Here is a 56839-nt window from a genome sequence, read left to right as displayed (position 1 = left end):
GGGCGACGAAATTGACCAACTCGCCCGCCTTCACCTTGCCCATGGTGTCGGAGGTGACGCCCGCTGCGATCTGCACCTTGGCGCCGTCGACGGCCGCGAGCACGATGGCGGCGGTCTTGAGCTTGTCCTTGAGCTTGTCCATGGTTTCGCGCAGCGTCTTGGCGTCCGCGCCGTCGAGCTTGGCGGCGAGCACCTTGATGCCGCCGACGTCGACCGCCTGGGCCAGCAGTTCGTCGCCCTTGGAAGACGCGAGCTTGCCCTTGAGCGAACCGACCTCGCGTTCCAGCGCGCGCACCTGGTCGAGCACCTGCGTGAGACGTGCCTGCAACTCGGACGACGGCGTCTTCAGCGTGGCCGCGACGCTGTTGACGGTCGCTTCCAGCTGCTGCAGATAGGCCAGCGCGTTGGCGCCGGTCACGGCCTCGATGCGGCGAACGCCGGCGGCCACGCCGCCTTCGCTCACGATCTTGAAGAGCCCGATGTCGCCCGTGCGGGAAACGTGCGTGCCGCCGCACAGCTCGCGGCTGCTGCCGATGTCGAGCACGCGCACCGTGTCGCCGTACTTCTCGCCGAAGAGCATCACGGCGCCGGTCTTCTGTGCCGACTCCATGTCCATCAGACGCGCCTGCGTGGCTTCGTTGGCGAGGATTTCGGCATTGACCCTGCGCTCGATCTCCAGGATCTGCTCGGCCGAGACGGGTGCGTTGTGTGCGAAGTCGAAGCGGGTCTTGTCGGCATCGACCAGCGAGCCTTTCTGCTGCACGTGCTCGCCCAGCACTTCGCGCAAGGCCTTGTGCATCAGGTGGGTGACGCTGTGGTTGCGCATGGTGGCGGCGCGGCGCGCGGTGTCGACGCGGGCCGTGACCGCATCGCCGACCTTGAGGGTGCCTTGGGTCTGCGTGCCATGGTGGCCGAAGACATCAGCCTTGATCTTCTGCGTGTCCTCGACGCCGAACTGCACGCCTTCGGCGACCAGCACGCCCTGGTCGCCGACCTGGCCGCCGCTCTCGGCGTAGAAGGGCGTGGTGTCGAGCACGACGATGCCGGGCTGGCCCTCGGCCAGTTGCTGCACCGGGGCGCCTTCGAAATACAGCGCAACGACCTTGGCCTTTTCTTCGAGGTGCTCGTAGCCGGTGAAGGCATTGCCCGCGCCGGTGTATTCGACCGCGCGCTCCATCTTGAACTTGCCGGCGGCGCGGCCCGCAGCCTTCTGCTTTTCCATGGCAGCGCTGAAGCCGGCTTCATCGACGGCGACGCCGCGTTCGCGGCACACGTCGGCCGACAGGTCGAGCGGGAAGCCGTAGGTGTCGTGCAGCTTGAAGGCCACGTCACCCGGCAGCACCTTGGCCCCATCGGCGAGCGCCGAGTCGAGGATTTCCATGCCGTTCGCGAGGGTCTCGAAGAAGCGCTCCTCCTCGGCCTTCAGGGTGTCGGTGATGCGCTTCTCGTCGGCCCTGAGCTTGGGGTAGGCGTCGCCCATCAGTGCGACGAGGTCGGGCACCAGCTTGTGGAAGAAGGGCTTCTTCTGGCCGAGCTTGTAGCCGTGGCGGATGGCGCGGCGCACGATGCGGCGCTGCACGTAGCCGCGACCTTCGTTCGACGGGATCACGCCGTCGGCCACCAGGAAGGCGGTGGCGCGGATGTGGTCGGCGATCACGCGCAGGCTCTTGTTGCCGAGGTCCTTCTCGCCGGTCTCGCGCGACGCGGCCTTGATGAGCGCGTCGAACAGGTCGATCTCGTAGTTGCTGTGCACATGCTGCAGGATCGCGGCCAGGCGCTCCAGGCCCATGCCGGTGTCGACGCAGGGTGCGGGCAGCGGCTTCACGCTGCCGTCGGGCTGCATGTCGAACTGCATGAACACGTTGTTCCAGATCTCGATGTAGCGGTCGCCGTCTTCATCCGGGCTGCCGGGCGGGCCGCCGGCGATCTCGGGGCCGTGGTCGTAGAAGATCTCGCTGCAGGGACCGCAGGGGCCGGTGTCGGCCATCATCCAGAAGTTGTCGGACATGTAGCGGCCGCCCTTGTTGTCACCGATGCGCACGACGCGCTCGGGCGGCAGGCCGATTTCCTTCGTCCAGATGTCGTAGGCCTCGTCGTCCTCGATGTAGACGGTGGCCCAGAGCTTCTCGGCCGGCAGCTTGTAGACCTGGGTCAGCAGCTCGAAGGCCCACTTGAGCGACTCGCGCTTGAAGTAGTCGCCGAAGCTCCAGTTGCCCAGCATCTCGAAGAAGGTGTGGTGGCGCGCGGTGTAGCCGACGTTCTCGAGGTCGTTGTGCTTGCCGCCGGCCCGCAGGCAGGCCTGGACGGAGGCGGCGCGCACGTAGGGGCGCTTGTCGGTGCCGAGGAACACGTCCTTGAACTGCACCATGCCGGAGTTGGTGAACATCAAGGTCGGGTCGTTGGCCGGCACCAGCGAGCTCGAGGGCACGACGGTGTGACCCTTGGTCGCGAAGAAATCGAGGAACGACTTGCGGATATCGGCGACGCTGAAGGTGGGCTGGCTCATCTTGGGTTTTTGGCTTGTGGCGAAGGCGGCCGGTTGCGGGCAGCCCCTGCATCGAACCCACCTAACTGCTTGATCTGCTGAACATTCCATTATAGGTTTGGGGAAGCATCCGGGGCACGAGCGCAGCCCGGCCGCCCGAAGGCGCCCAACGGCGCCCGCACCGCAGTGCGTCCCACGGAGGTTCTCGAATGTCCAACCGCGTCCTGGCCGATGCCATCCTGGTGCTGCACGGCCTCTTCATCCTGTTCGCCGTGGCCGGCGGCGTGCTGGTCTGGCGCTGGCCGCGGCTGGCCTGGCTGCACCTGCCGGCGGTCGCGTGGGCCGCGTGGGTGGCCTGGTCCGGATGGGAATGCCCGCTGACGCCGTTCGAGAACGAATTGCGCCGCGCGGCCGGCCAGGCCGGCTACAGCGGCGGATTCATCGACCACTACCTGCTGGGTGTGATCTATCCCGAGGGTCTCACGCGCGGCGCACAGATCGCATCCGGCACTTTCGTCGCGGTCCTCAACCTGGGAGCGTATGCGCTGCTGATTCGCGGACGGCGCCGGAAACGAGGCTGACGCCGCCCTCTTGCACCGGCATCGCGTGCGCGGGGGCGGGCGTGTGCCTCCGCTAGGCGCCCTGCTCGACTTGCAGGATCTCGACCGCCTGCCTGAACTGAAGCGACTGCATGGCGCGCTCGAGCGTGGCGAAGCGCTCGCTGCCGAGGGAGGTGCGCAGGGACGGACCCAGTTCGTCGAACAACGGCAACGCGGCCATGCTCTGCTTGCGCAGCAATGCGACCAGCGAAGCCAGCGCCTCCGGATCGACTGGCGGCGCATCGTCGGCCACAGGCCTGGCGTCCGCCGCATCGAAGAACGGCTGGGCCGCCACCTGCAGATGGCGCAGCGCCGCGCCCAGCGCACGCATTGCGCGATCGGCCCGGTGGGTGTCGCCGTCTTTCAGCGCAGCCTCTGCCTCGGTGGCCCGCTGGCGCACGCCATCGATCCCGATCACACCGGCGCTGCCCTGCAGCTTGTGCAGGCGGGCCGCCATCACCGCGGACGATTCGCCGGAGGACGCATCCCCCTCGCGCGCCAGGTCGCCGAACTCCGCGAGCAGGCTGCGCAACACGCTCAACAGCAGGTCGCTGTCGCCCATCAGGCGCTTCGATGCGCCTTGCGCGTCGATGCCCTGGATCATCGGCCAGCCCGCCGGAAGCTCCGCCATGGCCGGGGCCTCCTCGTGGGCGGTCGGCACCAGCCGGCCTCGGGCGCGCTCCACGCAACGGCGAACGGTTCGGACCAGCGCCTCGGCATCGAAAGGCTTGCTGATGAAATCGTTCATGCCGGATTCGAGCGCGCGGTCGCGTTCGGCCACCAGCGCGCTCGCCGTCAGCGCGATCACCGGCAAGGTGGCGAGTCCGAGCTCGCCGCGAATCAGGCGCGTGGCCTCGTTCCCGTCCAGCGTCGGCATGTGGACATCCATCAGCACCACGTCGAAAGCCTGCGGCCTCTTGCGCAGCGTCTCGACCGCCTCGCGGCCATCCGATGCCAGGCTGACCTGCGCGCCTTCCCGTTCCAGGATGTGCTGGCAGACCTCCAGATTGACGGCGCTGTCGTCCACCACCAGCACGCGCATCTGCGACAGGCGCCGGTCGGTCGTCGCTTCGCGCGCAGGCACCGGAGCCTGCGCGGCGTCTTCGCCGGCGACGTCCATGGGCAGGATGACCCAGAACTCGCTGCCGCTGCCCGGCGTGCTGGCGACGCCGAACTCGCCGCCCATCAGCTCGGTGAGCTGCTTCACGATGGACAGGCCCAAGCCCGTGCCGCCGAAGCGGCGCGTGGTCGACGTGTCGGCTTGCGTGAAAGGCGTGAACAGCCGGTCGAGCACATCGGCTTCGATGCCGATCCCCGTATCGATCACGGCGAAGCGCAGCCGCAGGCGATCTTCCAGCCGCTCCTTCACCTGAACACTCAGGCGGACCGAACCCTGCGCGGTGAACTTGACGGCATTGCTCATCAAGTTGACGAGGATTTGCCGAATGCGGGTGACGTCACCGAGCAGGCGTGCCGGAAGATCGGTGCCGGCATCCAGCATCAACGCAATGCCCTTCGCACCGGCATTGACGTTCATCATCGCGATGACGCTGTCGAGCAGATCGCGCAGGCTGAATTCGGATTCATCCAGCGACATCTCGCCCGCCTCGATCTTGGAAATGTCGAGGATGTCGTTGATGACGCCCAGCAGTGCATTGCTGGCGTCGTCGATCTTGTGCAGGAATTCGCGCTGCCTGTCGTCCAGCGCGGTCTGCCGCAGCAGGTAGGCCAGCCCGATGACGGCATTGAGCGGCGAGCGGATCTCGTGGCTCATGTTCGCGAGGAACTCGCTCTTCGCCTTGCTCGCCGATTCCGCCTGTGCGCTGCGTTCGTTCAGCGCAAGGTTCAAGCGCTCCAGCTGGTCCTGCGCGCGGCGCATGTCGGTGACGTCCACCGCCACCGAGATGAAGCCCTGCACCACGCCGTAGTCGTCAAAGTCGGGGATGTAGTGCAGCCAGTAGTGCACCGTCGAGCCATCGGCCAGCGTGCGGGTGCGCATCACGCGCTGGTCATTCCCGGCCAGCGCGGCACGGATGTAGGGCTCGTTCTCGCGGAACAGTTCGGGGCCCAGCATCTCCCACTGCGTGATCCCGATCATCTCCTCCGGCGTGCGCCCCAGCCAGCGCTGGTAGGCGCTGTTCGCGAATGTGCAGCGCAGGTCGGTCGTCCAGTAGGCCACGATGCCGGGGATGTTGTCGGTCACGATGCGCATGAAGCGCTCGTTCTTGTGCAGCCTTTCCTCGGCCGCCTTGCGCTCCGACAAGTCGGTCGCGATCGCGATGAAGCCGACCACGCTGCCGGCTGCATCGCGCAAGGGGCTCACGTTCAGGTGCACGGGGACTCGGCTGCCGTCCTTGCGCACGTAGGTCCACTCCCGGGGGCGGGCCCTGCCGGTGCCCGGCGCCGGAGCGAAGACCTCGCACACTTCGAGCGGACGCCCCAGTTCGGTGGTCAACGCCATCGCGCGGCTGTGGACTTCGAACACGTCGTGGAAGCGGTTCATCTCCATCTGGTTCACGACTTCGGCGGCCGAGTAGCCCAGCAATGCCTCCGCGGCGGGATTGAACAGCGTCACCACGCCGTTGACTTCGGTCGCGATGATGGCGCTCGCCGCACCGTCGAGGATCGCCCGCTCGCGCGCCGACAGTGCCACCAGTTCGGCGGTGCGTTCGGCCACCTGCTGTTCGAGCGTCGCGTTCAGTTCGAGGATGTGCGCCTTGGTCGCCCGCTCGTGCGTGATGTCGCGCAGGGTCTCGGCGGCGCCGATCACCCGGCCATCCGCCGAGCGGATCGGCGCCGCCGCCACCGAGACCGCCACGGCGGTGCCGTCGCGGTGACGCCGGAAGGTCTCGAACGCAGCGACCGACTTGCCTTGTGCGATGTGGCGCAGCAGCGTCTCTTCTTCCTGCGCATAGTCCGCCGGCAGCAGCAAGGCTTGCATGGATTGTTCGAGCGCCTCCTCGGCCGTGTAGCCGAAGATCTTGGCCGCAGCGTCGTTCCAGTCGGTGATCTTGCCGTCGAGCCGGCAGCCGATGATGGCGTCGTTGGAGCTGGTCACGATCGCCGCGAGCCGCGAGCGCTGTTCGCCCGCCTGCTGCTTGCGCCGTTGCGTGGTCTGCTCGATGAAAGACAGCAGGGCCAGCAGCAGTGCGAGCGTGGAGCCGATCAGCACCACGGCCCACGGGCTGCGCAGGTTCAACTGCTTGAGGAACATCGGCCGCGCACTGACCTCCACCTGCCAGACGCGTCCATAGAGGTGCAGCGGCAGCAAGGTCCTGAGCGCATCGGGCCGAACGGATGCATGGCCCGGCGAACTGAAGAACGGCTCCGGCTTGTCGGGCCGTGTGATGTCCGCCAGGGCCAGCGCGAATTCGCCGTCCTGGAAATCGAAGCCCCTCAACACTTCATCGATGAGCAGGGGCGTGTAGATCCAGCCGATCCCTTCATCCGGCGTACCGCGCGCCGCGGCAGACCTGCGCTGCCGCTGTTGAAGGCGGCCGAGCTGGGTCTCGGCCTTGTAGACGGGCAGGAGCATCAACACGGAGCGCTGGCTCGGCGGCGCCCTCTGCGACTGCACCAGCGCGATCGGCGCGGTCATCGCGGCTTCGCCGGTCTGCATGGCGCGCTCAGCGGCGGCGCGGCGGTTGGGCTCCGATGCGATGTCCAGCCCGATGGCCGGGCTGGTGGAATCCGAGGGCTCGAAATACTGGATGACGAAGCGATCGCCCTCGTTGACGCCAAGCTGATGGATTCTGAAATCGGGCTTGCCGTCCAGCCGCGCCGCGGCGACGAAGGCAGCCTCGTGCGCTACCGGCACGCGGCGCACGAAACCGAATCCCCGCGAGCCGGGAAACTCACGCTCCAGATCACGCGAAGCACTGAACTGCGCGAATCGCAGCCGCGTGATGCCCCCTTCCCCGCCCGCCGCAATGACAGCCCCGCGCGCGCCGCGCAAGCCGAATTCGAAAGCGTGCATGCGCGACGTCAGCTGTTCGACCGCACGCCGGGCCAATGCATCGAAGCGCGTTTGCGCGAGCGAATCGTTGTAGCGCGCCTGCCACCACCCCGCGCCCGCCGCCATGCCCAGGCCGACGACCAGCCAGATCAGCGATCGCGCGGACTGCCGAAGCCCCACGGGGATGGTCAACCGGCCTCGGTGCCGGGCTCCGGCGCCGGGGCCTTGGGAGCCATCAGGCTCGCCTGGGCCCGCCCGGCCCTCGCGGCCTCCGCGAGCGCGTCACGGGCAGCGCGTTCGAGAGCCTCCACCGCATCGACACCCGCGCCGGCCAGGTCTGCGCGCGCAGCGTCATCGAGGCAGGACACGCCGGCGCTGCACGTCACATGGCGCGAGACGGCGGAGCCCTGATGGCTGATGTCCAGCGCTTCGACCGCCCGGAGCGCGCGATTGGCGACATGCAGCGCGTCGTCCGCAGCCGTGTCTGCGAGGACCAGCGCAAAACGTTCGCGATCCAGCCTGGCGACGAAATCGCCGGGCCGGCGCGCGCTGCGCTGCAAGGCTTCGGCGATGGCGGCGAGACAGGCATCCGTGGCCTTGCGGTCGTAAAGCGCCTCGAAGGACTGGAAGAAGTCGACCTCGAGCACCACCAGCGCCACCGCTTGGCCCGACTCGGCCGCACGAAGCGTTTCGCGCACCAGGATTTCGCCGTGGGCGCGATCGTTCGCGAGGCCAGTAGCCCCATCGATCCGGGACAAGCGGCGCAGGTCGTCGGACAGACGCTTCAGCTTCAGCTGGGTGTTCACCCTTGCCGTCACCTGGGACGCATTGAAAGGCTTGCGGATGAAGTCCACTGCGCCGAGTTCCAGCACCGCCACTTCGAGTTCAGATTCCTGGTGGCTGCTGACGAAGATGACCGGCACGTCGGCCAACGCCGGGTCGGCCTTCAGCGCTTCGCACACCTGCAGGCCGCTCATGTCGCCCATCTGCGCGTCGAGCAGGATCAGGTCCGGCGGCGCTTCCCTGCTGAGCTGCAGTGCGTCGGCACCGCTGGTCGCGAAACGAACTGTCGTGTAGTCCGAAAGTATCCGACTCAGTACCTGAATGATGGCGGGATCGTCATCGACAAGAAGCAGACTCGCTTCGACCGGAAATTTCTTCATCGGAGGATTCTGCCGCAATCAAATGCCGTCGTTAATGACGCACGGAATGGCGCGCGAGGATCTCGTAGTGGGCAGGCGGCGCCATGTGCGAGCAGACCAGCACGAAGTCGCTCACCTGCCAGGGAATCGGCGACATCTCGTTCGGCGGCACCGCGCCCAGGCATTTGCGGGCGATGGTGAGATGCGGGGTCCAGCGCACGCGCTCCGGCACGAGGCCCGCGTGGATGAGCGGCTGCTTCAGGCGCTCATGCAATACGCACAGCCCTTCGTGCTCATCCGGTCGCAGCACCGCAACGGGATTGCGCCACACCTCCGGCGTTCGCAGCACCAGCGTCAACGCGTGCATCGGCACTTCGGCGAGCCCTTGCTGCAACGCGGCTTGCTGCGCCGCCGCAACCTCGCCGAGAAAGTGCAGCGTCATGTGGATGCGCGCAGGCACGATCATTCGCACGCCGCGCGGCCACCACCAGGTGCTGCGGTGCGCATCGATGGCGGCCTGTACGCCCGGATCAGGGAACAGGCCGATGAAGAGGCGCCGGGTCGGCGCAGGTTCGGATGTCATCACGCTGTTTGTAAGATGATCGTGCCGCCATTCGCAACGAATCGATGACGATGAAACCACAGGAGCAACGATGGTGACCGACCTCGCGCCCAGCTTCGAATCACTCGACCCGCGCTTTCGCCAGTTGGTCTTCGCCAACGTCCATATCGAGAAGCTCTACACCGGCTGCCGCTGGGCCGAGGGGCCGGCATGGTTCGCGGCCGGCCGCTACCTGGTGTGGTCCGACATCCCGAACGACCGCATGCTGCGTTGGGACGAGACCGATGGCTCGGTGTCGGTGTTCCGGCAACCGGCACTGAACACCAACGGCCACACGGTCGACCTGCAAGGCAGGCTGGTGTCCTGCGAGCACCGAGGGCGATGTGTGTCGCGCATCGAACATGACGGCACGCGCACCGTGCTTGCTTCGCACTTCGAGGGCAAGCGCCTCAACTCGCCGAACGACGTTGTCGTCAAGTCGGATGGGAGCATCTGGTTCTCCGATCCGAGCTATGGGATCGACAGCGACTACGAAGGAGACGCGGCGCCGAACGAGATCGGGAGCCAATGCGTGTACCGCATCGATGCGGAGTCGGGCGCGGTCGGCAAAGTCGCCGATGGGTTCGTGCAGCCCAACGGGCTTGCGTTTTCACCGGACGAGAGCTTGCTGTATGTATCCGACACCGGGGCCACGCACGTGCACGACGGTCCCCGGCACATCCGGCGCTTTCGCGTCGGAGCCGATGGGCGCAGCTTGTCGGGCGGCGAAGTCTTCGCGGAATGCGGCAGCGGCTTGTTCGACGGTTTCCGCATCGACACGAAAGGCAATCTGTGGACGAGCGCCGGCGACGGCGTGCATTGCCATGCGCCCGATGGAAAGCTGATCGGGAAGATCCGGGTGCCGGAGGTGGTGGCCAATGTGTGCTTCGGGGGACCGAAGCTCAACCGGCTGTTCATCTGCGCGACGACCTCGCTGTATTCGGTGTACTTGAACGCGCGCGGCGCGGCGCGGCCTCCGGCTCTCTGAGGACTCACGCCCGCTGTAGAATTCGCGCCGGTCTGCGGGTGTAGTTCAATGGTAGAACGGCAGCTTCCCAAGCTTCATACGAGGGTTCGATTCCCTTCACCCGCTCCAAATCACATTTTCATGACATTTCAACAGGCCTCAGTTAGAGGCCTTTTTCATTGGTAAAACAGCTAAAATGGTGCCTCATCACCAATCATTGATTTTCAGGAGGCATCTGATTTTTTGGGGGCGTACAAGGGGGCGTTATCCCCAAAATCCTCAAAGCTTCTCCCCAAAACTTCGGGCGCCTTCCCAAAGCCCGACATGCCAAAGACAGTCACTCCCCTCACCGTCCAGGATTGCAAGAACGCGGCGCCCGGCTCGAAAGCCTTCGACGGCGGCGGCCTGTACCTGGAAGTAGCTCGCTCTGGCAGCCGCTACTGGTATTTGAAGTACCGCCACAACGGCGCCGAGCGGCGCATGGGCATCGGCCCTTTTCCAGCCATCGCACTACCCGCAGCGCGCACGGCTCGGGATGAAGCCAAGGCGCATCTGCGGGCAGGCCGGGACCCTCAGCAGCAGCAACGCGTGGTCGTGGCCAGCAACCAGACCGCGGCCGCCAACACGTATGAAGCCATCGCACGCGAACTGCACCAGCTCAACCCGTTGACCTGGCAGGACGCCCACCGTGAGAAGTGGCTCGCGATGCAGGAGCGTCATCTTTTCGCGCGCATCGGCTCGCTGCCCGTCACGCAGATCACAGCGCCGATCCTGCTTGCGCCGTTGCGCGTCGTGGAGCAGCAGGGCAAGCACGAAACCGCCACGAGCCTTCGGCAGTACGCTTCGCAGACGCTGCGATATGCAGTGCAGACCGGCCGCGCCGAGCGTGATGTGTCGATCGACTTGCGAGGCGCCATCCGTGCTCCGATACAGCGCAGCTATGGCGCAGTGACTGACGTCGAGAAATTGCCCGAGCTGATTCGCGCAGTGCACGCTTATCACGGGCGCAGCATTACGCGCGAGGCGCTTTGGTTGTCGGCATTGTTGTTCCAGCGGCCCGGCAACCTGCGCGGCCTGCAATGGGACTGGGTGTCGTTCAGTAAGCACGTCATCGTGATCCCCTCAGCAGAGATGAAGCGAACTCTGCGTGCCAAGGTGCAGGGCAAGCCGCACGAGGTGCCGCTCTCGTCGCAGGCGGTCGACTGCCTGCAACGCCTCAAGAACCTGAGCGGTGGTGGCAAGTACGTTTTTCCAAGCGAGCGCACCGGCGAGCGGCCGATGAGCGATGGCACCGTGAACAGCGCGTTGCGTCGGCTTGGCTATTCCAAGGAAGAGATGACCGCGCACGGCTTCCGGGCCATGGCGCGCACCGTCCTCGCCGAGCACCACGACATACCCGAGTCCGTGCTCGAAGAGTTGCTCGGGCACGGCAAGCCCGGCCCGCTCGGCAGCGCGTACGACCGCACGACGTGGACTCGTCAACGCAAAGAGGCGATGCAGGCCTGGGGCGACTTCCTGGATGGCTTCGTCACCATGCCCGCGAAGAAGGCGACCGCCAAGGTTGTGCGGCTCGCTGGCCGCGCCGCATAGCCCCGTCAACTCGCGTCATCACGAATCAGCGGCCCTCGTCGGCCGCTGATTTGTTTTAAACGGTAACTGCGCCCGCTTTCATGTTCAGTGGACAGAACATGACTCCAATGGACTGCACCGGACACAGCGAATCACGTGGAAAGCGCGGGCCAAATCGTGGCGCCTTTCGCATTGGCTCCCATGAGTTTTCAATGCAGCTCCATGACCCCTCAAAGCCCTACTCGCGCCAAAGCCCGCCCTGTCCCGACGCCGGGCGGCCCTGCCTTTCGCAAACCCCCTCTCGTGCAGCCGCTCGACGTTCTCAACGTCGACAACGCACTGCTCACCGCGCGGACTTTGCAACTGCTGATCGGCGATTCGCTGCCCACCATCGACCGCAAGCTGAGGTCCGGGGTCTTGCCCCCTCCAGTGACCAGCGACAACCGCGAGCGACGGTGGCGCTCGCAGGACGTACGCGAATACCTGCAGCGGCGCGCAGATCCCGCGAAAGCCGCGACGCGCGCGAGTTGGCAATCGCGAGTTGTTGAACCTCGTCCGCCCGCCCCGCCTGTCGCACCGACATCGCGACCAAGAGGCCGGCCGCGCAAGACGGACCAGACAGCGAACGCATAAAAAAATCGGCCGGTCGCTTGGGACCGGCCGCAGGTTCAATTCAGAAAGGACGGCGCCCATCGTAGGCGCTGAACCTGACATCCGCAACCAAGCTCCGGCCATGCATGGAGATCTCCGCACATGGCAACTGCTTTCCATCCTCCAGAGGAGAAGTACAAGGCCGACGCGCTCTGGCTGCTCGCGGAGCTGCGAGCACACAGCAGTCGCGTGTCGCTTGTTCGCTGCTCGTTCGCTTGCCAACTCGCCACCCGCGTCGTGGACCTGCGCTCGGTGGCCGCGCACCGTCAGTTGATGGCGGGTGAGATCTCCGCGCTCAAGGCGTGCCTGCGTCAGATCCTCGACAGCGCGAACCGCGGCACCGGAGCCACGACGTGACACGCGCCAGGCCGCGATCAGAGCCCCGATCCGGCAACGGCCCGATGCCGATGCCGATGCCCAACGGCCAGGACACGGAGGAAGAGTCACCAGACGGCCTGCGCATCCCGCCGCACAGCATCGAGGCCGAGTCAGCAGTGCTCGGTGCCTTGCTGCTGAATGCAGCGACGGCGTGGCCCATCGTGCAGTCCACGCCATTGCAGGCCGACCACTTCAGTCGACACGAGCACAAGATCATCTTCGGCGCGATCGCGCGGCTGCAGCATTTGCGCAAGGCGGCTGACACCGTGACCGTGATCGCCGAGTTGCAGCAGCAGGACAAGTTGCATGAGGTGGGCGGCATGGACTACCTCAATCAGCTCGCGCAGTACGTGCCCAGCGCGAACAACACCGAGGCCTATGCGCGCATCGTGGTCGACCGCGCGAGGCAGCGCGAGTTGATCGGCATCCTCGATGGTGCGACGCAGGCGGCGTTTCGCTCCGACCCCTTCGCGCTGCGCGACGCCGGCGAGCTTGCCTGCAGCCTCTTCGAGAAGTTGCGAGATGGCACTGCTGGCTTGCAGATGGAGTGGGCGCATGAACTGGGCGAAGACATCGAAGTAGAGGACGAACTGATCGAAGGGTTGCTCGCGTGCGGAGCGCTGTCGGTTCTCTACGGAGAGAGCAACAGCGGCAAGAGCTACGCGGCCATCGACATCGCTGCGCATGTTGCGAGCGGCCGGCCCTGGATGGGCCGGGCCGTTCAATGTGGCCTTGTGGTGTACCTTGCAGCAGAGGCACCGCGCAGCGTTCGCCGCCGTATGCAGGCTTGGGTTCGCAGGCACGGCAGCGACGGCATGCATCGCCTCGCCATCGTCAAGTCGCCAATCAACTTCTACGACAGCGAAGCGGACGCGGCCGCAGTTGTCGCGGAGATCGAGCAGGCCGAGCGCAAGCTCGGCGTGAAGTGCGTGCTGGTGGTGGGCGACACGTTGGCCCGGCTGTCCGCAGGAGCGAACGAGAACCTTGGCCAGGACATGGGCGTGGTGCTCAAGCACATCGACGCGATCCGCCAGGCGAGCGGCACGCACTTCCTGCTGGTGCACCACTGCGGCAAGGATGCCGCCAGGGGAATGCGCGGATGGTCAGGCCTGCGCGCAGCCTGCGACACCGAGATGGAGGTGACCTCGAACGACGCCACGGGCGAACGGGTGATCGAGGCGACCAAGCAGCGCGACCTGGATAGCAAGGGGCTACGCATAGGCTTTCGGTTGGATCCGATGACGCTGGCGCAGCGACCGTCGGGCAAACCGATCACCGCGTGCACAGTCGAGGCCATCGATGCGCCGGCCAAGAAGAACGGCCATAAGACGATGTCGGAGAGCGCCGGTGCCGTGGCCGAATTCCTGCGCGCGCGTCGGGTCGGGATACGCAAATCGGAGGTCGTCATCCACTTCAAGGGCCGGTATGACCACAGCACCGTCTACCGCGCGCTCGCCCAACTTGAAAAAGCCGGTGCTGCACATTGTGCGGCGGGCATGGTCGCCATTTCTTCAGAGGTGGAGTGAACGTTTTGTGCGTCATTCAAACCGTTGTGCGCACAGAGCTTCGTTCGCCTGCGCACATGCTTGCGTTGTTGTGCGTGTGCGTGCGTCCCCCTATAGGGGACGCACACACGCACAACGCACAAGCGCCACGGCAACACGGCCCCTCGTGTCACGCTAACTAGAAGGGTACAGAAAAGGATGAATTCAGCTACCGTGACTATCGATCTGCGAGACGGCCGCAGGTGGTTGCAGATCGTGATTACCAATCGCGAGCGCCGGTGGGAAACCGATCATTGGGACACGGCGAAAGTCGTGACGGGCTGGGGTGGCCGACCACTTCTTGTCTACGTGGTGCCATGTGCCCGTTGCGGAAAGGAATTCGCACGACCCGCAGGGGCCATCCGTCACTCGAAGGGGTTCGCCCGACGGTGCCAGGCATGCGATCGCAAGCTGCTTGCTGATCAGCAGCGCGAGCGACGGCAGCGACAAAGAGCGCGCAAGCTCCCGAGCCTGGCGGTCCATTGCCCAATGTGTGGAGGAGTCGTTCCTCGAAAGCGCTCGACGCGGATCTACTGCAGCGACCGATGCCGCACGAAGGCGAAACGCCGCAGGGACTCAAACTCGTTGGAAACATGAGCAACTCCCATGAGCAAACCTGACCTTTGCAATTCATCCGAATTGCGCATTGAATTGAATTGCGGGTCGCCACCGAATTAAAAGCCCATTGAATTAAAATTGAATTGCCGCAAATGGCGGCAACTGAATTGAATTGGCGAATTAAATGAACAGGCAAATTGCAATTATTGAATTGGACGCAGACGACCAGGTCGACGACGGCGCGGCCCACGCCATCACCGGCTGCACAACGATCTACGCACCGGCCGGCCAGGCCGGGGAATACGCACCTTTGGCCACGAACCCGTATCGAGGCTGCGGCCATGGGTGTGCGTACTGCTATGTGCCGAAGGTGCTTCGCATGCCGCGCGCCGAGTTCGATGCCGGCGCCGTGGATCGTCCGGGCTACCTGCAGAAGCTGCGCAACGATGCGAAGCGATATAAGGCCGCTGGCAATCGCGGGCAGGTGATGCTGAGCTTTACTTCGGACCCGTACCACCCCGGGGACACTTCGGCCACGCGAAGCACGCTCGAAGTGCTGCGCGATCACGGCCTGGGCTTCTGCACCTTGAGTAAGGGCGGTACCCGTGCGCTTCGGGACCTCGATCTGTTCCGGCCCGAGCGCGATGCCTACGCGGCCACGCTCACAAGCCTGGACGATGCCTTCTCGTTGAAATGGGAACGAGGCGCGGCGCTGCCGGCCGATCGCATCGAGGCCCTGCGCCGCTTTCACGACGCCGGGATCTTCACCTGGGTCTCGCTGGAGCCGACGATCGACGTCGAGGCCTCGCTCGCGATCGTGCGGGCCACGCACGAGTTCGTCGACCTGTTCAAGATAGGCCGCGTCAACTACTTGCCGATGACCCGAACGACCGATTGGCAAAGCTACACCCATCGCATGATCGAGCAGTGCCAGCGACTCGGCGTGGCGACGTACATCAAGCAGGACCTGCAAGCCTATCTGCCGGAGGGCTATGTGAACCCGCTGCGCGTGCCGCAGCACCATTGAGCGGTGCTGGTGGTGGCGCGCGTCGGCCAGCGCTTCGGCCTTTGACCTCCCATTGGTGGGAAGTGAAACGGCAGCACGCCCACTCGGAGCCTTGTCCAGGTCGCGAGACAACTCACCGATGCGCACGCACGCGCGCCAATTTGTGCGCCGCGTGGGCGCGCGCGAGAATGCCCGGCCATGAGCAGCTCGACGACCCGCAACCGGCCACCGCCAGGCGCGCGAGACCAGCGCCCGCGCGAGGAGAAGGCAGGCCGGCACCGCGGGGTCGATCCCGAGCAGCAGCGGGCCGGTTCGCTTGGCTCTGAGGCACAGCAGTTGCAACGGGCCTTGTTCCACACCTCGCCGAGAAGGCGCTGAGCGCTGCGCTTTGCGCATACGCATCTTGGACCGTCGGTCCCGCCAACGAGATGTGTCCAAGATTGGACCGATCGGCCGTGGCACCAAACCCGAAGCGGGCGCAATCAGCATCAGGCTACGTCCAACGATGTGACGCAGCCTCAGTCCCCTTACGCCAACCCATGTCCAACGATGTGACACGGGTACCGACGCCGAACGCGCGAGCTACGCCGCAGACTGCGGGCCCGAACGGACGGCGCGGGAATCGTGTCGCATCGCCGGACACGATTCCCGTTTCGCCCTATGCGCAGGCCCTCGACAAGACCGGCATGACGCGGCAGACCGCGCATCGTTGCTTTGACTTTTGGCTCATCGCGACTACGCTTTGCCTTGCCCCCTTGGCAACGGTTGCTCCCTCCTCGGTGTCGTAAATCCGGCCAGGCTTAACCCGAGGAGATGCCATGCTCTGTGCTGATACGCCAGTCTTTGCGCTCGTGCGCGCAACCCCCCAACCCCTGACCGCGAGCTATGCAAGGCACGCAAGCCTCGGCGCACTCTTGCGCCACAAGCTCACCGCACTGCCCGAGAGAGGAGAGGCGCGCGCACCCGCGCCGGGTTCCCTGGGCGCGCTGCTGCGCCAGCGCCTGAGCGCCGAGTGCACCTGCACGACGTCGCGCTCGTCCATGATGTCGGGCCTTGGCGCGCAGTCCTGCGAGGTGCAATCGTGAGCGCGGCCTTTGCGCCTGAGCGCGTTCCGAGCCACGCCGTTGCACGGCTGCTGCGCGCCGGCTCGGCCGTGCTTGATGCAGCCGTGCACAGCCTGAGCCTGCGTGCTGCATTCATCGCGCGCTTCGATTCGCACCATGACCAACGAGCCACGCTCAAGGTGCTGGAGCAGGTCTCGCGGGGCACTCAGTCGCCTGCGATGACGACCGTGCCCGAGTGGGCCGGCGCACTGGTCGACGACAGCCTCGTGGCCCTCGTTGACCTGCTGGCCGAGCAGGGCAATGCGGCCCTGCAACTGCCGTTCACGCGCTTCGAGTTCGCAGGCCGCGGCCGGGTGCGCGTGCCGATGCGCGTCGCGGGCACGACGAAGGGCCTGGCCGGGGCGTTCCGCCTCGAAGGCAGCGCGATCCGCGTCGGCAAGCTCACGCTCGCCAGCACGAGCCTGGAGCCGAAGTCGATGGCGGTGATCGCCACGAGCACCGGCGAGATGGTGGACGGCGCAGGCGACGATGTGCTCGCCGAAGTCATCCGCACCGGCAGTGCCGCCGACACCTCGCGCACGCTGGACGGCCTGGTCTTCGATGCCGCGCCAGCGGACGCCTTGCGCCCTGCGGGCCTCGCTGCGCTGGCGACTGGCGACAACACCGCGGCGAGCACAGGCACCGATGCCGCAGCCATCGCCAACGACCTGCGCGAGCGCTACGACCAGCTGCTGGCCAGCGGCTTCGGTGGGCCGTCCACGCGCTGGGTGATGAACGCCGGCAGCGCCGCCACGCTGGTCGAGCTCTTCAACGAAGTGCAGACGCGCGATACTTACCTGCGCATCCCCATCGTGGGCGAGCCCACGGTGCCGGCCGGCACCGTGTTCCTGATCGACTGCGCGGCCGTGGCCTTCGCCGCGGATCCACCGAAGTTCGATGCAGCCGCCGAGGCCATCGTGCACGAGGAAGACGATCCGGCGGCGGTCGCCGAAGACCTGTCCGAAGCTGCGCCCGTGCGCTCGCTCTGGCAGACCAACGCCGTGGGCTTTCGCACGGTGTGGCCGATGGACTGGACGGCAGCGGCGGGCAGCGTGCAGACGCTCACCAGAGTTGCGTGGTGAGCGACATGCCGCGAGCACTACACGGCGTTCGCCTTCGCAGCCTGGAGCTGGCCCGCGCCGTCATGCTCGGCCACGAGCAGCGCGCTCGCCAGATCGCCAGGCGCGTGCTGGAGTCCGAGGCGAAGGAAGTCCAGCGCCGAGCCGCAGAGACGGCCAAGCCGGCTGCGAAGCCGCAGCAGAAAGGAACCCGCGTATGGCACAGCAATACCTCACTGGGATGATTGACCGCGACATGGGCCGCAGTCTCCCGACGCCCGCTGCGCGCTCGCGCGGCGCCACCGTCGGCATCACGGCTGCCCACGTCGATGCGATTGGCGATGCGGTCGCCGCTGCGCTGCTCAAGCGCGACGAAAGCATCCATGCGCTCGCAAGCGCGGTGCATGCCATTCACCAACGCGAAGCGGACGCCGTCGGGATGTGGGAAGACTCGACGGCGAGCAAGCGCGCGCGAGCGCAGCGCGCGGTCCAGCGGGCCGAGCAAGTCCTCGCGCGCTGATGTCGGCGCGCCACGCTACTCGAGGTGGCCTTGCAGTTCGAGAGCCTTCGCGGCGGGCTCGAATGCGCCTAGGTAGCGCGCAGCGATCTTCGTGATTTGCGCGAGGCTTTCGTCGGTCATGCCCAAGGTCCGCAATTCCCCCTCGAAGTACGCGCTGAAGCGGTCGTTCTCCCGAAAGCCCACCAGCCCGAAGTCGCCTGCAGGGACATGACCGTCAGGAAGGGTGTCGAACTCGCCGGCGTGAGCGATCGCATGTCTCAACTGGTCGATGTTTGGGAACTGCTTGTCTAGCAGCGTGGTGGCTATGCGAAGCTCCCCTTTGTTGACGAAGGGGGCGATTGATGGACAGGCCGCCAGCTTGTATCCCTTGATCTTCTCCATCCGCTCTCTTAGGTGGTGCAGCTGGAGGCCGCATTCGTGGCATGCGATGAACCTCCACTGCCAGAAATCCTTTCGATCCATTGCGACGTGCTTCTGCTTTGCGAATGCGTAGAGGCGAAGTGCTGATGCCCAAGCCTCAACATTGCTTGCCACGCCATAGAGATTGGCCTTGAGATCCTTGATCGCCGGCACTTCAGCTGGCGGGGTCAGGACGGAGGGCCATAGGGGAGGTACGTTCAGCATGGGCACGGATGCTAGCTCTCCCGCATCCTGGGTCAGAATGTGCGGCAATAGCTAGCGCTCAAAGGAGTCCCCATGAAGCTCGCCTCCGCCCTTTGTGCCGTCGCGCTCGCACTCAACGGTTGCGCCTCCCGCATTGATCGGGTCGACACATCCAAGGCCGAGCCCGAGTGCGTGAGGCAATGCTCAGCCCGCTACTCGAGTTGCGTGTCCAGTGCCCTCCTGACTGCGGTGCTGCAGGCGTGCTTTGATGCCTACCAGGTGTGCATCAACACCTGCCCCGCCAAGTAGTTTTGAATTCATGAACGGTCGACCGACGAGCGCCAGCGCGGGACGGCAGAGCACGCGATCGCGGGTGCCGAGCGCATCCTGGCGCGCTGACCTGCCTAGCATCGAATGCGAAGAAAGAGATTTATCCGCTCCGGTTCGCTCTCGACTCGAATCGCTTCGTCCGGCACGCCGCATGCCCTGGCCACATCAAGTAGCGACGCCGCACTTCTGTAGTTCAGTGGCCAGTCGCCGCAGATCTCCTGATAGGCCGCGGATGGATTCCCCTCGTTGAAGTTTCCGACGACAACTTCGCCTCCCTCGCGAGCTAGCGAGAGCAGTTTCGACAGGAGGACCGCGAAGCGGCGGTCGTCGAAGTAGTCGAAGAGGCCGGCGCTCCACACCAAGTCGAAGCGCGCATTGGTTCGGAAGCGAAAAGCATTGGCCTGGACAAACTCGACTCGATCGAGCCAACGGCGGCAAAGTTCTTGTCCATGAGCAATTGCATTGGCGTCTTGATCGACACAGGTCAGGTGGATGTTTGCCGAAGGATGCGATTCAAAGAACTCGGCGAGATCGCGGCAAGGCCCACTCGCCACGTTGAGCACATCTACGCGGTTGCCGGATCGCGACAACTCGTCTAGGGCCGCGCCAAAGTAAACCTTGCGGTTGCGTACTGCCTTTGCAGCGCCGTGCGCATGAAAGAACTCATCCCATCGACGGAGGGACGGATCGCCGGAGGTAACCTGCTGGTAGATCTGATCGATGATCTCGAAGTCACCAGGGTAGCCGTGCCGTTTGAGGAAGCTGCGACCCTGCATGGTGGCCGGGCTCAATGCCGCACCGAATGCCTGGCGTAGTTCGCCCATTTCGGATGCCCCAATCAAGCCGCAACGCCAGGCGGATCGAATTTCATCGAGATGGGCCATGAGCGTCGCCCCTTCTTGCGGACCTGGCCCGCCCGCCTCGACAAGATCGCCAATAAAAGCCGTCCATTTGCTGACATCGAATGCAGGTGCGGGGCTGGTCATCTTTCTCTCTCCTCATTCCTTTTCAAAGCCTAAGAGAGAAGCTATGACGCACGAATGATCTGAACATGGCTTGACGCTTCTTGAAAATGTGGCTATTGAACTCGTGGCCGGCAACGTTCGCCGGCCCGCCACCGCCCCATTCACTCCGCCCCAACTGACCGCCATACAGCGACATACAGCCCCACTGCGCGGTCTTTCCCGCTGATCCACCCTGACCCCCGCCGAGGGCAAAAATGCGGCCCAAATCGCCGCCGCGCGGCCGGCGCTCAAAAAGGGCGCAACCCGTCGAGGTGCGCACGCCGATACCAACCCCGGTCGAGGCTCGCGGCCCAGTCAAGACCCCGCCCCCCCGACGGCGGCGGCCCACCCCCGCTGGGGCGGCTATCCTGAAGTGATGCTCAACAGGATCATCGTCGTGCTATTCGTGCTCGTCGCTCTGGCGTGGGCGGCGCTCATCTGGACGCTGCCGAGCTTGTTCTGAGAGTCCCTCGTTGCCGCTTCCAGGCTGACCCCTTCACCTACCCCGCCCGGCGCCTGAAGTCGGCTCACAACGGCTTTCCGGCAAGGCATGCGCCTCCCCAAACCGCGCCACTTCTAAAAGTTCGCGCATCGCGCCTCAACATTTTTGGGGGCGTCTTTGGGGGCGCAATACGCACCCCATTTGTCTGGAATCCACTGTTTACGCGGGTTTCTGCGCATGTTTCGATTCCCTTCACCCGCTCCATCTCCTGAACCTTGATGCAGCCTCCTACAATCGAGCGCATGCATCTCCTGGCCCCCACCCTCATCAACTGCCCCGCGCGCACGCGTTCGCTCGGCAATGGCGTGGGCATGCTGGGACTGGGCCAGCCGGCCGCACACTCCTTGGCCCGGCGATCCCCTCTTTCTTTCATTTAGCGCAACCATCGATCGCCGGGCCCCAGTTCTCGCGCGTTGGCGACCGCCGAAGATGGCGGCAGGTCGCAGATTTCGACAGGAGTGCTTTTCATGCATGCAAAGAACTACGGCGATCGCACGCTCACCGAGCTGGATCACGTTCGCCTCGCCAAGCTGGTCGCCGCCCAATCCCATCCGGACCTCGAAGAGTTGCTGGACATGGTCGAGGTGCTGCCCTCGCGCGAGATCGCGCCGGACTTCGTCACGATGAACTCGCAAGTCACGATCGTGGACACGCGTTCGGGCCAGCGCCAGAAGCTGACCCTCCGCTATCCCACTGACGCCGAGCCCGCCACGGGCTCCGTTTCCGTGCTTTCGCCGGTGGGCATGAGCCTGCTCGGATTGCGCATTGGCGCGACAGCCCAATGGCGAACGCCCAGCGGAGAGGAATTCAACGCCCAGGTGGCCGAAGTTCACTACCAGCCGGAAGCCAGCGGCGACTACACCACCTGAGCCGGCCCCGCCGGCGTGGCGTCACGAAGCGACCGCTGCGCGTGCGATCGGCGCCTGGAGCGGCAGCGGCTTGGGCGCCGGCGGCACGTCGGTCTGGCGCGCGTAGTCCGCAAGCAATTCGCCCACCACCGCGTCAGGCTGGCTTTCGAGGCGCATCACCATCTGCTGGCCGACGCACAAGCCTTCATAGCGGATGTAGACACGCGAAAAATAGGTCAGCGCCTGCGCGGCGTCGCGAAGGCAGTCGGCGAAAGAGGTGAGTCCCAGATCCACATAGCAAGCTTTCGGCGGCGCCTCACCCGCCGAGCGAGGCGCGCGGACGGTGTAGGTATAGGAACGCTCACCGAGCTTGCGGATCTCCAGGACTGGTTGCATTGCGTACTCCTCTTCCGAACGCGAACGGACTTGGCGTCGTTGCGGTCCGGTGGCACTAGTTTACGTTCTGTCGCATGTGTGACAAGAGGACTACAGCTTACGTGCGGGGCGCCCGAACAACAGTCAGGCGCTGGTCAGCTTCCGGGAACGGCGACCTTGCGCCAGCTCGGGTCGGGGTTGAAGCGTGTCAACGCGCGCGCGCTGGCATCGCTGGCCGGGCCGAGGTCCTTCTCGTAGAGCGTGCCGTCGTGGCTGACCATGAAGCTCATCACGCCGGTCTCCCCATAGTGGATCGGCCAGGCGATCAAGGCGAATCCGCCTCTCATGCGGTTGCCGATCACGTAGTCGTAGGCCCCGCCCGGAGCGTCCTTGCCTTGGCCTTTGAGAATCTTGAAGTGATAGCCGTGGTAGCCCTCGCCGGCTCTCTGGCCGCCGTAGAGCGGCCCGAGCGGACTCTCGTCCTGTCCGGCGGTGTCGGGCCAGTACAAGCCGTCGTGCTTGCCGGGTGAGCTCACGAATTTCTGCGCGTACTCGAGCACCCCGTTGCCATCGCGATCTTTTTGCGCGTATTCCTTCTGCGCGTCGAAGTACGCCAGTGCGGCCTGCATCGCATTGAGTTCGTTGCGCCCGATGCGACGGCTGCGCATCGCGTCGACGCCGGCTTTCGGGTCGAAGCGCCAGCCGGCGGCAGTCTTCACGATGGGCACGGGCAATGTCCAGTCGCCGGGGCCGGCGGCCAGCAGGGCCTTGTCCGGCCGTTCGAGCACGACCTTGTGCTGCTTCGCCCATGCGGCGAGAAACTCGTAGACGTCTTCCTGGTCGACGGTGCCTTCCGGCACGAAGCGCCGCCAATCGGGTCCAAGGATGGCGCGCAATGCCTCGACGTCGCTGCGCGACAGCGCATCGACGAAAGCCTGTGCCGCGGCATCGGGTGTGGGGTAGGCCTTTTGCGCGAATGAAGCGCCCGAGGCGAGCGACAGCGCTACGACCACGGAGGCCGCAAGCATCTTGAGGGGTATGGTGGCGAAGGACATCGTCCGGACTCCTGAGCAGGTGAATTGCGTCATGTGGGCCTCCCGTTCAGCGACGACCGCCACCGCCGCGTCCCCCGCCGTGCCCACCGCCTCCGCCCATGCGTGCGCCGCCACCTCCACCACCCATTCGCGCGCCACCGCCTCCGCCGCCCATGTGGGCTCCAGCGCCTCCCCCGGAACTCACCCGGGCACCGCCCCCGGCACCACCCATGTGCGCACCCCCGCCTCCCCCTCGGTTCTGCGCCATGGACTGACGACTCGCATCACCACGACTCGCCTGCTGACGGGCCTGCCCGCCGGCATCGCCCGCGCCTCGCAAGGCGTTGTCGCCGCCTCCATGCTGTGTCCGCGACAGTCCCTGGTCGGCACCGCCGCGCCCGCCCGGGCCGCCACGGTCGCCCGCTCCGCCGCGGTCTCCCGCTCCAGGGCGGGCCCCGGCACGGTCACCAGCGCGGTCGCCAACGCGGTCTCCCGCGCGGTCACCGGCGCCTGCACCGGCTCGATCGCGGCCGGTATCTCTCGCAGCCGCCTGAGCCCGATCGCGCGTTCCGGGGTCGTTGCGAAGCTGGTCGCGGCCCCGGCCCGGGTCCATGCCGCGCTGCTGCAACTGGGATTGCGCCTGCTGGCGCTGTGCGTCGCGCGTTCCGGCCTGGGCCGTGTCGCGCCCACGGAATTCATTGCGCTGGCCTGCGCCGGCAACATCCTTGCCGAACTGCTGCCGGCTCGCTGAATCGCGGTACGGCACGCCGCGTCGGTTGGCCGCGTTGTGCTGGAAGTTCGTCTGGTTCGCGGAGAGTTGCCGGTTGGCGTTCACGCTGTTGTAGCGGTTCACGTTGACATTGACGTTGCCGCCGCCCCAGTTCGTGTTGCCCCAGAGCGCCGCGGTGGCGGCCACCCCGACACCGAAGGCGATACCTGTCGCCAGTGCGGCGCCAGGGTAGTAATAAGGTGCCGGCGGGTAGTAGTAAGGCGGATAGGCCGGATACGGCCACGCGCCGTACACCACGGTCGGGTTGTAGGCGGGCACGTAGACCACTTGCGGATTCGCGGGCTCGATCTTGATGACCGTCTGCTGCGTCTGCGGCTCCTGCTCGACGATCACCTTCTGCTGCTCGGAGCTCTTGAGGTTGCCCGTCTTCTGCGCCTGGCTCCTGAGCCGCTGGGCCGAGTCGAGAACGTCCTTGGACGAGGCAAGGAAGGCATCACCCAGGTTTTGCACCCAGTCGGGCTGATCGCCCATCATCTGCAGCACCTGCGGGAACGCAACGAGCGACTGCACGCTCGGGTCCCAAGGCTGGTTTGCAACCATCTTGAGCGCCGCATCGCCCTTCTGGTCCGGGTTGGCCTTCGACCATTTCGCGGCGTCGGCGACGTCGGCCGGATAGGTCGCGGCCATCAGCACCTGCGACAGCAACGAGTCAGGGTACAGCGCGATCGGGGCCATCATCTGGTCGAGCTGCTCCCTGGAAAAGGTCGGCGCCTGCTGCGCGCCCGCCAGCGCAGAGAAGAGCGCTGCGGCGAGCATCAGGGCACGTGCGAGTCGGGTGGCCAGGTCACGCATATCGCCTCCTGTTTCGGGGTAGGGCAGCCCCGTGGCTCGTGCAGCATAAGTGGCCCGTCTGTGCGCGGCTATTGCACCTAAGTGCAGCGGCGCACGCCCCGGCAACGAGGATCAGCCAGCGATCTCCCCGAGCAGATCCTGGCTTTCCTCGTCGAATCCCGCCACCGGCTGCGCCTTGGCCAGCGCCATCCACACCGAGAACGGCAGGCGCGGCAGTGCGCGGTGCACGGCCGACCGCGCCACGACGAGCCGGCCTTCCTGCGCGATCAGCACGCCGCATTCGGACGGGATCTCGTCAGGCTCGCCGATAGGCCGCCCTCTCGCGTCGCAGCCCAGCACGTACCAGCATTCGCCGCCCAGATCGAGATAGGCGGCGCGCTTGTCGGGCTTGCGCAGATCGCTCAGCAGGTCGGCGCGGTTGACCTTGACCTCGTGGACGATCGGCTGCGCATACGCCTCGACGCTGGTGTTGCGGATGGAGAACACGTCCGGCCGAGCGATGCACCAGCGAGCCTTGCCGCCCTCCTCCGCTTCGGGCAGGCGCGCGCGCAGGCTGAGCCCGCGCCAGGCCACGCGGCCCGCTCGCGTCATCTCGCGCGCGACCTGCTCCACCAGCGTTTCATGCTTCGACATCACGGCCCGGTTGACGACCAGGCTGGTCGCGATGTGCGCGATGCCTGCATCGGTCACGCGCAGCGTTTCGTGGCCGTGCGTGGATCGCACACGTTCCAGCAGGCCGGCGGCCAGCAGGTCGACCTCGACGGCGTCGCAGCAGGGCCAGCCGGCCGATCGATAGACCTCGCGCAGCCGTCGCGCATGCACACGGCCGAGCGCCACCGCGCCCGGAGGCGGATCGGCGACGGGCGGCGGTGCGCCGGGTTCGACGAGCGGCGGGTCCGCAGGCGGCGGGTCCACCGCGGGTGCGGGCGGCGGCGTGACCGGGGGTGGTGGCGTCGGCAGATCGGGTGCCGGTGGCGGCGGGCCGATGGGCGCATCGGCGCCGCCACGCAGCGAAGCAGTTGCAGTCATCGTGCGAGGTTAGCGAAATGCGAAGCGGGCGAAACCCTGCGACCTGTATCCACACGTTTTCTCACTACACTGCGCCGCATTCGAAACCAGCAGTGGCCATGACTTCCCTCCCCTCCACGGTGCAAGCCGACTTCCTCATCATCGGCGGCGGCATTGCCGGCGCTTCCGTTGCGTACTGGCTGGCACCGCACGGCCGCGTGGTCATGCTGGAGCGCGAGGCGCAACCCGGCTACCACTCCACCGGGCGCTCGGCGGCGCTCTTCATGGAGAGCTACGGAACGCCCCAGGTGCGCGCGCTCACGATGGCGAGCCGCGCGTTTCTGCAGAATCCGCCGCCGGGCTTCGCCGAACATCCCTTGCTCACGCCACGCGGCGCGATGATGGTTGCCGGGCCGGGGCAGTCATCCCTGCTTGAAGAACATTGGCGAGTGCTGCACGCCATGGCGCCCGACGCGCGGCGACTGAGCAGCGAAGAGGCTTGCGCCATCGTGCCCGCCCTGCGGCCGGAACAGTTGATCGGCGCCGTGTACGAACCCGACGCCGCCGACATGGACGTGCATGCCATCCACCAGGGCTATTTGCGCGGCATGCGGCAGGCAGGCGGCAAGCTGGCGTGCGACGCGGAAGTGACCGCGATGGAGCGCGTGCAGGACCAATGGCGCGTGCACGCCGGGGGGACGGTGTATGAAGCCCCGGTCGTGCTCAATGCCGCCGGTGCATGGGTCGACGCCGTTGCACGACTGGCCGGCGTGCAGCCACTGGGCATCGAACCACGCCGGCGCTCAGCCTTCATCTTTGCGCCGCCGGAAAACATGGACATTGCCGGGTGGCCCCTGGTGCATGGCGCTGACGAGGAGTGGTACATCAAGCCCGACGCCGGAATGCTGCTCGGTTCGCCGGCCAATGCGGACCTGGTCGAACCGCAGGACGTACAGCCCGAAGAAATGGACATCGCGATGGCGATCCATCGCATCGAGCAGGCAACCACGCTGGCCATTCGCCGTCCCGCGCGCACCTGGGCCGGCCTGCGATCCTTCGTGTCCGACGGCGACCTGGTCGGCGGCTTCGACGACGAGGCGCCGGGCTTCTTCTGGATTGCAGCCCAAGGCGGCTACGGCATCCAGACCTCTGCCGCAATGGGCGAGACCTGTGCCGCGTTGGCGCGCGGGCTGCCCGTGCCCCCGCATCCGGCGTCCTTCGGGATCACGGCGGAAATGCTGGGGCCGGCTCGACTGCGGTAGTTCGGCCTCAGGCCCAAGCCTCCAGCACCGCGCCGCGCACGGCATCTACCGCTGCAGCACGCCTGCCGTCGGCAGGCGCCACCCAGCACAGCCAGGTGTGTGAGCGCCAGCCTTGCCAGATCGACAGCTCGCCGTTGCGTTCGGCCTGCTCAGCCTGGTCGAGCCTCAGCAGGCCCGCGCCCAGGCCGCTGGCAACCATCGCGCGCATGGCGCTTTCGCTGTCGGCCGTGGTCGTCGGGCGATATTCGCGGCCGATGCTGTTGAACAGGCCATCAAGGTGCGCGCGCAGGATGCACGAGGGCGGCGTCCCCACCCACGGCAAGCTGGTTAACGCTTCGATGCCCAGCGTGGGATGCGCCTGCGCGATGGAGGGTGGCAGCGTCACCACCAGATCCACGGAGCCGAGACGCTGGACCGTCAGGCCGTCGATCTCCTCGACATCGCTCAGCGCGTAGGCGCAGTCCAGATCGCCGCGACGCACGCCCTCCAGCGTCTGGTGCGACAGGCCTTGCTGCAATTGCAGCGTCACATGCGGATGACGCTCGGCCAGCTTGACCAGCACTTCCCCCAACCGCAGTGCGACCGGGTCGACCACGGTGCCGAAGCGCACCACGCCCTGCGCCGCGCCGCGGATCTGCTCGGCCGCCGATCGCATCCGCATCGCAGAGGCCAACGTGCGCTCCGCCTCTTCGAGCAGGCTGAGGCCCGCTTCGGTTGGCGTCATGCCGCGCGGCGTGCGTTCGAAGAGCTTGACGCCCAGTTCGTCCTCCAGCGCCTTGAGCTGCGCGCTCACGGCTGGCGCGCTGGTGAAGACGCGTTCGGCTGCACGCGTGAGGCTGCCCTCCCGGGCGATCGCAACGAAGGTCTTGAGTTGGTAAAGCTCCATGCCGCGAATTGTGAGCGCGATGGCCGCATCGGGCCATTCGCAAAAGCCGAAAGCCCCGTCCAAAGAAACGAATGGTCAGCGAGCGAGCCGGCGCCGATGCTTCGGACATCGAATCCACGTTGCAGGCCCATTCAATGACCATCGCCCATTCACGTTCGCTCGGCATCGCCGCGCTGCTGCTCGCCACCTCCGCATGGGGCGGCATGTTCCTCGTCAGCAAGGGAGTTCTTCACCAGGTGGATCCCTTCTGGTTCACGCTGATTCGCTACAGCTTCTCGGCCGTGCTGTTCGTCGCGCTGATCGCGCCGCGCGGCATGGGACCATGGCACAAGCTGCGCGCCCATGCACTGCCCCTGGCTGTGCGAGGCACGGCGGGCTTCGGCGTCTTCAGCGTCATGCTGCTGACAGGACTCGCGCATTCCGTGCCGTCGCATGGCGCGATCATCATGGCCACCACGCCGATGACCACGCAGTTGCTGCGCTGGGTACTCGATGGCGTGCGGCCCTCGCGCACCACGCTGCTCACCAGCCTGCTGGCCATGGCGGGCGTGGTCATCGTCTCCGGCGCGCTGTCGCCGCACGGGAGTGACGGCGAGGCATCGACCATGTTTGGCGATGCCGTGGCGTTCGCAGGCACGCTGGGCTGGGTCTGGTACACCCGCGGCGCCGCCCAGTTTGCGGACCGGCTCGACGTCATCGAATACAGCGCATTGACTGTCATTGCCTCGTGGCCCGTACTTGCGCTCGGCGCCGCATTCGCCACCGCCCTGGGCGCTGCGGCCATCCCGAGTGCCGACGGCCTCATCCTTTCATGGCACGCGCTGCTCTATGTCGGCTTGATCTCTTCCGCCGTGGCGGTGCTGGCCTTCAACTACGGTGTTCGTGCCCTCGGAGCCATCACCGGTACGGCCTTTCTCAATTTCGTCCCGGTCTCGGCGTCGTTGCTGAGCGTGGCTCTGGGCAAGCTGCCCTCGGGCAACGAGTTGCTCGGGATGTCCATGGTGGTCGGCGCCTTGCTGATTCACACAGTGGGCAGCCGGGCCCAGGCCGCACCGCTTGTGCGTGCCGCTCCATCGGCCCGCCGACCAAAGAGCGGCGTTTGTGGTGCGACGTCCTGACCACCGCTAGAAAAAGCCCAGGCCTGCCGCCATCATCAACGCGACGCCGGCCGAAACGCTGGCCCAGTGCGCCATGTTCGCGAAGAGATCCCAGTCGCTGTACCGGTCCGCCGCGCCTTGCACGAAGAACTCGGCAATGGGGTCGACGCCCTCGCTGCCACCATCGATGTTCGGACCTGGATGATTCGGAGTCATGAATGCCACCTCGTGCATCGATGCTAGGACGAAGCCGCGATTGCTTCGATGAAATCGGCGGGCCGCATTGATGCTGCTGGCACATCAATGCACCGGGCGCCATGCACGTCGCCAAAATCCTTGCCCCAGTTTCCCGACAGCGGGTATCGTCTTCGTCAGGGAGTGCATCGTCCAAGCCGATTCGGCGACCTTCGTGCCGGGTTCATCCAATGCTCTCCTACATCGTCGCCACTCTCGTTTTCGTCTTGACCCTGATGGGGTTCTGGGTGGGCGTTCGCCTGTCGACGCTGCTGCCGGAGCACCACCTCGTGAGCGACGCACGCGATTCCGCGAAGGTCGGAATCGGAATGCTCGCCACCCTGCTGGCGCTGGTCCTCGGCCTCATGATCACATCCGCGAAACGATCGTTCGATGAACGGGAGGCGGAAGTGGTCCAGCTCTCCACTTCGATCGTGCTGCTGGATCGCGCCCTGGTGGGCTTCGGGGAAGAGTCCCGGCCAGCACGTCAGCAGTTGCATGGCATCCTGGATCGGATCGCCCAGCTCACCGAGCGGCAGCGCCGCAAGGATCGACGCCTGGAGGATGTCAGGTATGCCGCAGACCTGCGTGCGATCACGCAGCTTCAACAGACCGTCCTGTCGATGTTGCCGCGCGATGATTCCCAAAAGTGGTATCAGGCGCGCGCCATGCAGTTGTCCTCCGAGATCGCGCAAAGCCGGGTCCTGACTTCAGAGCGCGAGGACAGCTCGGTGCCCGCTGCCCTGCTCGTCGTCGTGTGCGGATGGGTGGTGGTCATCTACGTCGGATTGGGAGCGTTCATGGTCATCAATCAAAGCGTGAACGTCGCCTTGGGCATTTGTGCGCTGGCTTTCGCGTGCTCGATCTTCATCATCCTGGAGCTGGACACGCCTTTTTCCGGTGTCGTAGGGGTGTCGAACAAATCCGTTCTTCGCGCACAGGCGGAGGTCGCGACCAACTGACCGGACGCGGCCCGATCAAAACGCGGCCGTCCATTTGGACGATGCTACAGTCCGCCGCGCACTCCGTCGGCTGAACGGCACTTCGCTTCGAGCCCGTCAACATGTCAACCCTCATCCCCCAGGACCCGGCAAGTCCCTACGGCACATTGCCCCCCGCCTCTGCGCCTTCGCTTCGCAAGCCAGTGAGCCTTCCGCGCCTGGCAGACATGCATGCACGCGGCGAGAAGATCACGATGCTGACCGCCTACGACGCCACCTTTGCCGCGATGGCGGATGCTGCGGGTGTGGAATGCCTGCTGGTCGGCGACTCGCTCGGCATGGTCTGCCAGGGACTGCACAGCACCGTCGGCGTCACGCTGGAAACCATGCGCTATCACACCGAAAGCGTGTCGCGCGGATTGCGCCGCGTACAAGGCACCGCATGGCTCATCTCCGACCTGCCCTTCGGCAGCTACCAGGAGTCGCGCGAACAGGCCTTGCGCAGCGCTACGGTGCTGATGCAGGCCGGCGCCCACATGGTGAAGCTCGAAGGCGGCGGCTGGACCGCGGACACGGTGCGCTTCCTGGTGGAGCGCGGCCTTCCGGTGTGCGCTCACCTCGGACTCACGCCGCAGACCGTGCTTGCGCTGGGCGGCTACCGCGTGCAAGGCAAGGAGAGCGAGGCAGCCGCACTGCTGCGCCGACAGGCACTCGAACTGCAGGATGCAGGTGCCGCGATGCTGGTGTTGGAGATGGTGCCCGCGTCGCTCGCCGCCGCGCTCACGCAGGAACTCACACGATGCGCGACCATCGGCATCGGTGCCGGGCGTGCAACGGCCGGCCAGGTGCTCGTGCTGCACGACATGCTGGGCATCAACCTCGGCAAGATGCCGAAGTTCGTGCGCAACTTCATGGTCGGGAGCGACGGCATCGCGCAGGCGATGCAAGCCTATGTGCGCGCGGTGAAGGACGGCAGCTTTCCGGACGACGCCCTGCACGCGTGGTAGCGCCCTTGCAGTCTTCCCTTGCTCCTTTCAACGAACACGATCCATTCCATGTACATCGCACGCACCATTCCCGAGTTGCGCGAACACCTTGGCTCCCATCGACGTCCCGCCTTCGTTCCCACAATGGGCAATCTGCATGACGGCCACCTCGACCTCGTGCGCCGCGCCAAGCCGCTGGGCGACGTCACGGTCGCCAGCATCTTCGTCAACCGCCTCCAGTTCCTGCCGCACGAGGACTTCGACACCTATCCACGCACCTGGGACAGCGATTGCGAGAAGTTGCGCGCGGCCGGTTGCGACGTGCTGTTCGCACCCGACGAGAAGGCGCTCTACCCCGAGCCGCAGACCTGCAAGGTGCACCCGGACGCCGTGCTGGCCGACATCCTCGAAGGCCATTTCCGCCCCGGCTTTTTTATCGGGGTCTGCACCGTCGTGATGAAGCTCTTCTCTTGTGTGCAACCGGCCACGGCCATGTTCGGCAAGAAGGACTACCAGCAGCTCATGATCATCCGGCACATGGTGCGTCAGTTCGCGCTGCCGATCGAGATCGTGGGCGTGGAGACGATGCGCGCCGAAGACGGCCTGGCACTGTCGTCGCGCAACGGCTACCTGAGCGAACCGGAGCGCGCGGAGGCGGTGCAGCTCTCGAAAGCGCTTCGGGACATGGCCGAGGCGGTGCGCTCCGGCGAGCGCGATCTCGACGCCATCGAGACGCGCGCAATGGACGCCCTCCGGGAGCGCGGATGGCAACCCGACTACCTGGTGCTGCGGCGACGTTCCGACCTGCAGGCACCTTCGCCCGGCGAACCGCTGGTCGCACTCGCCGCGGCTCGCCTGGGCGCGACGAGGCTGATCGACAACCTCGAGATCAACGCGCAGACCTGACCAGCGCCCGGCGCCGCCGGGTGCCCTCAGGCAGCGCCGATGCCGGCGACCATGGCGCCCGCCGGCAGCCCGCTCTTGAGTCTCGCGGTGAAGTCCAGCATGCGATCGATCGGCACGCGCGCACGCAGGCCCAGCGCGGGATCGACATGGACCTCGCCCGCACCCGTTTCCAGCACGCGCGCCACGTCCGCCAGCCCGTTCATGGCCATCCACGGACAGTGCGCACAGCTCTTGCACGTGGCGCCGTTGCCCGATGTCGGCGCCGCGATGAAGGTCTTGCCCGGGTTGAGCGTACGCAGCTTGTGCAGCATGCCCGTATCGGTTGCGACGATGAACTCCGTCGCATCCATGCGTTGCGCGGCGCTCAGAATGGCCGACGTGGACCCGACCGCATCGGCCAGCGCAATCACTTCAGCCGGTGATTCCGGGTGCACGAGCACGCGAGCCGCGGGGTGCTCCTTCTTGAGCAGTTCCAGTTCGAGCGCCTTGAATTCGTCGTGCACGATGCACGCACCCTGCCAGCTCACCATGTCCGCCCCGGTTTCGCGGCGGATGTAGTCGCCCAGGTGCTGGTCCGGCGCCCACAGAATCTTCTGGCCTTGCGCCGTCAGGGCCCGCACCACGTCCAGCGCGCATCCCGAGGTCACGAGCCAGTCGGCGCGCGCCTTCACCGCCGCACTGGTGTTGGCGTAGACGACCACCGTGCGATCCGGATGCTGATCGCAAAAGGCACTGAAGGCATCGGCCGGGCAGCCGAGATCCAGCGAGCAGGTTGCGTCCAGGTCGGGCATCAGCACGCGCTTTTCGGGCGAGAGGATCTTCGCCGTCTCGCCCATGAAGCGCACGCCGGAGACAACCAGCGTCTGCGCGGCATGGTCCCGGCCGAAGCGCGCCATCTCGAGCGAATCGCTCACCAGGCCACCGGTCTCTTCGGCCAGGTCCTGCAGATCGGGGTGCACGTAATAGTGCGACACCATCACCGCATTGCGCTCGCGCAGCAGACTGCGGATGCGATCTTTCAAGGCGTCGCGTTCAGCCGCCGTGGGCTCGGGCGGCACACGGGCCCAGGCCTGGCGGGTGTCGCAGGTGGAACCGCCTTCCGCGGTGGCGATCGGCTGGGCGTAGTCGACGCCGATGAGTGAGTGCGCCATCGCTCAACCTTCCTGGAACCGCATCGAGAAATCGATGGCCTTGACATCCTTGGTGAGGGCGCCGACCGAAATGCGGTCGACGCCGGTCTCGGCCAGGGCGCGAATGCTGTCGAGCGTGACGCCACCCGAGATCTCGAGCACCGCGCGTGCGTCGCCCGCCACATCGTTGCGGCGCACGGCTTCGCGCAGGGTGGGCAGGTCCATGTTGTCCAGCAGGACCATGCGGGCGCCGTTGGCCAGCGCCTCGTCGAGTTGGGCGAGCGTCTCGACCTCGATTTCGACGAACTTCGCCTGCGCAGCGACCTCGGCCGCTGCGCGCAGGGCCGCGCTGACGCCGCCGGCCGCCGCAATGTGGTTCTCCTTGATCAGGATCGCGTCATAGAGGCCGATGCGGTGGTTCGTGCCACCACCGGTGCGCACGGCGTATTTCTGCGCCAGCCGAAGGCCCGGCAAGGTCTTGCGCGTATCGACGATCTGGGCGCGCGTACCGCGGACCGCATCGACGTAGGTGGCGGTGCGTGTCGCCACGGCGCTCAGCAATTGAAGGAAATTGAGTGCGGTGCGTTCGGCGGTGAGCAAGCTGCGCGCGTCGCCGGCGAGTTCGAGCACCGTCTGATCGGCGGTGCAGTGCTCGCCCTCCGCGCAATGCCACGTCACGCGCGCTTGCGGGTCGAGTTGCCGCACGACGGCTTCCACCCACGGGGCGCCGCACAGCACGGCGGCCTCGCGCGTGCGCACCCGGGCCGTGGCCCTCCGCTGCGGCGCCACCAGTCCAGCCGTAAGGTCGTGATCGCCAACGTCCTCCTGCAATGCCCGGCGCGCATCCGTGCTCGCCAATTCGGCCACGCTGGCCCTGGAAAAATCGAAAAAGCTGGTCATGTGTCGTGAGTTGCGAGAGCCGCTCCCTTGTCTTGGAGGCGCCATTTTGACGGCTCTCGAAAGTGGCGGATCCGTGAGTTTCCGCCTCGCGCCGGGCAGCGCTCAGATGGCGCGCCACGAATCCAGGCAGTGAGCCGCGAGCGCGGTAACCCAGAATTCCTCGTCCGGATCGAAGGCCAGTCCGAACCGCGGACTGACAAGAAACCCCGCCTTCTCGAACGCTGCCGGATCGGTCGTGCGGACGAAAGAAGAGAGCGCGGCGAACGGCACGGACACGTTGCCGATATTCACCACCGGCGCCTGCAGCGTGATTTCCTCCAGCCTGCCGCAGTCCTGAAAGCGGAAAACGACCGATTCATAGTCCATCTCGTGGAGACCGATGCCGTTGCGGCATGTTCTCGCGGGCACGCCTCGCATCCGCACGACCTCTTCCCTGGAGGCGGAGAACGGCGTTTCGTCGACGCGGACAAAGGGTTCGAGCTTCATCGGAGCAGCCAGTATGCACACCCTGCCCATCCGGGCAGTAGCGCCATCCCCTTGTGCCTTCACACAATGAAGCCATCTAAGGAGCTCCCATGGCCGACACGATGTCCTCATCTTTCGAACAACTGTCCGCGGCAATGGCCGACGCGGTGGCCGGCGCGGCCCGCAGCGTGGTGGCGGTGCACACCGGGCGTTCGCGCTCCAGCGGATTTGCCTGGCGCGACGGGCTGGTCGTCACCTGCGACGAGGCGCTGCCAGACGACGCGGAAGTGACGGTCTGCCTGCCGGACGGCGCGAGCGCCGGCGCGAAACTCGTCGGACGCGATGCCGGTACCGACATCGCCCTGTTGCGCATCGAAAGCGGCACGCCCGCCCCGATCGCGTTCGACCCGGCTCCGGTGCGCGCCGGAGCCATCGCGCTCGCGGTCGGGTCGGTCGCGGGCACACCGGTTGCGGCAGCTGGCGTGGTCTCGCTGTCGGGCCCCGCCTGGCGCAGCCTGCGCGGCGGCGAGATCGACGCGCGGATCGAACTCGGACTCCACATGCGGCGCATCGCCGAAGGCGGGCTGGCGCTGGACGCGCAGGGCCGGGCCATCGGCATGAGCGTGTTCGGCCCACGCCGGCGGGTGCTGGTCATTCCGGGCGCGACGATCGACCGTGTCGCCGCGCAGCTCGCCGCGCACGGCCGGGTGCCGCGAGGCTACCTGGGTGTCGGCCTCCAGCCGGTGAAGCTCGAGCCCGATGGCATCGGCGCAATGGTCATGGCCATCGACCGCGATGGACCGGCCGCGAAGGCGGGCCTGCACCAGGGCGACGTCATCGTGGCCTGGAACGGCGAAGCGGTGCGCAGCGTGCAGGCGCTGCTGCGGGCACTGGGCCCGGCGAGCGTGGGCACGGTCGTGACGCTGTCGCTGCGCCGCGCCGGCCAGCCGGTCGAGGCGAAGATCACCATTGGCGAAAGGCCGGCCGATTGAACAAGACGGGCGTTACGGAACCGATCGTGATCGCGGTCGATATCGCCGATGCAGAGCTGTCGGAACGCCTGCTCGCGTCGCTGTCGGACGTGCCGGGGCTGCGTGTCGCCCAGCGCGGCGAGCCGGCCGATGTCGCGGTCGTGCCGGCAGACACCTTGCCCGCGGCCGATGCCGATGCGGCGCTGACCCGGCGCGAAGTCGAAGTGCTGGCGCTGATGGCCGAGGGCGCATCCAACAAGGCCATCGCACGGCGGCTGGGCATTTCGGTGCACACGGCCAAGTTCCATGTCGGCTCGCTGCTCGACAAGCTGGATGCCACCGGCCGCACGGATGCGGTGGCGCAGGCGGTTCGGCAGGGTGTCATCCATCTCTGAGAGAACCATGTTCGACGACCACACGCCCTCCCCCAACTCCGCCGAAGACAGTGCAACCGAGCTGAACCAGGACGCACTCATCGACGCCTATTCGCATGCGGTTGCAACGGTGGCCGACAACGTCGGGCCGGCCGTGGTGCGCGTGCAGAGCGGCGCGCCCGGACGGCGCGGCGGCCTGGGCTCGGGCGTGGTCATCGCCGGCGACGGACTGGTGCTCACCAACAGCCACGTCGTCGGCGGCGCGCGCCGCATGCGCATCGGGCTCGCGGAGGCTGGCGACAGGGAAGCCGAGCTGCTCGGCGATGACCCCGCCACCGATCTCGCGCTACTGCGCGTGGAGCTTCCGCGCGGCGCAGCCACCGCGACGCTCGGGGATTCGAAGATGCTCAAGCGCGGCCATCTGGTCGTGGGCATCGGCAATCCGCTGGGCTTCGAGTCGACCATCACGGCCGGCATCGTGTCGGCGCTGGGTCGATCGCTGCGCTCGCAGAGCGGGCACCTCATCGACGACGTGATCCAGACCGATGCGGCGCTCAATCCGGGCAACTCGGGCGGCGCACTCGTGGCCGCGTCCGGGCAGGTGGTGGGCATCAACACGGCCATGATCGCGGGCGCGCAGGGACTTGCGTTCGCGGTGTCGAGCAACACGGCGCGCTTCGTGATCGGCGAGTTCATCGCCCATGGCCGGGTGCGGCGCGCGCATCTGGGCATCGCGGCGCAGACGGTGCCGCTTCCACGGCGCGTGGCACTGGCCGTTCATTCGGGCGCCAACGCCGTGCGTATCGGCGAAGTGCAGGCCGGCGGTGCCGCGGACTTGGCAGGACTGCGCGTGGGCGACATCCTCATTGCGCTGGACGACGTGGTCGTGGGGGGCGCGGATGACCTGCTGCGCCTGCTGGGCGCGGATCGCATCGGTCGGCCTGTCGAGGTGTCGCTGCTGCGCGATGGCCGCCTCGTCACGCGGAAGGTGACGGCGCAGGAACGGCCCTAGTGAAAATCCCGGCTTCTGGTGGCCTGCGCCAGGCGCCCCAGCAGCGGCGTGAGGTCCTTGAACCCCGTCGCGACCAGATGCCGCACTTCACCGCCGCTGTCCACATCGCGCTGCCAGGTGCCCTGCACCGCCAGCAGCGTCGACTTGAGCAGCGGTTCGCGCCAGGCCTCGATCACGTGGCTCCAGACGATCACGTTGACGTTGCCGGTCTCGTCCTCGAGCGTGACGAAGATGGTGCCTTTGGCGGTCTGCGGGCGCTGGCGCCCCTTGACCATGCCGCAGGCGCGCACGGTCTGGCCGCTGGGCAGCGAGCGCAGTTGTTCCGCGCTCATCAGGTTCATGCGGGCGAGCCGCGGGCGCAGCAATGCGAGCGGATGGCGGCGCAGCGTGAGGCCCAGCGAGACGTAATCGCCGAGGATTTCCTCGCCCTCGGGCGCGGCGGGCAGCTGCAAGGCGGGCTCGTCGATCGGCACGCCCTTGAGCAACGCGGGCGCGCGGCGCTGGGCGGTGGCGTCCCACACCTGCTGGCGGCGATGGCCCGAGAGCGACATCAGCGCATCGGCGGCGGCCAGCGCGGCCATGTCCTTGGCGTCGAGCTCGGCTCGCAGTGCAAGGTCTTCGGTGCTGGTGAAGGGTGCCTGCGTGCGCGCCGCAAGAAGACGCCCGGCGCCTGCCTCGCTGAGGCTTGACACGATCCGCAGGCCCAGCCGCACGGCGGGCGGGTCCGGATGGCCCAGGCGCCCTGCATGGCGCACATCGGTGCCATCCGGCATGCGCGGCGCATCGGGCTCGCGGGCCTCGAGACTGCTATCGAATTCGCTTGCCGTGACATCGACCGGCCGCACCTCGACGCCATGGCGCCGCGCGTCCTGCACAAGCTGCGAAGGGCTGTAGAAACCCATCGGCTGCGAATCGAGCAGCGCCGCCAGGAAGCAGGCGGGTTCGTGGCGCTTGAGCCAGCTGCTGACGCAGACCAGCAAGGCAAAGCTCGCGGCATGGCTCTCGGGAAATCCGTAATCGCCGAAGCCCATCACCTGCTTGAAGATCGCTTCGGCAAAGGCGGGCTTGTAGCCTTTGCGAACCATGCCGTTCACGAGCTTGTCGTGAAACTTCCCGAGGCCGCCCTTGCGCTTCCATGCGGCCATGGCCCGGCGCAACTGATCAGCCTCGTCCGCGGTGAAATCGGCGGCGACCATGGCAATCTGCATCACCTGCTCCTGGAAGATCGGCACGCCCAGGGTTCGCTCCAGTGCGGGCCGCAGTTCGTCCTTCTCGTAGTGGATGGGGAGCCCCTTGCGCACGCGCTCGCGCTGCTTGAGATACGGATGCACCATGCCACCCTGGATGGGCCCCGGCCGCACGATCGCCACCTCGATCACCAGGTCCTCGTAGGTGCGCGGCTTCAGGCGCGGCAGCATCGACATCTGCGCCCTGCTCTCGATCTGGAACACGCCGACGGTGTCGGCATCGCAGATCATGTCGAACACTTCCCGGTCGTCGTTGGGAATCTGATGCATCTGCAGCGTCGTGCCGCGCCAGCGGTTCATGAGTTCGAGCCCGCGACGGATGGCGCTGAGCATGCCCAGCGCGAGCACGTCGACCTTGAGCATGCCCATGGCTTCGAGGTCGTCCTTTTCCCACTGGATGACGGAGCGGTCCTTCATCGATGCCTTTTCCACCGGCACCAGCCGCGTGAGCCGCGTATGGGTGAGCACGAAGCCGCCGACGTGCTGGCTCAGGTGGCGCGGAAACCCCTTGAGCTGGCATGTGAGGTCGATCCACTGCTGCAGCTTGAGCGGGTCTTCGTGCACCTCCGCGCGCGCGGCCGCCGCCTTCAGCTGCTCGCCGAGCACGGTTTCGTCGAACCAGTAGTGGTCCTTGGCGAATTCGTCGATCAGCCGCGCGTCGATGCCGAGCGCCTTGCCCACGTCGCGCAGTGCGCTGCGCGAGCGGTAGCAGATCACGACCGCTGCGATGGCGGCGCGCTCTCGGCCGTATTTCTTGTAGATGTACTGGATGACCTCTTCGCGCCGCTGGTGCTCGAAGTCGACGTCGATGTCGGGCGGCTCGCGGCGGTGGCGGCTCAGGAAGCGCTCGAACAGCAGGTGGCCTTTGTCGGGAGCGATCGCGGTGATGCCCAGGCAGTAGCAGACCACCGAGTTGGCCGAGGAGCCGCGGCCCTGGCAAAGGATTTTCTCCTGACGGGCGAAGCGCACGATGTCCTCGACCGTGAGGAAGAACATCTCGTATTCGAGTTCGAGGATCAGCTGAAGCTCGCGTTGCACCTGGCGGCAGACCTTCTCGGGGATGCCCGACGCATACCGTTCGGGGGGGTAGCGCTGGATCGCGCCCTCCCAGGTCTTGCGCACCAGCGTCTGCGCCGGCGTCTCCCCGTTGCCCACGCTTTCGAGCGGGTACTTGTAGTTCTCGCGGATCACCTCGGGATCGAAGCGGCAGCGCTCCGCCACCCGGAGCGTGTTCGCGAGCATCTCGTCGGTATAGAGCCCCGCCAGCCGCACGCGCTGCCGCAGGTGCCGCTCGGCGTTGGACTGCAGCGCGAAGCCGCACTCGGCCACGGTCTTGCCTTCGCGCACGGCGGTGAGCACGTCCTGCAGCGGCTTGCGCGCGCGTGCATGCATGTGCACGTCGCCGGCGGCCACGAGCGGCACGCCGGCCTGTTCGCCCGCCTCGGCCAGCGTGACGAACCAGAGGTCGTCGTCGAGTTCGTTGAGCATCTCGACAGCCAGCCAGAGGTTGCCGCCGAACAGCGTCCGGGCCGCGATCAGGTCTTCGTGCAACGTGGAGACATCGACCGCGCCGCCGGGATTCCGGTCAGGTACGAAAAGAATCTGGCAATGCTGCAGCGAGGCGACGTCGCTGTCTTCCCAGCTCACGCGGTATTCGCCCTTGGGCAGTTCGGTGTTGCGTGCGGCGGTGATGAATTCGCAAAGGTTGCCCCAGCCTTCGGTGTCGTTGGCAATGACCACCAGCTTGAAGCGCTCGAAGCGGAACTCGCTGCCGAACAGCAGCCGGAAGTCCGGGTGGCGCGGGATCGGCGGCTCCTCGGGGTAATCGCGCTCGTGGGCCTCTAGCTTCGCGGGCAATTCAAGCAGGCCGACATGCGCACGCACCACGCCGGCCACCGAGCATTCGTCGGTGATCGCGAGGGCCGCATAGCCGAGGTGATAGGCGCGCTCCACCATTTCCTCGGGCGTGGACGCGCCGCGCTGGAAGCTGAAGTTGGTGAGGCAATGCAGTTCGGCATACCCCGGCAGGCCGGGCGCGAGCGCTTGCTGCTTCGGCAACGCATGCATCGCGGGGAGCGTGAGCGCGCGGATCTTCTTGTCGCTGAGTTCAGGCATAGAGGCCTTGCAGGTACCAGCGCACCTCGCCTTCAACGAAGCAAGCGGCCGGACGCTCGCGAAAGATCCACACCAGGCCGGCCTCAGGGCTCTCGGCGACGTAGTAGTCGCGCACGGCAGGCCGGCCGCCGTCTTCCACGCCGCCCCACCAGCCGGCCTCGACCCGCTGCGGACCGATCAATCGGCGCAGCGGTCCCCGGTAGCACGGGCGCTCGCCTTCCATGTCGAGGCGCAGCGGCTCGGGCAGCAGCCACGCAGGGTAGATGGCGTCACCCCCAGGTTGGCTCACTTCGTGTAGCCGCCCACCCCCTTGCAGGGGGCAACACCGGTGGCCCGGCGAAGCCGATTCCACGGTGTTTCCCGAACGGGCGGCGCTGCGCTGGCCCTTGCCTGCTTGCAAGGCGGGTTGCCATGTCTGCTTGCGCTCGGGCCGGTGATCGGCCTGTGGTGTGGGCACGAGCACTTGCTGCGGGCCGAGCCGTGCGCTGAGCCGTTCGACCATTTCATGGAACCTGTCGCCCTTGCGGTTGTCCTCGGGCAGGAAGCTCGTGCTGGCGCCAGCCCAGGGGTCGGTTTCGAGCGAACGCAGCCGCAGCCAGCTCGCGGGCGCGGCGAGCGTGGTGAGCGCCAGTTTTTCGGATATGAGGCGGCGCAAGTGGGCCATGTCCTGCGTGGCCTCGGCGGTGCGCACGGTGATGTGCTGGTGCGGCGGCAGGTTCACGCCGTTGAGGCGCTTCAGATCGAGCGTCCATTGCAGTTCGAGCGCGCGCGCTCCGCGCTGCCGGGCGCGCAGCCAGATCTGCAGCGCCGACAGCAGGCGGTTGGCCGACCACATGAGTTCGGGTGCGCCTTCAGCCAGTGCGGGGAGTTCGAGCTTCTGCTCGAACACATCGGGCAGCGTGAGCCAGCAATGGCTTTCAGGCCTCAGGCCGTAGGCCGCATCGAGCGCCGAGCGCAGTTCCTTTCCGAAACGCCGCGTGAGGCCGCCGCGCGGCAGTGCCGCCACGTCGCCCCAGGTGCGGCAGCCGAGGTGCGCCAGCACGTCGAGGTGATCGCGGGCAGCGCTCAGCGTGTCGAGCGGCAGGCCGGACGGCACATCGGCCGGAGGCTTCTCGCCGCGCGCGAACATCCGCAGTCGCGCGAGCGCGCTCAGGCATGTCGCGCCCTGCGCCTGCTGCACACGCACCGGTGCGGGATTGAGGCTCACGATCTGGCGCATCAGGGCCAGCCGCCCGCCCCATAGCCGCTCGCAGGCGGACACCTCGAGCAGCAGTGCCTCGTCGACCCAGGCGACGCGCGGGGTGAACTGCAGGGCCCACCAGCCCAGCGCCTCGTCGGAAGGCATGGGCGGCATGGGCGTCTCCGCCTCAGGCTGCAGCCAGTGCAATGCGATCCAGTGCATGTCGTTTTCCCTGGTGGAGGTCGATGCACACCACCGTGGCTGTGTTGTCGCTGGCCTGCGGCACGCCTTCCTGCCGATGGCGCAACTTGCGCCGGAGCCGGCTTGCCGCCAGCAGCGCGGTCATGCGTTCGCTGCATGCCGGTAGCTGGATGGGCGAGGCCAAGGGCGGGCCGCGGCGCTTGAGGATGTGGACGTCGAGCCGCGACCGGTCCTCCTCGCTGAGCGTCACCTGCAGGCGCAAGCGGGCCGGCGACGTGGAAGACGCCGACGCCGCGGGCCGGAGCACGAACAGGAGGGAGTCGTGCTGCGCCGCCGCGAGCTGCAGCCGCCGCAGATCGCTCACGCGCGCCTGCGGCAGCCACGCCAGCACGGCAGCCACGTCGGCGCAGCGCAGCGCCTGTTCGCACGCCCAGAGCCGTGCAGCGGCCGCCTCGCTGCGAATCCACAGCAAGGATTCGACCGGCAAGCCGTGCGCCGCCAGCGAGGGGCCGAAGGGTTCTTGGGGCGCACCGATCAGCGCCACCGGCCCCGTGTCGCCCCGCACCGCTTGCGCCAGGGCCGGCAACAGCAGCTGCCACGAATGCGCCTCGGGCGTGGACTGCAGCAGCTCGGTCATCGCCCCGACCGGCCAGCCGCCACCGGGCAGCTGCGCATCGAGCGCGGCGTGGCCGCTGCCGATGACCTGCGCATCGGCCATGCCCAGTTCATCCCCGCGCCAGACCTTGTGGCGTGCGGAGGGTGAAAAGGGGTCGGAGAAAGGGAGGCCCATGATGATCGGATGACTGTATTTTTATACAGTATTTCCGATCTCTGTCAGCAATCTTTAATTTCCTTGCCGACCACAGCGGTTATCGGCAGCATCGTGCGCAGCCACCGAACCGAAGCCAGCCATGCGCACCCTGCCCCACACCCTGGAGTTCAACAAGCAGGTGAACGGCTCGATCGTCGCCATCAACCGCAGCCAACTATTGCGCCTGAGCGCAGCGCTGTCGCTCTCCGCCGCCTGGCCGCTCAGCGCATCCGCCCAGAACCCGGGAGCCGTCCGCATGAACACCCGCCCCATCCCCTCCACCCGTGAAGCCCTGCCCGTGGTCGGCTGCGGCACCTGGATCGGCTTTGACGTCGCAGCCGGGAGCGCGGAGTACCAGCGCCTGCCGGGCGTGCTCGATGCGCTGTTCGCCGCCGGCGGCACGGTGATCGACAGTTCGCCGATGTATGGCCGCTCCGAGGCCGTGACCGGCGATCTCCTGGCGGCATCGAATCAGCGGGGCAAGGCCTTCCTCGCCACCAAGGTGTGGACCAGCGGCCGCGATGCCGGCATCGCGCAGATGGAACAGTCCTTCGCGCGCCTGCGCACCGATCGCATCGACCTGATGCAGGTGCACAACCTCGTCGACTGGCGCACCCACCTCAAGACCTTGCGCGGCTGGAAGGACAAGGGCCGCGTGCGCTATATCGGCGTCACGCACTACACCGCGTCGGCCTATGCCGAGGTCGAAGCGGTCCTGCGCGCGGAGAAGCTCGACTTCCTGCAGATCAACTATTCATTCGACGAGCGCGAAGCGGCGCAGCGCCTGCTGCCGCTGGCAGCGGAACGCGGCGTGGCGGTCATCGTCAACATGCCCTTCGGCGGCGGCGGGCTGCTGCGCCGGTTGCGCGACAAGCCCCTGCCCGGCTGGGCCGGCGAGATCGGCAGCACGAGCTGGGCACAGGTGCTGATCAAGTTCGTGCTCAGCCATCCCGCCGTGACCTGCACGATCCCCGGCACGAGCCGGCCCGAGCACATGGCGGACAACGCTGCGGCTGGTGCCGGCCCCGTACCAGACGCCGCCTTCTGGCGTCGCAAGGACGTTGCGCTGCCCCTCTAGCGTCGAGTCAGGAGAGAAAGCGCAGCAGCTGCGCGTTGACTTCGTCAGCGCGCTCGAACTGCACCCAGTGCCCGGCGCCGTCGATCACCACGCCCTTGCGTTCGGGATGGGCGCCGACGAGTTGCGCGACCAGCGGGCGCGAATCGGCCGTGACGTCATGTTCGCCCCAGAGCAGGAGCTGCGCCCCCCCGATCGCGTCCAGCGCCACCTGCAGCCCGCCCGCGAGCGAGATTTCCTTGCTGCGAAAGCGCGTGCCATGGCAGGAGACGTCATGGATCGCAAAAGCCAGCGCATCGATGGCCGCCTTGTCGTGCAGCATCAATGCGGCCAGGTTGTGCAGCAGCGCCGCACGCTCCTGGTCGCGGTCTTCGGCGGCGCGCCAGTTGATCATTTCCACCGTCATGCGGCGCAGCGTGCCGTGGCCGCCACTGCCCAGCAAGGCCAGCCGGCGAATGCCGCCACGTCGTGCACCGAACTTCGCAGCCACCAGGCCGCCGAACGAGAAGCCGCCGAGATCGATCTCGGTCTGCGCGCCGATCAGGCCATCCAGCGTTCCGGACAGCGCATCGAGCAAGGGATCGACCGCCGCCTGGCCGGACGCCGGCTTGGGCGGCGTGTCGGAATCGTGGAAGCCCGGCATATCGGGCAGCCACAGCGTGCGTGAGGACGACAGCGCCTCGACATTGCGCAGCCAGTGCATCCAGCTGCCGTGGCCGCCGTGCAGCATGACCAGCGGCGGATGCGAATCGTCGTTGCCGAAGCGGCGCCAGCGAACGCGCACGCCGCCATGCTCGGCATCGTGATGGGTGGACTGCGCGTCGATGCGCGCAATCAGGCGGAGCGCGTCGGCTTCCGCCTGGGGATCGAAGGTCGAGAAATAAGGCACCGGCACATTGTGCCGCGCACCGACGTCTCAGGCCGCCGCGGCAGCGCCGAAGCGAAAGCTCGACACCGCGATGCCGCCCATGAAGGCCTCCTCGTGATAGACGCGCTCCCCGGCTTCGCCTTCGGCAGCGCCCACCGCGACCATCAGCGGGATCAGGTGCTCCTCGCGCGGATGGGCGATGCGGGCCGCCGGCGCCGTCGACCATTGCAGCAGTCGGTCGACGCGCTGCGCCGGCGTGGCGCCGACCACCGCGCCGTCCAGCCAGTCGTCGAACGCCTTCGACACGTCGCGCGCCTGCGGGCCGAACGCGCGCAGGTTGTGATAGCTCAGGCCGCTGCCGACGATCAATACGTTCTCGTCTCGCAGGGGCGCGATGGCGCGGCCCAACGCGATGTGCTCGGCTGGATCGAGTCCGCGCCGCAGCGACAACTGCACCACCGGCACGTCGGCCTTCGGATAGATGGCGGCCATCGGCGAGAAGGTGCCGTGGTCGAAGCCGCGCTCGGCATCGATCTGCGCGGGCAGGCCGGCGGCCTCGATCAGCGTCTGGACGCGACGCGCGAGTTCGGGCGAGCCGGGGGCGTCGTAGTGCACGCGGTAGGTGTGCTCGGGGAAGCCGCCGTAGTCGTAGATCATCGGCGGGCGCGGGTTGCCCATGACCGTGAAGGCGGGCTCCTCCCAGTGCGCCGAGATCATCAGGATTGCAGCCGGCGTTCGGCCGATCTGGCGCGGCATGTCGGCCAGGGCGGCTTCGAGCTGGTCGTAGGCGTGGCCCATTTCCTTTTTCATCCACGGCCAGGGGCCGCCGCCGTGCGAAATGAAATAAGTAGGAAGGGTCGAAAGTCGTGTGCTCATGGAATGCTCCTTGGGCGCCAGTCTAGAGATTGTCGAGCGAGCAGCACGCCGTGCGCGCGCAAAGCCCTTTCATCCCTTTCCGCGCGGAACCCCTCGCCCGCCGGTACAGTGGCGCCTCATTGGAGACAGCCCGCCTTGTTCCGTTTTTTCGAAAAACTGCTTCACCCGTACCCGCCCGCCGAGCCCGCCCTGCCGCCGCACGGGCTCTTCGCATTTCTCTGGGCCTGCACCCGCGGGCTGCGGGGCACGATCGCCACGATGGCCGTTCTCACGGCCGCGATGTCGGCCTTCGAGGCGCTGCTGTTCGCCATGCTGGGGCGCATCGTCGACTGGCTCGGCGGCCAGGAGCCGTCGCGCTTGTGGGAGGACCGGGGCACCACGCTGATGTGGCTCGGCTTCGCCCTGCTCGTGAGCATCGGCGTGGTGGCATTGCAGACCATCGTCAAGCACCAGACGCTGGCCGCTAATCTGCCGATGCGGTTGCGCTGGAACTTCCACCGGCTCATGCTGGGCCAGAGCATGGCCTTCTACCAGGACGAGTTCGCGGGCCGGATCACGGCGAAGGTCATGCAGACGGCCCTGGCCGTGCGCGACACGATCTTCGTGCTGGCCGACGTGCTGGTGGCGATGGGCGTGTACGTCGCGACCATGATCGTGCTCGCCGGCGTCCTCGACAAGCAACTCGTGCTGCCCTTCCTGGTCTGGATGGTGCTCTACATCGCGTCGCTGATCTTCTTCGTGCCGCGCCTCGGCAAGGTCGGCAAGGCCCAGGCCGATGCCCGCGCACTGATGACGGGCCGCGTGACCGACGCCTACACCAACATCGCGACCGTCAAGCTTTTCTCGCACACGCAACGCGAGGCCGGTTTCGCGCGCGCGGCGATGAAGGAATTCATGCAGACCGGTTACGGCCAGATGCGGCTGGTGAGCGCCTTCGAGATCGTGAACCACACGCTGAGCATGGGCCTGACCGCCGGCATGGCGGGCATGGCGCTGTGGCTCTGGTCGCAGGGCTCGGTCGGGGTCGGCGCCGTGGCCGCGGCCACTGCCATGGCGCTGCGTCTGCAGGGCATGTCGCACTGGATCATGTGGGAGATGACCAGCCTGTTCGAGAACATCGGCACGGTGCAGGACGGCATGAAGACCCTGTCGCGCCCGCGCACCGTGCTCGACGCGCCGGATGCGGTCACGCTCTCGGTGCCGCGCGGCGAGGTGCGCTTCGAGCATGCGAGCTTCCGCTACGGCGACGGAGCGCGGCGGGTGATCGACGACCTGACGCTCACTGTCGCGCCTGGCGAAAAGATCGGCCTCGTGGGCCGCTCGGGCGCGGGCAAGTCGACGCTGGTCAACTTGCTGCTGCGCTTCCATGACCTGGACGGCGGCCGCATCCTCATCGACGGCCAGGACATCGCCCACGTCACGCAGGACAGCCTGCGCGCCCACATCGGCATGGTCACGCAGGACACCTCGCTCATGCACCGCTCGGTTGCCGACAACATCGCCTACGGCAAGCCCGACGCGAGCGACGTCGCCATCCGTGCCGCTGCGGCGCGCGCCGAAGCGCACGAATTCATCGAGACGCTCGGCGACCCGAACGGGCGTCGCGGCTACGAGGCCCACGTGGGCGAGCGTGGCGTCAAGCTCTCCGGCGGGCAGCGCCAGCGCGTCGCCATCGCGCGCGTGATGCTGAAGGACGCGCCGATCCTGCTGCTCGACGAGGCCACGAGCGCGCTCGACTCCGAAGTCGAGGCCGCGATCCAGGCCAGCCTCTATCGCCTGATGGAAGGCAAGACAGTGATCGCGATTGCGCACCGCCTGTCGACGATCGCGGCGATGGACCGGCTGATCGTGCTCGACGAGGGCCGTGTCGTGGAGGAAGGCGATCACAAGACGCTGTTGGCGCAAGGCGGCCTGTATGCGCGCCTGTGGTCGCACCAGAGCGGTGGCTTCCTGGGGGACGGCAGCGACGAAGAGGATTACGCGGAAGAAGAGCCCTCGACGGTCTGACTTGCAAGTCCTACAGTGGGCAGTGACGCCCGCCGACATCGTCGCCCCTGGCGGGCGGGCATTCTGGATTCGTCTTCAACAAAGAGGAGTTTCCACCGTGAATTCCATCATCTACATCGTCGGTCTGGTCGTGGTCGTTGTCGCCGTACTCTCATTCTTCGGCCTTCGCTGAGAACACCCCTTCCTCTTTCCTGTCCCCGGCCACGGGGTTGATGGGGCCGCAGTGCGGCCCCGTTTTTCATGGGCTGACGGCCGATTCGGCACGGGCATAATTTCGCGCTCCCCTCCGGTGCGCCGGCATTGCCCTGTGTTGTAAAGGAAGCTGTTGAACCCCGTGGCGCACCCCTCTCCTTTCCAGGACGCGACGATCACCGAGGCGGTGCAGCTGGTCGAGGAGACCGGTCCGCTCGACGACTCGCAAGCCATGCGAGAGGCGATGCGCCTTCATCAGGACTCCGGCCGCCGAATCGTGGAACGCGCGCGGGCGCTCGGGCAACGTATCGGACTGCAGGCCGAATGGGCTCGGGCGCAGGCCTGGGCTCCCTGGGTCCTGCTGGGGCTGGTGGCGGTCATCGTCGTCGCGGGCCTTGCGCTCGCCGGCAACATGCTTGGCGGCACGGAGCGCCAGATCAACGTCGTGGTCGCGCTGGCGAGTCTGCTGGGCCTGCACCTGGTCACGCTGGCGCTGTGGCTGGTCGGGCTGGTCGTTCCGCTGGGATCGTTCAACGCCTCGTTCGGCTGGCTCTGGCTCGCGTTCACGGCGCGCGTCGCGGGTGGCCAGCGCGGACAAGCGCCCATGCTGCTGCGCGCCGTCACCCGATTGCTCAACCGCGCGCGACTGCTGCCCTGGGCGCTGGGCTTCGTGAGCCACGCGATCTGGACGCTGTCGTTCGCGGTGGTGCTCGCGGCCATGCTCTTCGCTCTCGCATTTCGCAACTACACGCTGAGTTGGGAGACCACGATCCTGGAGCCCGACTTCTTCGTGCGCAGCGTGCAGTTCCTCGGCCTCGCACCCGCGTGGCTGGGTTTCCCGGTGCCCGATGCACAGGCGGTGCTGTCGCCACTGACGGCCGCCTCGGGCCAGCGCGCCTGGGCCTTGTGGCTCACGGGCTGCATCGTGGTCTACGGCTTGCTGCCGCGCGCGGCGTTGGCGCTGCTCTGCGCTGCCGTGTGGCAGGTGCGCAAGAAGGCGCTGCAGCCTGATCTGTCGCAGCCCTACTACCGCAAGCTGCTCGCGCGCTTCGATGCGCTGGCCCCACCCCACATCGTCGACGCCGATCCCGGCCGCCTTCAGCACCCTGCACCGCACGGCCTGGCAGCAGGCGACACCGGCAATGTGCTGATGGCCGTCGGCTTCGAGCTGCCCGATGAGCTGCCCTGGCCGCCAGCCGCGCTCGAGATGCGCGGCGCGCACGCGATGCGCATCGACGGCAGCGCCAATGCGCGGCGCGAGTTGCTCGACACGCTCGCCCGCGTGCGTCCCCGACGCGTGCTGGTCGGGTGCCATGCAGCCTCCAGCCCTGACCGCGGCACCGAACGCTTCCTGCGCGAAGTCATGTCCCTGAGCGGTGAATGCCGGCTGTGGCTTCTCGGCACTGCCACCGACGACACTGCCCGGCAGCGCTGGCATGCCTGGCTGGCCGGCGCCGGACTCGACGGCCTGCACGCCGGCGATGCGCTGGAACCCATGCTGCACGACTGGGCCTGAACATGGACCCATCCGCCACCCCCATCCGCATCGCCGTGGTCGGCCACACCAATGCCGGCAAGACCTCTCTGCTGCGCACGCTCACGCGGCGAGTGAACTTCGGCGAGGTGTCGGAGCGCCCCGGCACCACGCGCCATGTCGAGTCGGTCGACCTCATGGTCGATGGCGGGTCCGCGGTGCGCTTCTTCGACACACCCGGGCTGGAGGATGCCGTCGCACTGCGTGAACATCTCGAAGTCTTCGACAGAAGCCTCACGCCGCCCGACCGCATCCGGCAATTCCTGCAAGGTCCGGAAGCGCATGGCGCGTTCGAACAGGAAGCCAAGGTGCTCCGCGCCCTGCTCGATGTCGACGCCGCGTTCCTTGTCATCGACGCGCGCGAACCCGTGCTGCCCAAATTCCGGGCGGAAATCGAATTGCTGAGCGCCTGCGCACGCCCCGTGCTGCCGGTGCTGAACTTCGTGGGCCGTCCCACGAGTCGCGAGTCCGCCTGGAAAGAACTGCTCTCGGCCTACGGTTTGCACGTGGTGGTGCGTTTCGACGCCGCGGCCCCTTTCGTCGGCGCCGAGCGCGACCTCTATCGAGATCTGTCGACATTGCTGCGCGACCGGCGCGGCACGCTGGATCGCGTGGCGGCCTTTCTGGAAACCGAGTTCAAGCAGAGGCGGCGGGCTGCGAGCACGCGCATCGCGGAGCTGCTGGTCGACGCAACAGCCATGCGCCGCGCGGCCTCGGCCACGGAATTTTCAGACGAGGAAGCCCGCCAGCGCCTGGTCGCCGCGCTGCAGAAGTCCCTTTTCGACAAGGCGCAGCGATGCGCCGACGACTTGCTCGCGCTCTACGGCTTTCGGGAAGGCGATGCGGACGAAGCCGCGCTGCCGCTGCTGGAAGGCCGATGGACCATGGACTTTTTCCATCCCGAGGCATTGAAGGACGCAGGGATCCTGCTGGGCAAGGGGGTCGCCGTGGGCGCGGCGGTGGGCGTCGTCGCGGACCTCGCCCTCGCCGGCCTCTCGCTCGGCGCGGGTGCGGCGCTCGGCGGCGCCATCGGCGGCGCGGTGTCGCAGGGCTGGGGACCGCTCGGCCGCAAGCTCGCCAACAAGCTGCGCGACGTGCACGAACTCACGGTGGAAGACCGCGTGCTGTTCGTGCTCCTGAGCTGGCAACTCCGCCTGCTGCGCGCGCTGGAGCAGCGCGGTCACGCGGCTGTCGACCGGATCGACGCCAGTGCGGGCGCAACGGGCGCGACAGACGCGGCCCACCGCACGATCGCCGATGTGATTCACGCCGCGCAGCCTGCGCGCAGCCACGCGGACTGGGAGTCCGGCACACGCCTGCGCTGGCGCGAGACACCTCAGCGGCAGGATCTCGTGGCGCAAGTGGCGCAACGCGTCGGGGGTGCGATCGAGGTCGTCGAGCAGCATCCTCGCGCATGAGTGCGGCATGATCATGCGCATGGAAGACCTTTCTCCTCGTCCCCTCGCCATCATCAAGCTGGGCGAAACCTTCGACACGCTGCGCGAACGCCGCGGCGATTTCGAGCACTGGATGGCCGCCGGCCTCGGCGACACCCGCCTGCCGGTCGTCGTGCTCGACCCGCGACGTGGCGACACCCTCCCCGCGCCTGCGGAGATCTCCGGCGCCATCGTGAGCGGATCCCACGCCATGGTCTCGCACCGCGAACCCTGGAGCGAGGCCACCGGCGCATGGCTCGCGCAACTCGTCGCAAGCCACACCCCTGTGCTCGGGATCTGCTTTGGCCACCAGTTGCTGGCAGACGCGCTGGGCGGCGAGGCCGGAGATCATCCGGGCGGCATGGAAATCGGCACGGTCCAGGTCGAACTCACGCCCGAGGCCACAGACGATCCGCTGATGCACGACCTGCCGCCTCGCTTCGATGCGCACGTGGTGCACCGTCAAAGCGCGCTACGGCTTCCAGAGGGGGCCGTTCGCCTTGCGGGCAACGACTTCGAACACACGCAGGCCTTTCGCATCGGCAAGAACGCCTGGGGCGTGCAGTTCCACCCGGAATTCGACGCCGACATCATGCGCGGCTACGTGGACCACCTCGCGGAACCGCTGCGCACCGCGGGCGTCGACACCGCAGCGTTGCGCGACCGGGTCGCAGGCACAGCGACCGCGGCCCGCCTGCTGGGACGCTTCGCACACATCGCCGAAGAACACGACGCCGCGGCGCGCCCTGGCCGTATTTGAGGCCGCGCGCGGAGGCGCGCGACATCAGAATGCGACTACACCGCCCGGAACACGGTTGCGCTAACGTGTCCCGCAACTTTCCAAGCAACGAAAGCACCCATGCCCCCTTCATCCCCCGCATCGGCTCCCGTCCGAAAGCACTTCTCGATGATCCGCGGCTTCCACCTGGCCGACGTGTTCACCCTGGGCAACGCGGCCTGCGGCGTCGGCGCCGTCTTCCTCGCGATGGCCTACATGGCCAGCCAGTCCCTCACCCACTTCCTCTGGGCCGCCGCGCTGGCGCCCGCGGCCTTCATCTTCGACGTGTTCGACGGCCGCATCGCGCGCTGGCGCCAGACCCATTCGGCGCTCGGGCGCGAACTCGATTCGCTCGCCGACGTCATCTCCTTCGGTGTCATGCCGGCCTCGCTCGCCTTCGCCGCGGGACTCGACGGCGGCTGGGATTGCGTGTTGCTCATCTACTTCGTCTGCTGCGGCGTGAGCCGGCTCGCGCGCTACAACGTCACGGCCGAAGCGCTTTCCGAAGGCGCCGACAAGGTCAAGTATTTCGAGGGAACGCCCATCCCGACCAGCGTGGTGCTGGTGGGAATTCTTGCCCTCGCCGCATGGCAAGGCCGGATCGGTGATGCCATCTGGGGCGGTGCCTGGTCGCTGGGGCCGTGGATTCTTCATCCGCTGAGCCTGCTCTTCGCGCTGTCGGGCACGCTGATGATCAGCAAGACCTTGCGCATTCCCAAGCTGTAGAAAGGACTGCGTCATGTCCGCAGGGGCCGAAGTTCTCCTGACACAAGGGGTGCCTAGAATGGGCACATAGTCTTCGCCGAGTCGTGCCCACCCATGATTTCATCGCGTGTACTCATTGCCTTCCTTCTTGGGCTGGTGATCTCGGGTTGCTCCAGCCTGCCTGGGCACGTCGAGCGCACCGAATCCGCCGCACTCGCGAATACGGATGACACCCGCCTGGGCAAGGCCGTCCGGACGCTCACGCAGGCCCACCCCGGAAAGTCCGGCATCCATCCGCTCCCCGTCGCCGAGGATGCCTTTGCGGCCCGCATCGTCCTCACCCAGATCGCCGATCGAAGCCTCGACCTGCAGTACTACATCTGGCACGGCGACACGACCGGGCAACTGCTGTGGGAAGCCATCTGGAAGGCGGCGGAGCGCGGCGTACGCGTGCGCCTGTTGCTCGACGATGCGAACACCGGCGGGCTCGATCCGACGCTTGCGGCACTCGATGCACACCCCAACATCGAGATCCGTCTTTTCAATCCTTTCGCGAACCGCGGATTCAGGGCCGGCGACTTCGCCACGGATTTCTCGCGCGTCAACCGGCGCATGCACAACAAGTCCTTCACCGCGGACAACCAGGTTGCCATCGTGGGCGGGCGCAATGTCGGCGACGAGTACTACGGCGCCAACATGGAGGTCGGCTTCCAGGACCTCGACGTGATGGCGATCGGCCCAGTCGCGCGCGAGGTGTCCAAGGAGTTCGACCTGTTCTGGAACAGCGCCTCCGCCTATCCCTCCGCGAGCATCCTGCCGGCCGCCGAGCCGGACGGTGCAGCACGCCTGCGTGAGAAGTGGGATCAGGTCCACCAGAGCGCGGAGGCCCAGCGCTACATCGAGGCCGTGCGCAAGACGCCCCTGTTGCGCCAACTGGCCGACCACCAGCTCGATTTCGAATGGACCACGGCACGCGTGATCCACGACAACCCGGCCAAGGTGCTCGACACGACGGATCGCAAGGACTTGCAGATGCTGCCGCTGCTGGAAGAAGCGCTCGGCAAGCCGCAGAACGAGCTCGACATGGTCTCGCCCTACTTCGTGCCCGGCAAGGGCGGCACGAAAGCGCTGACGACGCTGGCCCAGAAAGGCATCAAGGTACGCGTGCTGACCAACTCGATGTCGGCGACCGATGTCAGCCCGGTCCACGCGGGCTATTCCAAGTACCGCAAGGAACTGCTGCAGTCCGGTGTCATCCTCTACGAACTGAAGCCGGGCATCGCCGTGCCGCCGCCGGAGAAGGATGACGACAGGTCCAGAGGCCTCCCCGGCAGTGGCAGCCGCGCGAGTTCGGCCGCGAGCCTGCATGCGAAGACCTTCGCAGCGGATCGCAACCGGATCTTCGTCGGCTCATTCAACCTGGACCCGCGCTCGGCGCATCTCAACACGGAAATGGGTGTGATCATCGACAGCCCTGTGCTGGCGGGCCGTCTTGCACAGCAACTCGACACGGCAATCCCCAAGGCGGCCTACGAGGTCCGGCTCAGGCCGGATGGCAGCCTGGAATGGATCGAACGCACTCCGCAAGGCGAGACGACCTTCACGACCGAACCGGGCTCGGGTGCGATCAAGCGCGGATGGATCAACTTCCTGGAAATCCTGCCCATCGAATGGATGCTGTAGGGTGGACGTCCCACACGCTTTCTTCCTGATTGATCGACCCGATGAACGACGGCCTCCGACAACTCGTCATGCTGGCATCCACACAGCCGCTGACACCCGCTTGCGACCACTTCTACTTCCTGCGCCACGGACAGACCGAGTGCAATGCACGCCGGATCTTCCAGGCGACCGATGAGCCGTTGAGCGCACTCGGCCTGCAGCAGGCGGCTCGCGCCGCCGAACTGCTCGCCGGCGAGCCGATTCGCAGCATCGTGAGCAGCAACGTGAATCGCGCCCTCACCACTGCGCACACGGTGTCGGCCCCCCATGGCATGGCGCCAGTGGCGTTCGAGGGCCTGCGCGAACGCAACTTCGGTGCGCTGATCGGCACCTCCTCCGCCCATATCGATTGGGCCTGCGAACCCGAGGGCGGCGAGACGCTGCCCGAGTTCGTCACACGCAAGCGCATTGCGCTCGAACAGGCGCTGGCGCATCCTGCGCCCGTGCTGATCGTGGCGCACGGCGGATCGCTCTACGTGCTCGCGGCCCTGCTCGGCGTGCCGATCGACACGAGCGTGCTCGGCAACGCGCAGCCCTTGCGCTTCGAACGAAGTGGCTCTGCATGGCGCGTGAAGTCGCTCCTGCAGGCCGTGGACGGCGGAGCAGCCGTAGCCTAGGCAGCCCTCCACACGGACTCACCAGCATGGACTTCAAGGACTACTACAAGATCCTCGGCCTCGAACGAGGCGCCACCGAAGACGAGGTGCGCAAGGCCTACCGCAAGCTGGCGCGCAAGTACCACCCGGACGTCAGCAAGGAGCCCGATGCCGAGCTTCGCATGCGCGACCTCAACGAGGCGAACGACGTGTTACGCGACAAGGAGAAGCGCGCTGCCTACGACCAGCTCGCCGATCACGTCGCGCGCGGCGGCAGCCCGGACGGTGGATTCCAGCCTCCGCCCGGATGGGACGAAGGCTTCGAGTTCCATCGCGGTCCGCACGAGGGCCCGGCCGACCATGCGGAGTTCAGCGAGTTCTTCTCGTCGCTGTTCGGCGCCGCGGAGCGACGCAGCGCCGGTCGCAGGAACTACCGCGCCCGCGGCGAGGACCACCATGCCGCGATCGAGATCGCACTGGAGGACGCGCTCAAGGGGGCCGGGCGCGAGATCACGCTGCGCTCGCAGGAGATCGACGCCCAGGGCCGGCCCGAGTGGAAGACCCGCACCCTGAGCGTGAAGATTCCGCCCGGCGTGCATCCGGGCCAGTACATCCGCCTGGCCGGACAAGGCATGCCGGGCCATGGCGGCGAGCCGGCCGGTGACCTCTACCTCGAAGTGCGCATCGCGCCGCATAAGCTCTACCGCATCGAGGATCGCGACCTCTACATGACGCTGCCGATCACGCCGACCGAGGGCGCGCTGGGCGCCCAGGTGCAGGTGCCGACGCCGACCGGCGGCGTAGTCGAGGTCACGGTGCCGCCGAACGCACGCAACGGGCTCAAACTGCGGCTCAAGGAGCGTGGATTGCCGGGCAAGCCGCCGGGACACCTCTATCTGCTGCTCGAGATCGCGCTGCCGCCGGCCGACACCGAGGCCGCGCGCAAGGCTTACGAACAACTCGCACAGGCGGCGCCCTTCGATCCGCGCCGTCACCTTGGAGTGTGATGACCATGGCTACTGTTTCCGTCACGAGCACCACCCTGAGCGCCTCGCATCCGCTCGCCGCCGACGAACTTGCCCACGCCTGTGGCGCGGAGATCGAGTGGGTGGTTCAACTGGTCGAGGTGGGCATCATCGAGTCGCGCACGCCGGCCAAGCGGCCGGACGACTGGCGCTTTCACAGCAGCGACCTGCAGTGCGCGCTCGACGCGCGGCGGCTGGAGCGCGACTTCGGCGTGGGGCTCGACGCCGCCGCGCTGATCCTCGACCTGGAACATGAAGTGCGTCGCCTGAAAGCGGTCCTGCGTGCGCAGGGGCTCGACAGGGAAATCTGAGGGATCCGGGCGCGATTGCCGCCGCTATCGGACCAGGTAGTAGGCCGAGAACTCGCCGGTCCCGTATTTGCAGCGCTGGAATCCCATCCGGCGGAGCTTTTCCTCGAACCGGGGGCTTGCGATGTTCTCCAGATACAGCACCCGCGCCTGCAAGCCATCGCCTCCATGGGTGAAGCGCTCGACGAACCTGGCGAAGTAGCCTTGGCCCCTGGCGCCGTCCGCCACCGTGATATTGGCCAGGCACAGGGCAGGCTCTCCAGGCGTGGAGGGCTTGAACCACGAATAGCGCGTGTAGGCCTGAAGCACCTGGCTCGTGTACCAGTTGGAGACGATGTCGTGTGCGCGGGGAATACTGGCTTCGAACTGGGCGAGCCAAGCGAAGTAGAGGTCCAGTTCGGCCTCGATGTAGGTCGTGCAGTCCATGGGCCATGGTAGCCCGCGAGCGGCATCTACTTTTGCGTTGCCGCAACACTTGAGTCGCGAGAACGAAGGATTTTTGCAGGGAATTTCCCGGAGAAAAAATAGCCGAAAAGGTAAGTTTGGCCAGGGCTCGGACAGATGGCCGATTGACGCCACACGGGTCCCGAATGAGACTGGCATCGCTCCGTAGCGAGCATCAACTTGTTTCAAGTCATGGAGAACCTGGCCGATCAGCCCTCGTCCACCCCGGTGTCCTGCAAGCATTGCGCTGCGCTGTTGCAGGAAGGGGATCGGTTTTGCCGGTTCTGCGGCACGGACCAGACAATCCAGACCGCCTCGGTTCGCACCGCCGGTGCAAAGCCTGCGAGAGGCCGGGCCCTGGCGCCCATCCAGGTGGACTTCGCGGACACCGTGCAGCCGGAGGAAGAGACGGTGGGCAGTCTCGTCGTGACCCGCGCCACCAATGACGAAACGAACCCCGAGATCGGTCAGGTCCGCCCTGGCGCCGTCTGGCAGCAGGAAGCGACGGGCGGTCGCGGGTCCAGGCACTGGGCGAGCAACTCCGTCGTCTCGATCCGCCTCGTGATCGCCATCATGGCGACGCTGGCGGTCCTCGTGGTCGCGCTGATGTTCGACCACTTCTATCTCGACAAGGAAAGCGATGCCGGCAGGCAGCGGGAGTTCAAGGCGAACGTTGCGCGGGTGCAGAGCGCCTTGAGTCGCGGCGACCTGGCAGCGGCGGAGCGAGTGCTCGATGCCTTGGATGTCGACCATGCGGATGACCCCGGCGTGCTGGAGCTGAGGGAGTCATTCGATCAGCGCTTGCAGGCTCAAGCCGCCCGGCGCGATCAACTCCGCAACGCCGCGGTGAAGGCATCCAGCGCGCTCGGAATGGCGGAATCTTCCGCCCCAGCCACCCCCACGGCCCCGGAAGCGCCGAGGTCTGCCATCCCCGCACCCGCAAATAGCGTAGCGGATCCCAAGGAAAAAGAGTGCAATGAAGCGCTTGCGGCGTTGGCCCTGTGCCAGAAGTGATCGGGACGCAGAAACGGGAGACAGCGAGCAGCAAAAAGGGGCCGGGCATCGCCTGGCGATTGCCAACCTTCGATGGAGCCAGCATGCGAATCAGAACCATACTGACCGGCCTGATGTGG

52 protein-coding genes and 1 tRNA gene (1 of these 53 cut by a window edge) are annotated in these 56839 nt (G+C 66.8%); 32 read left to right on the top strand and 21 right to left on the bottom strand.

Annotated elements, in window-relative coordinates; all coding sequences use genetic code 11:
* Positions 1 to 2506, bottom strand: the 5' portion of a protein-coding gene (gene alaS, locus QTH90_RS00265) for an alanine--tRNA ligase (protein ID WP_286662554.1). It extends 131 nt beyond the left edge of the window; only the first 2506 of its 2637 coding nucleotides appear in the window; it begins with the start codon at positions 2504 to 2506; its stop codon lies off the left edge, out of view.
* A 188-nt stretch (positions 2507 to 2694) separates the two neighbouring features.
* Between alaS and QTH90_RS00260 the strand changes: the two genes are divergently transcribed.
* Entirely contained in the window at positions 2695 to 3066 is a 372-nt protein-coding gene (locus QTH90_RS00260) for a DUF2784 domain-containing protein (RefSeq protein ID WP_286662553.1), read from the top strand.
* Positions 3067 to 3118: 52 nt separating this feature from the next.
* Here QTH90_RS00260 and QTH90_RS00255 read toward each other — a convergent pair whose 3' ends face one another.
* From QTH90_RS00255 to thpR, 3 genes are read right to left on the bottom strand one after another with little or no spacing between them, the layout of a single operon-like run.
* Positions 3119 to 7231 (bottom strand): CHASE domain-containing hybrid sensor histidine kinase/response regulator, encoded by a 4113-nt coding sequence (locus QTH90_RS00255; RefSeq protein ID WP_286662552.1) that lies wholly within the window; start codon positions 7229 to 7231, stop codon positions 3119 to 3121.
* Entirely contained in the window at positions 7228 to 8202 is a 975-nt protein-coding gene (locus tag QTH90_RS00250; RefSeq protein ID WP_286662551.1) for a response regulator, read from the bottom strand. Before QTH90_RS00250 ends, QTH90_RS00255 begins: the two co-directional genes overlap by 4 nt.
* A gap of 31 nt (positions 8203 to 8233) precedes the next feature.
* A complete protein-coding gene (gene thpR, locus QTH90_RS00245; RefSeq protein ID WP_286662550.1) occupies positions 8234 to 8764 on the bottom strand; it encodes an RNA 2',3'-cyclic phosphodiesterase in 531 nt (176 codons plus the stop codon).
* 70 nt (positions 8765 to 8834) lie between these two features.
* Here thpR and QTH90_RS00240 point away from each other — a divergent pair, with 70 nt between their 5' ends.
* From QTH90_RS00240 to QTH90_RS00195, 10 genes are all read left to right on the top strand, one after another.
* Positions 8835 to 9770 carry an SMP-30/gluconolactonase/LRE family protein gene (locus tag QTH90_RS00240; RefSeq protein WP_286662549.1) on the top strand — a complete coding sequence of 312 codons (936 nt, stop codon included), beginning with the start codon at positions 8835 to 8837 and terminating at the stop codon, positions 9768 to 9770.
* A gap of 34 nt (positions 9771 to 9804) precedes the next feature.
* A tRNA-Gly gene (locus tag QTH90_RS00235) sits at positions 9805 to 9878 on the top strand.
* Between the two features lie 114 nt (positions 9879 to 9992).
* Positions 9993 to 11339 carry a tyrosine-type recombinase/integrase gene (locus QTH90_RS00230; RefSeq protein ID WP_286662548.1) on the top strand — a complete coding sequence of 449 codons (1347 nt, stop codon included), beginning with the start codon at positions 9993 to 9995 and terminating at the stop codon, positions 11337 to 11339.
* 732 nt (positions 11340 to 12071) lie between these two features.
* Entirely contained in the window at positions 12072 to 12326 is a 255-nt protein-coding gene (locus tag QTH90_RS00225; protein ID WP_286662547.1) for a hypothetical protein, read from the top strand.
* Entirely contained in the window at positions 12323 to 13873 is a 1551-nt protein-coding gene (locus QTH90_RS00220) for an AAA family ATPase (RefSeq protein ID WP_286662546.1), read from the top strand. The genes QTH90_RS00225 and QTH90_RS00220 overlap by 4 nt, the downstream gene beginning before the upstream one ends.
* A 760-nt stretch (positions 13874 to 14633) precedes the next feature.
* A complete protein-coding gene (locus tag QTH90_RS00215; RefSeq protein WP_286662545.1) occupies positions 14634 to 15476 on the top strand; it encodes a radical SAM protein in 843 nt (280 codons plus the stop codon).
* Positions 15477 to 16273: 797 nt separating this feature from the next.
* On the top strand, positions 16274 to 16540 hold the full coding sequence (locus QTH90_RS00210; protein WP_286662544.1) for a hypothetical protein: 267 nt from the start codon (positions 16274 to 16276) through the stop codon (positions 16538 to 16540).
* A complete protein-coding gene (locus QTH90_RS00205) occupies positions 16537 to 17640 on the top strand; it encodes a hypothetical protein (protein ID WP_286662543.1) in 1104 nt (367 codons plus the stop codon). Before QTH90_RS00210 ends, QTH90_RS00205 begins: the two co-directional genes overlap by 4 nt.
* A gap of 5 nt (positions 17641 to 17645) precedes the next feature.
* Positions 17646 to 17861, top strand: coding sequence for a hypothetical protein (locus tag QTH90_RS00200; protein ID WP_286662542.1), 216 nt, complete (start codon positions 17646 to 17648; stop codon positions 17859 to 17861).
* Positions 17834 to 18136, top strand: a complete 303-nt coding sequence (locus QTH90_RS00195; RefSeq protein WP_286662541.1) for a hypothetical protein — start codon at positions 17834 to 17836, stop codon at positions 18134 to 18136. The genes QTH90_RS00200 and QTH90_RS00195 overlap by 28 nt, the downstream gene beginning before the upstream one ends.
* Positions 18137 to 18151: 15 nt before the next feature.
* Here QTH90_RS00195 and QTH90_RS00190 read toward each other — a convergent pair whose 3' ends face one another.
* Positions 18152 to 18760 (bottom strand): hypothetical protein, encoded by a 609-nt coding sequence (locus QTH90_RS00190; RefSeq protein ID WP_286662540.1) that lies wholly within the window; start codon positions 18758 to 18760, stop codon positions 18152 to 18154.
* Between the two features lie 72 nt (positions 18761 to 18832).
* On the opposite strand from QTH90_RS00190, the gene QTH90_RS00185 reads away from it, so the two are divergent.
* Positions 18833 to 19048 (top strand): hypothetical protein, encoded by a 216-nt coding sequence (locus QTH90_RS00185; protein WP_286662539.1) that lies wholly within the window; start codon positions 18833 to 18835, stop codon positions 19046 to 19048.
* 95 nt (positions 19049 to 19143) lie between these two features.
* Here the strand turns inward: QTH90_RS00185 and QTH90_RS00180 are convergent, their stop codons facing one another.
* Complete coding sequence (locus QTH90_RS00180; RefSeq protein ID WP_286662538.1) at positions 19144 to 20055, bottom strand: class I SAM-dependent methyltransferase; 912 nt, start codon at positions 20053 to 20055, stop codon at positions 19144 to 19146.
* Positions 20056 to 21042: 987 nt separating this feature from the next.
* Here QTH90_RS00180 and QTH90_RS00175 point away from each other — a divergent pair.
* On the top strand, positions 21043 to 21444 hold the full coding sequence (locus tag QTH90_RS00175; protein ID WP_286662537.1) for a GreA/GreB family elongation factor: 402 nt from the start codon (positions 21043 to 21045) through the stop codon (positions 21442 to 21444).
* 21 nt (positions 21445 to 21465) lie between these two features.
* Here QTH90_RS00175 and QTH90_RS00170 read toward each other — a convergent pair whose 3' ends face one another.
* From QTH90_RS00170 to QTH90_RS00155, 4 genes are all read right to left on the bottom strand, one after another.
* A complete protein-coding gene (locus QTH90_RS00170; RefSeq protein ID WP_286662536.1) occupies positions 21466 to 21819 on the bottom strand; it encodes a hypothetical protein in 354 nt (117 codons plus the stop codon).
* A gap of 134 nt (positions 21820 to 21953) precedes the next feature.
* Positions 21954 to 22853 carry a DUF2950 domain-containing protein gene (locus QTH90_RS00165; RefSeq protein ID WP_286662535.1) on the bottom strand — a complete coding sequence of 300 codons (900 nt, stop codon included), beginning with the start codon at positions 22851 to 22853 and terminating at the stop codon, positions 21954 to 21956.
* Between the two features lie 46 nt (positions 22854 to 22899).
* Positions 22900 to 24414, bottom strand: a complete 1515-nt coding sequence (locus QTH90_RS00160; protein WP_286662534.1) for a DUF3300 domain-containing protein — start codon at positions 24412 to 24414, stop codon at positions 22900 to 22902.
* A gap of 111 nt (positions 24415 to 24525) precedes the next feature.
* Positions 24526 to 25443 carry a hypothetical protein gene (locus QTH90_RS00155; RefSeq protein WP_286662533.1) on the bottom strand — a complete coding sequence of 306 codons (918 nt, stop codon included), beginning with the start codon at positions 25441 to 25443 and terminating at the stop codon, positions 24526 to 24528.
* 98 nt (positions 25444 to 25541) lie between these two features.
* Between QTH90_RS00155 and QTH90_RS00150 the strand changes: the two genes are divergently transcribed.
* Entirely contained in the window at positions 25542 to 26684 is a 1143-nt protein-coding gene (locus QTH90_RS00150; RefSeq protein WP_286662532.1) for an NAD(P)/FAD-dependent oxidoreductase, read from the top strand.
* A 7-nt stretch (positions 26685 to 26691) separates the two neighbouring features.
* Here QTH90_RS00150 and QTH90_RS00145 read toward each other — a convergent pair whose 3' ends face one another.
* Positions 26692 to 27570, bottom strand: coding sequence for a LysR family transcriptional regulator (locus QTH90_RS00145; protein WP_286662531.1), 879 nt, complete (start codon positions 27568 to 27570; stop codon positions 26692 to 26694).
* Between the two features lie 71 nt (positions 27571 to 27641).
* Here QTH90_RS00145 and QTH90_RS00140 point away from each other — a divergent pair, with 71 nt between their 5' ends.
* The gene (locus tag QTH90_RS00140) at positions 27642 to 28688 is read left to right on the top strand and encodes a DMT family transporter (protein WP_286662530.1); all 1047 of its coding nucleotides are present in this window, start codon (positions 27642 to 27644) and stop codon (positions 28686 to 28688) included.
* 6 nt (positions 28689 to 28694) lie between these two features.
* On the opposite strand, the gene QTH90_RS00135 is transcribed toward QTH90_RS00140, so the two are convergent.
* Positions 28695 to 28883 (bottom strand): hypothetical protein, encoded by a 189-nt coding sequence (locus QTH90_RS00135; protein WP_286662529.1) that lies wholly within the window; start codon positions 28881 to 28883, stop codon positions 28695 to 28697.
* A 209-nt stretch (positions 28884 to 29092) separates the two neighbouring features.
* Between QTH90_RS00135 and QTH90_RS00130 the strand changes: the two genes are divergently transcribed.
* The 3 genes from QTH90_RS00130 to panC all read left to right on the top strand — a co-directional run bounded on the left by QTH90_RS00130 (position 29093) and on the right by panC (position 31734).
* Complete coding sequence (locus tag QTH90_RS00130) at positions 29093 to 29863, top strand: bestrophin-like domain (protein WP_286662528.1); 771 nt, start codon at positions 29093 to 29095, stop codon at positions 29861 to 29863.
* 101 nt (positions 29864 to 29964) lie between these two features.
* The gene (gene panB / locus QTH90_RS00125; RefSeq protein WP_286662527.1) at positions 29965 to 30849 is read left to right on the top strand and encodes a 3-methyl-2-oxobutanoate hydroxymethyltransferase; all 885 of its coding nucleotides are present in this window, start codon (positions 29965 to 29967) and stop codon (positions 30847 to 30849) included.
* Between the two features lie 48 nt (positions 30850 to 30897).
* A complete protein-coding gene (gene panC, locus QTH90_RS00120; RefSeq protein ID WP_286662526.1) occupies positions 30898 to 31734 on the top strand; it encodes a pantoate--beta-alanine ligase in 837 nt (278 codons plus the stop codon).
* A 26-nt stretch (positions 31735 to 31760) separates the two neighbouring features.
* On the opposite strand, the gene nadA is transcribed toward panC, so the two are convergent.
* The 3 genes from nadA to QTH90_RS00105 all read right to left on the bottom strand — a co-directional run bounded on the left by nadA (position 31761) and on the right by QTH90_RS00105 (position 34250).
* Positions 31761 to 32885 carry a quinolinate synthase NadA gene (gene nadA, locus QTH90_RS00115; RefSeq protein WP_286662525.1) on the bottom strand — a complete coding sequence of 375 codons (1125 nt, stop codon included), beginning with the start codon at positions 32883 to 32885 and terminating at the stop codon, positions 31761 to 31763.
* Between the two features lie 3 nt (positions 32886 to 32888).
* Positions 32889 to 33764 carry a carboxylating nicotinate-nucleotide diphosphorylase gene (gene nadC / locus QTH90_RS00110; RefSeq protein WP_286662524.1) on the bottom strand — a complete coding sequence of 292 codons (876 nt, stop codon included), beginning with the start codon at positions 33762 to 33764 and terminating at the stop codon, positions 32889 to 32891.
* Positions 33765 to 33866: 102 nt separating this feature from the next.
* Positions 33867 to 34250 (bottom strand): hypothetical protein, encoded by a 384-nt coding sequence (locus QTH90_RS00105; RefSeq protein ID WP_286662523.1) that lies wholly within the window; start codon positions 34248 to 34250, stop codon positions 33867 to 33869.
* Between the two features lie 89 nt (positions 34251 to 34339).
* Here QTH90_RS00105 and QTH90_RS00100 point away from each other — a divergent pair, with 89 nt between their 5' ends.
* Genes QTH90_RS00100 through QTH90_RS00090 form a run of 3 tightly spaced genes read left to right on the top strand, consistent with a single transcriptional unit; the run spans position 34340 to position 36586 of the window.
* The gene (locus QTH90_RS00100; protein WP_286662522.1) at positions 34340 to 35221 is read left to right on the top strand and encodes a S1C family serine protease; all 882 of its coding nucleotides are present in this window, start codon (positions 34340 to 34342) and stop codon (positions 35219 to 35221) included.
* Between the two features lie 26 nt (positions 35222 to 35247).
* On the top strand, positions 35248 to 35595 hold the full coding sequence (locus QTH90_RS00095; RefSeq protein ID WP_286662521.1) for a response regulator transcription factor: 348 nt from the start codon (positions 35248 to 35250) through the stop codon (positions 35593 to 35595).
* A gap of 7 nt (positions 35596 to 35602) precedes the next feature.
* The gene (locus QTH90_RS00090; protein WP_286662520.1) at positions 35603 to 36586 is read left to right on the top strand and encodes a S1C family serine protease; all 984 of its coding nucleotides are present in this window, start codon (positions 35603 to 35605) and stop codon (positions 36584 to 36586) included.
* Here QTH90_RS00090 and QTH90_RS00085 read toward each other — a convergent pair.
* The 3 genes from QTH90_RS00085 to imuA are packed head-to-tail and all read right to left on the bottom strand — an operon-like array spanning position 36583 to position 42119.
* Positions 36583 to 39948, bottom strand: coding sequence for an error-prone DNA polymerase (locus tag QTH90_RS00085; protein WP_286662519.1), 3366 nt, complete (start codon positions 39946 to 39948; stop codon positions 36583 to 36585). The genes QTH90_RS00090 and QTH90_RS00085 overlap by 4 nt on opposite strands.
* Positions 39941 to 41350 carry a Y-family DNA polymerase gene (locus QTH90_RS00080; RefSeq protein WP_286662518.1) on the bottom strand — a complete coding sequence of 470 codons (1410 nt, stop codon included), beginning with the start codon at positions 41348 to 41350 and terminating at the stop codon, positions 39941 to 39943. Before QTH90_RS00080 ends, QTH90_RS00085 begins: the two co-directional genes overlap by 8 nt.
* Positions 41316 to 42119: a translesion DNA synthesis-associated protein ImuA gene (gene imuA / locus QTH90_RS00075; RefSeq protein WP_286662517.1), complete on the bottom strand. Its 804-nt coding sequence runs from the start codon at positions 42117 to 42119 to the stop codon at positions 41316 to 41318. The genes QTH90_RS00080 and imuA overlap by 35 nt, the downstream gene beginning before the upstream one ends.
* Before the next feature lie 181 nt (positions 42120 to 42300).
* Between imuA and QTH90_RS00070 the strand changes: the two genes are divergently transcribed.
* The gene (locus QTH90_RS00070) at positions 42301 to 43218 is read left to right on the top strand and encodes an aldo/keto reductase (RefSeq protein ID WP_286664424.1); all 918 of its coding nucleotides are present in this window, start codon (positions 42301 to 42303) and stop codon (positions 43216 to 43218) included.
* 7 nt (positions 43219 to 43225) lie between these two features.
* Here QTH90_RS00070 and QTH90_RS00065 read toward each other — a convergent pair whose 3' ends face one another.
* Positions 43226 to 44104, bottom strand: coding sequence for an alpha/beta fold hydrolase (locus QTH90_RS00065; protein ID WP_286662516.1), 879 nt, complete (start codon positions 44102 to 44104; stop codon positions 43226 to 43228).
* 27 nt (positions 44105 to 44131) lie between these two features.
* Complete coding sequence (locus tag QTH90_RS00060) at positions 44132 to 44959, bottom strand: DODA-type extradiol aromatic ring-opening family dioxygenase (protein ID WP_286662515.1); 828 nt, start codon at positions 44957 to 44959, stop codon at positions 44132 to 44134.
* Positions 44960 to 45094: 135 nt separating this feature from the next.
* On the opposite strand from QTH90_RS00060, the gene QTH90_RS00055 reads away from it, so the two are divergent.
* From QTH90_RS00055 to QTH90_RS00015, 9 genes are all read left to right on the top strand, one after another.
* Complete coding sequence (locus QTH90_RS00055; RefSeq protein ID WP_286662514.1) at positions 45095 to 46966, top strand: ABC transporter ATP-binding protein; 1872 nt, start codon at positions 45095 to 45097, stop codon at positions 46964 to 46966.
* 334 nt (positions 46967 to 47300) lie between these two features.
* Complete coding sequence (locus QTH90_RS00050; RefSeq protein ID WP_286662513.1) at positions 47301 to 48674, top strand: DUF2868 domain-containing protein; 1374 nt, start codon at positions 47301 to 47303, stop codon at positions 48672 to 48674.
* Positions 48675 to 48676: 2 nt separating this feature from the next.
* A complete protein-coding gene (locus QTH90_RS00045) occupies positions 48677 to 50110 on the top strand; it encodes a GTPase/DUF3482 domain-containing protein (RefSeq protein WP_286662512.1) in 1434 nt (477 codons plus the stop codon).
* 7 nt (positions 50111 to 50117) lie between these two features.
* Entirely contained in the window at positions 50118 to 50888 is a 771-nt protein-coding gene (locus QTH90_RS00040; RefSeq protein ID WP_286662511.1) for a glutamine amidotransferase, read from the top strand.
* A 99-nt stretch (positions 50889 to 50987) separates the two neighbouring features.
* Positions 50988 to 51632: a CDP-alcohol phosphatidyltransferase family protein gene (locus QTH90_RS00035; RefSeq protein WP_286662510.1), complete on the top strand. Its 645-nt coding sequence runs from the start codon at positions 50988 to 50990 to the stop codon at positions 51630 to 51632.
* Between the two features lie 93 nt (positions 51633 to 51725).
* Positions 51726 to 53294, top strand: a complete 1569-nt coding sequence (locus QTH90_RS00030) for a phospholipase D family protein (protein WP_286662509.1) — start codon at positions 51726 to 51728, stop codon at positions 53292 to 53294.
* Positions 53295 to 53335: 41 nt separating this feature from the next.
* Complete coding sequence (locus tag QTH90_RS00025) at positions 53336 to 53950, top strand: histidine phosphatase family protein (protein ID WP_286662508.1); 615 nt, start codon at positions 53336 to 53338, stop codon at positions 53948 to 53950.
* Positions 53951 to 53976: 26 nt separating this feature from the next.
* Positions 53977 to 54936, top strand: a complete 960-nt coding sequence (locus QTH90_RS00020; protein ID WP_286662507.1) for a DnaJ C-terminal domain-containing protein — start codon at positions 53977 to 53979, stop codon at positions 54934 to 54936.
* Positions 54937 to 54941: 5 nt separating this feature from the next.
* Positions 54942 to 55265: a chaperone modulator CbpM gene (locus tag QTH90_RS00015; RefSeq protein ID WP_286662506.1), complete on the top strand. Its 324-nt coding sequence runs from the start codon at positions 54942 to 54944 to the stop codon at positions 55263 to 55265.
* Positions 55266 to 55289: 24 nt separating this feature from the next.
* Here QTH90_RS00015 and QTH90_RS00010 read toward each other — a convergent pair whose 3' ends face one another.
* Positions 55290 to 55688, bottom strand: coding sequence for a hypothetical protein (locus QTH90_RS00010; protein WP_286662505.1), 399 nt, complete (start codon positions 55686 to 55688; stop codon positions 55290 to 55292).
* A 210-nt stretch (positions 55689 to 55898) separates the two neighbouring features.
* On the opposite strand from QTH90_RS00010, the gene QTH90_RS00005 reads away from it, so the two are divergent.
* Positions 55899 to 56720, top strand: a complete 822-nt coding sequence (locus QTH90_RS00005; protein WP_286662504.1) for a zinc ribbon domain-containing protein — start codon at positions 55899 to 55901, stop codon at positions 56718 to 56720.
* The last annotated feature ends 119 nt before the right edge of the window (positions 56721 to 56839 follow it).

It is taken from the genome of Variovorax flavidus (assembly GCF_030317145.1).
Classification (GTDB): Bacteria; Pseudomonadota; Gammaproteobacteria; order Burkholderiales; family Burkholderiaceae_C; genus Variovorax; species Variovorax flavidus.
Note: the sequence above shows the minus strand (reverse complement) of the source record. Positions and strands in the feature narration are given on the sequence as shown.

Bases quoted from the DNA above. Each gene is read 5' to 3' on its own strand.
- QTH90_RS00260 (WP_286662553.1), top strand. From the start codon at position 2,695: ATGTCCAACCGCGTCCTGGCCGATGCCATCCTGGTGCTGCACGGCCTC.
- QTH90_RS00250 (WP_286662551.1), bottom strand. From the start codon at position 8,202: ATGAAGAAATTTCCGGTCGAAGCGAGTCTGCTTCTTGTCGATGACGAT.
- thpR (WP_286662550.1), bottom strand. From the start codon at position 8,764: ATGACATCCGAACCTGCGCCGACCCGGCGCCTCTTCATCGGCCTGTTC.
- QTH90_RS00240 (WP_286662549.1), top strand. From the start codon at position 8,835: ATGGTGACCGACCTCGCGCCCAGCTTCGAATCACTCGACCCGCGCTTT.
- QTH90_RS00225 (WP_286662547.1), top strand. From the start codon at position 12,072: ATGGCAACTGCTTTCCATCCTCCAGAGGAGAAGTACAAGGCCGACGCG.
- QTH90_RS00215 (WP_286662545.1), top strand. From the start codon at position 14,634: ATGAACAGGCAAATTGCAATTATTGAATTGGACGCAGACGACCAGGTC.
- QTH90_RS00210 (WP_286662544.1), top strand. From the start codon at position 16,274: ATGCTCTGTGCTGATACGCCAGTCTTTGCGCTCGTGCGCGCAACCCCC.
- QTH90_RS00200 (WP_286662542.1), top strand. From the start codon at position 17,646: ATGCCGCGAGCACTACACGGCGTTCGCCTTCGCAGCCTGGAGCTGGCC.
- QTH90_RS00195 (WP_286662541.1), top strand. From the start codon at position 17,834: ATGGCACAGCAATACCTCACTGGGATGATTGACCGCGACATGGGCCGC.
- QTH90_RS00190 (WP_286662540.1), bottom strand. From the start codon at position 18,760: ATGCTGAACGTACCTCCCCTATGGCCCTCCGTCCTGACCCCGCCAGCT.
- QTH90_RS00185 (WP_286662539.1), top strand. From the start codon at position 18,833: ATGAAGCTCGCCTCCGCCCTTTGTGCCGTCGCGCTCGCACTCAACGGT.
- QTH90_RS00180 (WP_286662538.1), bottom strand. From the start codon at position 20,055: ATGACCAGCCCCGCACCTGCATTCGATGTCAGCAAATGGACGGCTTTT.
- QTH90_RS00175 (WP_286662537.1), top strand. From the start codon at position 21,043: ATGCATGCAAAGAACTACGGCGATCGCACGCTCACCGAGCTGGATCAC.
- QTH90_RS00170 (WP_286662536.1), bottom strand. From the start codon at position 21,819: ATGCAACCAGTCCTGGAGATCCGCAAGCTCGGTGAGCGTTCCTATACC.
- QTH90_RS00165 (WP_286662535.1), bottom strand. From the start codon at position 22,853: ATGTCCTTCGCCACCATACCCCTCAAGATGCTTGCGGCCTCCGTGGTC.
- QTH90_RS00160 (WP_286662534.1), bottom strand. From the start codon at position 24,414: ATGCGTGACCTGGCCACCCGACTCGCACGTGCCCTGATGCTCGCCGCA.
- QTH90_RS00155 (WP_286662533.1), bottom strand. From the start codon at position 25,443: ATGACTGCAACTGCTTCGCTGCGTGGCGGCGCCGATGCGCCCATCGGC.
- QTH90_RS00150 (WP_286662532.1), top strand. From the start codon at position 25,542: ATGACTTCCCTCCCCTCCACGGTGCAAGCCGACTTCCTCATCATCGGC.
- QTH90_RS00145 (WP_286662531.1), bottom strand. From the start codon at position 27,570: ATGGAGCTTTACCAACTCAAGACCTTCGTTGCGATCGCCCGGGAGGGC.
- QTH90_RS00140 (WP_286662530.1), top strand. From the start codon at position 27,642: ATGGTCAGCGAGCGAGCCGGCGCCGATGCTTCGGACATCGAATCCACG.
- QTH90_RS00135 (WP_286662529.1), bottom strand. From the start codon at position 28,883: ATGACTCCGAATCATCCAGGTCCGAACATCGATGGTGGCAGCGAGGGC.
- QTH90_RS00130 (WP_286662528.1), top strand. From the start codon at position 29,093: ATGCTCTCCTACATCGTCGCCACTCTCGTTTTCGTCTTGACCCTGATG.
- panB (WP_286662527.1), top strand. From the start codon at position 29,965: ATGTCAACCCTCATCCCCCAGGACCCGGCAAGTCCCTACGGCACATTG.
- panC (WP_286662526.1), top strand. From the start codon at position 30,898: ATGTACATCGCACGCACCATTCCCGAGTTGCGCGAACACCTTGGCTCC.
- nadA (WP_286662525.1), bottom strand. From the start codon at position 32,885: ATGGCGCACTCACTCATCGGCGTCGACTACGCCCAGCCGATCGCCACC.
- nadC (WP_286662524.1), bottom strand. From the start codon at position 33,764: ATGACCAGCTTTTTCGATTTTTCCAGGGCCAGCGTGGCCGAATTGGCG.
- QTH90_RS00105 (WP_286662523.1), bottom strand. From the start codon at position 34,250: ATGAAGCTCGAACCCTTTGTCCGCGTCGACGAAACGCCGTTCTCCGCC.
- QTH90_RS00100 (WP_286662522.1), top strand. From the start codon at position 34,340: ATGGCCGACACGATGTCCTCATCTTTCGAACAACTGTCCGCGGCAATG.
- QTH90_RS00090 (WP_286662520.1), top strand. From the start codon at position 35,603: ATGTTCGACGACCACACGCCCTCCCCCAACTCCGCCGAAGACAGTGCA.
- QTH90_RS00085 (WP_286662519.1), bottom strand. From the start codon at position 39,948: ATGCCTGAACTCAGCGACAAGAAGATCCGCGCGCTCACGCTCCCCGCG.
- QTH90_RS00080 (WP_286662518.1), bottom strand. From the start codon at position 41,350: ATGCACTGGATCGCATTGCACTGGCTGCAGCCTGAGGCGGAGACGCCC.
- imuA (WP_286662517.1), bottom strand. From the start codon at position 42,119: ATGGGCCTCCCTTTCTCCGACCCCTTTTCACCCTCCGCACGCCACAAG.
- QTH90_RS00060 (WP_286662515.1), bottom strand. From the start codon at position 44,959: ATGAGCACACGACTTTCGACCCTTCCTACTTATTTCATTTCGCACGGC.
- QTH90_RS00045 (WP_286662512.1), top strand. From the start codon at position 48,677: ATGGACCCATCCGCCACCCCCATCCGCATCGCCGTGGTCGGCCACACC.
- QTH90_RS00040 (WP_286662511.1), top strand. From the start codon at position 50,118: ATGATCATGCGCATGGAAGACCTTTCTCCTCGTCCCCTCGCCATCATC.
- QTH90_RS00035 (WP_286662510.1), top strand. From the start codon at position 50,988: ATGCCCCCTTCATCCCCCGCATCGGCTCCCGTCCGAAAGCACTTCTCG.
- QTH90_RS00030 (WP_286662509.1), top strand. From the start codon at position 51,726: ATGATTTCATCGCGTGTACTCATTGCCTTCCTTCTTGGGCTGGTGATC.
- QTH90_RS00025 (WP_286662508.1), top strand. From the start codon at position 53,336: ATGAACGACGGCCTCCGACAACTCGTCATGCTGGCATCCACACAGCCG.
- QTH90_RS00020 (WP_286662507.1), top strand. From the start codon at position 53,977: ATGGACTTCAAGGACTACTACAAGATCCTCGGCCTCGAACGAGGCGCC.
- QTH90_RS00015 (WP_286662506.1), top strand. From the start codon at position 54,942: ATGGCTACTGTTTCCGTCACGAGCACCACCCTGAGCGCCTCGCATCCG.
- QTH90_RS00010 (WP_286662505.1), bottom strand. From the start codon at position 55,688: ATGGACTGCACGACCTACATCGAGGCCGAACTGGACCTCTACTTCGCT.
- QTH90_RS00005 (WP_286662504.1), top strand. From the start codon at position 55,899: ATGGAGAACCTGGCCGATCAGCCCTCGTCCACCCCGGTGTCCTGCAAG.